Annotated in this window: 59 protein-coding genes, 3 tRNA genes, 2 pseudogenes and 1 riboswitch (2 of these 65 only partly in view); of the genes and pseudogenes, 28 read left to right on the top strand and 36 right to left on the bottom strand. The window is 66.2% G+C overall.

The genetic code is table 11. The annotated features are described in order from the left end of the window. From plsY to LXN00_RS01515, 10 genes are all read left to right on the top strand, one after another. Positions 1-424: the 3' portion of a glycerol-3-phosphate 1-O-acyltransferase PlsY gene (gene plsY / locus LXN00_RS01470; protein ID WP_234503682.1), read on the top strand. 179 nt of this gene lie to the left of the window's left edge; 424 of the gene's 603 nt are visible here — the last part of the coding sequence; its start codon lies beyond the left edge, outside the window; the stop codon is at positions 422-424. After that, positions 417-1,100: a bacillithiol biosynthesis deacetylase BshB1 gene (gene bshB1 / locus LXN00_RS01475; protein WP_234503684.1), complete on the top strand. Its 684-nt coding sequence runs from the start codon at positions 417-419 to the stop codon at positions 1,098-1,100. The genes plsY and bshB1 overlap by 8 nt, the downstream gene beginning before the upstream one ends. A gap of 43 nt (positions 1,101-1,143) precedes the next feature. Further along, positions 1,144-2,049, top strand: a complete 906-nt coding sequence (gene argF / locus LXN00_RS01480) for an ornithine carbamoyltransferase (RefSeq protein WP_234503687.1) — start codon at positions 1,144-1,146, stop codon at positions 2,047-2,049. A gap of 4 nt (positions 2,050-2,053) precedes the next feature. Beyond that, positions 2,054-2,572, top strand: coding sequence for a Uma2 family endonuclease (locus LXN00_RS01485; protein ID WP_234503689.1), 519 nt, complete (start codon positions 2,054-2,056; stop codon positions 2,570-2,572). Positions 2,573-2,574: 2 nt separating this feature from the next. Then, the gene (argC, locus tag LXN00_RS01490; RefSeq protein WP_234504134.1) at positions 2,575-3,612 is read left to right on the top strand and encodes an N-acetyl-gamma-glutamyl-phosphate reductase; all 1,038 of its coding nucleotides are present in this window, start codon (positions 2,575-2,577) and stop codon (positions 3,610-3,612) included. Continuing rightward, positions 3,603-4,748, top strand: coding sequence for a bifunctional glutamate N-acetyltransferase/amino-acid acetyltransferase ArgJ (gene argJ / locus LXN00_RS01495; RefSeq protein ID WP_234503691.1), 1,146 nt, complete (start codon positions 3,603-3,605; stop codon positions 4,746-4,748). Before argC ends, argJ begins: the two co-directional genes overlap by 10 nt. 64 nt (positions 4,749-4,812) lie before the next feature. Continuing rightward, on the top strand, positions 4,813-5,499 hold the full coding sequence (locus tag LXN00_RS01500; RefSeq protein WP_234503693.1) for an outer membrane beta-barrel protein: 687 nt from the start codon (positions 4,813-4,815) through the stop codon (positions 5,497-5,499). A gap of 22 nt (positions 5,500-5,521) precedes the next feature. Next, a complete protein-coding gene (locus LXN00_RS01505; RefSeq protein WP_234503694.1) occupies positions 5,522-6,094 on the top strand; it encodes a hypothetical protein in 573 nt (190 codons plus the stop codon). 30 nt (positions 6,095-6,124) lie between these two features. Next, complete coding sequence (locus LXN00_RS01510) at positions 6,125-6,397, top strand: hypothetical protein (protein ID WP_234503696.1); 273 nt, start codon at positions 6,125-6,127, stop codon at positions 6,395-6,397. Then, entirely contained in the window at positions 6,394-6,831 is a 438-nt protein-coding gene (locus tag LXN00_RS01515) for a DUF420 domain-containing protein (RefSeq protein ID WP_234503698.1), read from the top strand. The genes LXN00_RS01510 and LXN00_RS01515 overlap by 4 nt, the downstream gene beginning before the upstream one ends. Here the strand turns inward: LXN00_RS01515 and LXN00_RS01520 are convergent. The 7 genes from LXN00_RS01520 to deoC are packed head-to-tail and all read right to left on the bottom strand — an operon-like array spanning position 6,791 to position 12,649. Continuing rightward, complete coding sequence (locus LXN00_RS01520; protein ID WP_234503700.1) at positions 6,791-7,348, bottom strand: septum site-determining protein MinC; 558 nt, start codon at positions 7,346-7,348, stop codon at positions 6,791-6,793. The two genes, LXN00_RS01515 and LXN00_RS01520, sit on opposite strands and share 41 nt — an antisense overlap. Before the next feature lie 9 nt (positions 7,349-7,357). Beyond that, positions 7,358-9,100 (bottom strand): penicillin-binding transpeptidase domain-containing protein, encoded by a 1,743-nt coding sequence (locus tag LXN00_RS01525; RefSeq protein ID WP_234503702.1) that lies wholly within the window; start codon positions 9,098-9,100, stop codon positions 7,358-7,360. Continuing rightward, positions 9,097-9,555 (bottom strand): rod shape-determining protein MreD, encoded by a 459-nt coding sequence (locus LXN00_RS01530; protein WP_234503704.1) that lies wholly within the window; start codon positions 9,553-9,555, stop codon positions 9,097-9,099. The genes LXN00_RS01525 and LXN00_RS01530 overlap by 4 nt, the downstream gene beginning before the upstream one ends. Then, positions 9,552-10,340, bottom strand: a complete 789-nt coding sequence (gene mreC, locus LXN00_RS01535; RefSeq protein WP_234503706.1) for a rod shape-determining protein MreC — start codon at positions 10,338-10,340, stop codon at positions 9,552-9,554. The genes LXN00_RS01530 and mreC overlap by 4 nt, the downstream gene beginning before the upstream one ends. After that, entirely contained in the window at positions 10,337-10,900 is a 564-nt protein-coding gene (locus LXN00_RS01540) for a Maf family protein (RefSeq protein WP_234503709.1), read from the bottom strand. Before LXN00_RS01540 ends, mreC begins: the two co-directional genes overlap by 4 nt. Next, positions 10,876-12,000 (bottom strand): phospholipase D-like domain-containing protein, encoded by a 1,125-nt coding sequence (locus LXN00_RS01545; protein ID WP_234503711.1) that lies wholly within the window; start codon positions 11,998-12,000, stop codon positions 10,876-10,878. Before LXN00_RS01545 ends, LXN00_RS01540 begins: the two co-directional genes overlap by 25 nt. Further along, positions 11,990-12,649, bottom strand: coding sequence for a deoxyribose-phosphate aldolase (gene deoC / locus LXN00_RS01550; RefSeq protein WP_234503712.1), 660 nt, complete (start codon positions 12,647-12,649; stop codon positions 11,990-11,992). The genes LXN00_RS01545 and deoC overlap by 11 nt, the downstream gene beginning before the upstream one ends. Positions 12,650-12,722: 73 nt before the next feature. Between deoC and ychF the strand changes: the two genes are divergently transcribed. Further along, positions 12,723-13,829 (top strand): redox-regulated ATPase YchF, encoded by a 1,107-nt coding sequence (ychF, locus tag LXN00_RS01555; protein WP_234503714.1) that lies wholly within the window; start codon positions 12,723-12,725, stop codon positions 13,827-13,829. A 61-nt stretch (positions 13,830-13,890) separates the two neighbouring features. Continuing rightward, positions 13,891-13,967 (top strand) — tRNA-Met (locus LXN00_RS01560). A 73-nt stretch (positions 13,968-14,040) separates the two neighbouring features. On the opposite strand, the gene LXN00_RS01565 is transcribed toward LXN00_RS01560, so the two are convergent. The 8 genes from LXN00_RS01565 to LXN00_RS01600 form a co-directional block, all read right to left on the bottom strand. After that, positions 14,041-15,204, bottom strand: a complete 1,164-nt coding sequence (locus tag LXN00_RS01565) for a tyrosine-type recombinase/integrase (RefSeq protein ID WP_126187315.1) — start codon at positions 15,202-15,204, stop codon at positions 14,041-14,043. Between the two features lie 212 nt (positions 15,205-15,416). Then, on the bottom strand, positions 15,417-15,881 hold the full coding sequence (locus LXN00_RS01570; protein WP_234503717.1) for a hypothetical protein: 465 nt from the start codon (positions 15,879-15,881) through the stop codon (positions 15,417-15,419). A 141-nt stretch (positions 15,882-16,022) separates the two neighbouring features. Further along, positions 16,023-16,469 (bottom strand): hypothetical protein, encoded by a 447-nt coding sequence (locus tag LXN00_RS01575; RefSeq protein WP_234503734.1) that lies wholly within the window; start codon positions 16,467-16,469, stop codon positions 16,023-16,025. Positions 16,470-16,655: 186 nt separating this feature from the next. After that, positions 16,656-17,123: a hypothetical protein gene (locus tag LXN00_RS01580; RefSeq protein ID WP_234503747.1), complete on the bottom strand. Its 468-nt coding sequence runs from the start codon at positions 17,121-17,123 to the stop codon at positions 16,656-16,658. 328 nt (positions 17,124-17,451) lie between these two features. Beyond that, positions 17,452-18,534, bottom strand: coding sequence for an AAA family ATPase (locus LXN00_RS01585; protein WP_234503749.1), 1,083 nt, complete (start codon positions 18,532-18,534; stop codon positions 17,452-17,454). Next, positions 18,534-19,463, bottom strand: a complete 930-nt coding sequence (locus LXN00_RS01590) for a bifunctional DNA primase/polymerase (protein WP_234503752.1) — start codon at positions 19,461-19,463, stop codon at positions 18,534-18,536. Before LXN00_RS01590 ends, LXN00_RS01585 begins: the two co-directional genes overlap by 1 nt. 3 nt (positions 19,464-19,466) lie before the next feature. Then, positions 19,467-19,685 (bottom strand): helix-turn-helix domain-containing protein, encoded by a 219-nt coding sequence (locus tag LXN00_RS01595; protein WP_126187053.1) that lies wholly within the window; start codon positions 19,683-19,685, stop codon positions 19,467-19,469. A 91-nt stretch (positions 19,686-19,776) separates the two neighbouring features. Beyond that, complete coding sequence (locus tag LXN00_RS01600) at positions 19,777-20,127, bottom strand: hypothetical protein (RefSeq protein WP_234503755.1); 351 nt, start codon at positions 20,125-20,127, stop codon at positions 19,777-19,779. Positions 20,128-20,491: 364 nt separating this feature from the next. Here LXN00_RS01600 and LXN00_RS01605 point away from each other — a divergent pair. Then, positions 20,492-20,568, top strand: a tRNA-Met gene (locus LXN00_RS01605). A gap of 172 nt (positions 20,569-20,740) precedes the next feature. Further along, entirely contained in the window at positions 20,741-21,592 is an 852-nt protein-coding gene (locus LXN00_RS01610; RefSeq protein WP_326491119.1) for a tyrosine-type recombinase/integrase, read from the top strand. Here LXN00_RS01610 and LXN00_RS01615 read toward each other — a convergent pair. The 3 genes from LXN00_RS01615 to LXN00_RS01625 form a co-directional block, all read right to left on the bottom strand. Then, on the bottom strand, positions 21,560-22,075 hold the full coding sequence (locus LXN00_RS01615; protein WP_234503760.1) for a hypothetical protein: 516 nt from the start codon (positions 22,073-22,075) through the stop codon (positions 21,560-21,562). The two genes, LXN00_RS01610 and LXN00_RS01615, sit on opposite strands and share 33 nt — an antisense overlap. Continuing rightward, positions 22,072-22,719, bottom strand: coding sequence for a hypothetical protein (locus LXN00_RS01620; RefSeq protein WP_234503763.1), 648 nt, complete (start codon positions 22,717-22,719; stop codon positions 22,072-22,074). The genes LXN00_RS01615 and LXN00_RS01620 overlap by 4 nt, the downstream gene beginning before the upstream one ends. A gap of 298 nt (positions 22,720-23,017) precedes the next feature. Beyond that, the gene (locus tag LXN00_RS01625) at positions 23,018-23,851 is read right to left on the bottom strand and encodes an IS982 family transposase (protein ID WP_234503765.1); all 834 of its coding nucleotides are present in this window, start codon (positions 23,849-23,851) and stop codon (positions 23,018-23,020) included. 310 nt (positions 23,852-24,161) lie between these two features. On the opposite strand from LXN00_RS01625, the gene mads3 reads away from it, so the two are divergent. The 5 genes and pseudogenes from mads3 (at position 24,162) to mnmE (ending at position 29,674) form a co-directional block, all read left to right on the top strand. After that, a complete protein-coding gene (gene mads3, locus LXN00_RS01630; protein WP_234503768.1) occupies positions 24,162-25,403 on the top strand; it encodes a methylation-associated defense system AAA family ATPase MAD3 in 1,242 nt (413 codons plus the stop codon). Positions 25,404-25,411: 8 nt separating this feature from the next. Continuing rightward, the gene (mads4, locus tag LXN00_RS01635; RefSeq protein WP_234503771.1) at positions 25,412-26,014 is read left to right on the top strand and encodes a methylation-associated defense system protein MAD4; all 603 of its coding nucleotides are present in this window, start codon (positions 25,412-25,414) and stop codon (positions 26,012-26,014) included. A gap of 69 nt (positions 26,015-26,083) precedes the next feature. Continuing rightward, a pseudogene (locus LXN00_RS12775) lies at positions 26,084-26,904 on the top strand (transposase); the annotation flags it as partial. Between the two features lie 194 nt (positions 26,905-27,098). Next, a complete protein-coding gene (hemL, locus tag LXN00_RS01645) occupies positions 27,099-28,373 on the top strand; it encodes a glutamate-1-semialdehyde 2,1-aminomutase (RefSeq protein WP_234503775.1) in 1,275 nt (424 codons plus the stop codon). Further along, a complete protein-coding gene (mnmE, locus tag LXN00_RS01650) occupies positions 28,373-29,674 on the top strand; it encodes a tRNA uridine-5-carboxymethylaminomethyl(34) synthesis GTPase MnmE (RefSeq protein WP_234503776.1) in 1,302 nt (433 codons plus the stop codon). Before hemL ends, mnmE begins: the two co-directional genes overlap by 1 nt. Here the strand turns inward: mnmE and metX are convergent, their stop codons facing one another. Continuing rightward, the gene (gene metX / locus LXN00_RS01655) at positions 29,675-30,817 is read right to left on the bottom strand and encodes a homoserine O-acetyltransferase MetX (RefSeq protein WP_234503778.1); all 1,143 of its coding nucleotides are present in this window, start codon (positions 30,815-30,817) and stop codon (positions 29,675-29,677) included. It lies immediately after the preceding gene. Further along, the gene (locus LXN00_RS01660; RefSeq protein WP_234503781.1) at positions 30,814-32,079 is read right to left on the bottom strand and encodes an O-acetylhomoserine aminocarboxypropyltransferase/cysteine synthase family protein; all 1,266 of its coding nucleotides are present in this window, start codon (positions 32,077-32,079) and stop codon (positions 30,814-30,816) included. Before LXN00_RS01660 ends, metX begins: the two co-directional genes overlap by 4 nt. Before the next feature lie 116 nt (positions 32,080-32,195). Next, positions 32,196-32,332: riboswitch (SAM riboswitch) on the bottom strand. A gap of 115 nt (positions 32,333-32,447) precedes the next feature. On the opposite strand from LXN00_RS01660, the gene LXN00_RS01665 reads away from it, so the two are divergent. From LXN00_RS01665 to coaD, 4 genes are all read left to right on the top strand, one after another. Continuing rightward, positions 32,448-32,524, top strand: a tRNA-Pro gene (locus LXN00_RS01665). 42 nt (positions 32,525-32,566) lie between these two features. After that, positions 32,567-34,057 (top strand): PhoU domain-containing protein, encoded by a 1,491-nt coding sequence (locus tag LXN00_RS01670; RefSeq protein ID WP_234503785.1) that lies wholly within the window; start codon positions 32,567-32,569, stop codon positions 34,055-34,057. A 10-nt stretch (positions 34,058-34,067) separates the two neighbouring features. Then, a complete protein-coding gene (locus LXN00_RS01675) occupies positions 34,068-34,583 on the top strand; it encodes an RsmD family RNA methyltransferase (RefSeq protein ID WP_234503787.1) in 516 nt (171 codons plus the stop codon). After that, positions 34,584-35,063, top strand: coding sequence for a pantetheine-phosphate adenylyltransferase (gene coaD, locus LXN00_RS01680; RefSeq protein ID WP_234503788.1), 480 nt, complete (start codon positions 34,584-34,586; stop codon positions 35,061-35,063). Here the strand turns inward: coaD and LXN00_RS01685 are convergent. After that, positions 35,060-35,899, bottom strand: a complete 840-nt coding sequence (locus LXN00_RS01685) for a DMT family transporter (RefSeq protein WP_234503790.1) — start codon at positions 35,897-35,899, stop codon at positions 35,060-35,062. The two genes, coaD and LXN00_RS01685, sit on opposite strands and share 4 nt — an antisense overlap. A 37-nt stretch (positions 35,900-35,936) precedes the next feature. Between LXN00_RS01685 and LXN00_RS01690 the strand changes: the two genes are divergently transcribed. Further along, entirely contained in the window at positions 35,937-37,529 is a 1,593-nt protein-coding gene (locus tag LXN00_RS01690; RefSeq protein ID WP_234503792.1) for an aldehyde dehydrogenase family protein, read from the top strand. 1 nt (position 37,530) lies between these two features. On the opposite strand, the gene aroH is transcribed toward LXN00_RS01690, so the two are convergent. Next, entirely contained in the window at positions 37,531-37,899 is a 369-nt protein-coding gene (aroH, locus tag LXN00_RS01695; protein ID WP_234503795.1) for a chorismate mutase, read from the bottom strand. Positions 37,900-37,957: 58 nt separating this feature from the next. On the opposite strand from aroH, the gene LXN00_RS01700 reads away from it, so the two are divergent. After that, positions 37,958-38,620, top strand: a complete 663-nt coding sequence (locus LXN00_RS01700; RefSeq protein WP_234503796.1) for a PIG-L deacetylase family protein — start codon at positions 37,958-37,960, stop codon at positions 38,618-38,620. Here the strand turns inward: LXN00_RS01700 and LXN00_RS01705 are convergent. From LXN00_RS01705 to LXN00_RS01735, 7 genes are read right to left on the bottom strand one after another with little or no spacing between them, the layout of a single operon-like run. Continuing rightward, positions 38,508-39,884, bottom strand: a complete 1,377-nt coding sequence (locus tag LXN00_RS01705) for a chloride channel protein (protein WP_234503798.1) — start codon at positions 39,882-39,884, stop codon at positions 38,508-38,510. The genes LXN00_RS01700 and LXN00_RS01705 overlap by 113 nt on opposite strands. Next, complete coding sequence (locus LXN00_RS01710; RefSeq protein WP_234503800.1) at positions 39,884-40,993, bottom strand: amidohydrolase family protein; 1,110 nt, start codon at positions 40,991-40,993, stop codon at positions 39,884-39,886. The genes LXN00_RS01705 and LXN00_RS01710 overlap by 1 nt, the downstream gene beginning before the upstream one ends. Then, on the bottom strand, positions 40,959-41,756 hold the full coding sequence (locus LXN00_RS01715; RefSeq protein ID WP_234503813.1) for a GNAT family N-acetyltransferase: 798 nt from the start codon (positions 41,754-41,756) through the stop codon (positions 40,959-40,961). Before LXN00_RS01715 ends, LXN00_RS01710 begins: the two co-directional genes overlap by 35 nt. After that, positions 41,729-42,838, bottom strand: a complete 1,110-nt coding sequence (gene menC / locus LXN00_RS01720) for an o-succinylbenzoate synthase (RefSeq protein WP_234503815.1) — start codon at positions 42,836-42,838, stop codon at positions 41,729-41,731. Before menC ends, LXN00_RS01715 begins: the two co-directional genes overlap by 28 nt. Further along, the gene (gene serS / locus LXN00_RS01725; protein ID WP_234503816.1) at positions 42,829-44,097 is read right to left on the bottom strand and encodes a serine--tRNA ligase; all 1,269 of its coding nucleotides are present in this window, start codon (positions 44,095-44,097) and stop codon (positions 42,829-42,831) included. The genes menC and serS overlap by 10 nt, the downstream gene beginning before the upstream one ends. Positions 44,098-44,099: 2 nt before the next feature. Beyond that, positions 44,100-44,369: an Asp-tRNA(Asn)/Glu-tRNA(Gln) amidotransferase subunit GatC gene (gene gatC / locus LXN00_RS01730; RefSeq protein ID WP_234503818.1), complete on the bottom strand. Its 270-nt coding sequence runs from the start codon at positions 44,367-44,369 to the stop codon at positions 44,100-44,102. A 10-nt stretch (positions 44,370-44,379) separates the two neighbouring features. Then, on the bottom strand, positions 44,380-45,123 hold the full coding sequence (locus LXN00_RS01735) for a DUF554 domain-containing protein (RefSeq protein WP_234503820.1): 744 nt from the start codon (positions 45,121-45,123) through the stop codon (positions 44,380-44,382). Between the two features lie 18 nt (positions 45,124-45,141). On the opposite strand from LXN00_RS01735, the gene mnmD reads away from it, so the two are divergent. Further along, positions 45,142-45,795 (top strand): tRNA (5-methylaminomethyl-2-thiouridine)(34)-methyltransferase MnmD, encoded by a 654-nt coding sequence (gene mnmD, locus LXN00_RS01740; RefSeq protein ID WP_234503834.1) that lies wholly within the window; start codon positions 45,142-45,144, stop codon positions 45,793-45,795. On the opposite strand, the gene LXN00_RS01745 is transcribed toward mnmD, so the two are convergent. Together LXN00_RS01745 and LXN00_RS01750 are read right to left on the bottom strand one after the other, a co-directional pair. Next, positions 45,719-46,885, bottom strand: coding sequence for a polysaccharide deacetylase family protein (locus LXN00_RS01745; RefSeq protein ID WP_234503837.1), 1,167 nt, complete (start codon positions 46,883-46,885; stop codon positions 45,719-45,721). The genes mnmD and LXN00_RS01745 overlap by 77 nt on opposite strands. After that, the gene (locus tag LXN00_RS01750; protein WP_234503840.1) at positions 46,876-48,042 is read right to left on the bottom strand and encodes an MFS transporter; all 1,167 of its coding nucleotides are present in this window, start codon (positions 48,040-48,042) and stop codon (positions 46,876-46,878) included. The genes LXN00_RS01745 and LXN00_RS01750 overlap by 10 nt, the downstream gene beginning before the upstream one ends. 14 nt (positions 48,043-48,056) lie before the next feature. Between LXN00_RS01750 and LXN00_RS01755 the strand changes: the two genes are divergently transcribed. Further along, positions 48,057-48,740, top strand: a complete 684-nt coding sequence (locus tag LXN00_RS01755) for a glycosyltransferase family 2 protein (protein WP_234503843.1) — start codon at positions 48,057-48,059, stop codon at positions 48,738-48,740. On the opposite strand, the gene LXN00_RS01760 is transcribed toward LXN00_RS01755, so the two are convergent. From LXN00_RS01760 to LXN00_RS01780, 5 genes and pseudogenes are all read right to left on the bottom strand, one after another. Further along, positions 48,679-49,890, bottom strand: coding sequence for a glycosyltransferase family 4 protein (locus LXN00_RS01760; protein WP_234503846.1), 1,212 nt, complete (start codon positions 49,888-49,890; stop codon positions 48,679-48,681). The genes LXN00_RS01755 and LXN00_RS01760 overlap by 62 nt on opposite strands. Continuing rightward, complete coding sequence (locus LXN00_RS01765) at positions 49,890-50,963, bottom strand: glycosyltransferase family 4 protein (protein ID WP_234503849.1); 1,074 nt, start codon at positions 50,961-50,963, stop codon at positions 49,890-49,892. Before LXN00_RS01765 ends, LXN00_RS01760 begins: the two co-directional genes overlap by 1 nt. Continuing rightward, complete coding sequence (locus tag LXN00_RS12780; protein WP_234504137.1) at positions 50,956-51,438, bottom strand: glycosyltransferase family 4 protein; 483 nt, start codon at positions 51,436-51,438, stop codon at positions 50,956-50,958. The genes LXN00_RS01765 and LXN00_RS12780 overlap by 8 nt, the downstream gene beginning before the upstream one ends. A 144-nt stretch (positions 51,439-51,582) precedes the next feature. Further along, positions 51,583-51,945 (bottom strand): annotated as a pseudogene (locus LXN00_RS12785) (glycosyltransferase family 1 protein); the annotation flags it as partial. A 59-nt stretch (positions 51,946-52,004) separates the two neighbouring features. Beyond that, complete coding sequence (locus LXN00_RS01780) at positions 52,005-52,583, bottom strand: pyroglutamyl-peptidase I (RefSeq protein ID WP_234503851.1); 579 nt, start codon at positions 52,581-52,583, stop codon at positions 52,005-52,007. A 60-nt stretch (positions 52,584-52,643) separates the two neighbouring features. Between LXN00_RS01780 and LXN00_RS01785 the strand changes: the two genes are divergently transcribed. Next, on the top strand, positions 52,644-53,470 hold the 5' portion of the coding sequence (locus tag LXN00_RS01785; protein WP_234503853.1) for a DegV family protein. It continues 10 nt past the right edge of the window; 827 of the gene's 837 nt are visible here — the first part of the coding sequence; its start codon is at positions 52,644-52,646; the stop codon falls past the right edge of the window.

Genomic DNA, 53,470 nt, shown 5'->3' on the forward strand with positions numbered 1-53,470 from the left:
GTTCAAGGGGGGCATTGCCGTGCTCATCGCCCGGGCGGTGGGGATAGAGGGGCCCTTGCTTGGGGGGGTGGCCTTGGCGGCGGTCTTGGGGCACAACTACTCCGTGTTCTTGGGGTTTAAAGGGGGGAAGGGGGTGGCCACCAGCTTCGGCACCCTTCTCTTCCTGGACCCAGCCCTCGCCCTTTGGACCCTGCCCATTGGGCTATCCGTGATGCTCCTCACCCGCTACGTTTCGGCGGGGAGCATGACCGGGGGGGTGGCGGCCTTGGTGCTCGCCTTGGCCCTGGGGCGGCCCCTCTGGGAGGTGGGCACCGTGGCCCTCATGGCCTTCCTCATCTTCTTCACCCACCGGGAAAACCTAAAGCGCCTCCAGGCGGGCACGGAAAGGCGGCTTGGGGAGCGGGTGGAGGTGAGGGATGCTTGACCTTTTGGTCATCGCCCCCCACCCCGACGACGGGGAGCTCGGGTGTGGGGGGACCTTGGCCAGGGCCAAGGCGGAGGGGCTTTCCACGGGCATCTTGGACCTTACCCGGGGGGAGATGGGCACCAAGGGCACCCCGGAGGAGAGGGCCCGGGAGGTGGCGGAGGCGAGCCGCATCCTGGGCCTGGACTTCCGGGGAAATCTAGGGCTTCCCGACGGGGGGCTTGCCGACATCCCCGAGCAGCGCCTTAGGCTTGCGGAGGCCTTGCGGAGGCTTCGGCCCCGCATCCTCTTCGCTCCCCTCGAGGCCGACCGCCACCCCGACCACACGGCGGCAAGCCGCCTGGCGGTGGCTGCCCTCCACCTGGCGGGCCTGAAGAAGGCCCCCGTGGAGGGGGAGCCCCACCGGGTGGAAAGGCTTTTCTTCTACCCGGGCAACCACCCCTTCACCCCCAGCTTCCTGGTGAAGATCTCCGCCTTCATAGACCAGTGGGAGCAGGCGGTCCTGGCCTACAGGAGCCAGTTTTCCGGGGAGGCGGCGAGCGAGACCGTGGGGCCTAGAGGGGTGGAGGCCCGCAAGGCCATGCGCCGCTACTTTGGCAACTACCTGGGGGTGGACTACGCCGAGCCCTTTGTGAGCCCGCTTCCCGTGCTCTACGTCCCCTGGTCCCGGGCCTAGGGTCTTGCATAACTTTGCAAGGGCGGGGTATCCTAAGGGCCTCATGGGGGGAGACGCCCTGACCCTGCCCAAGGACCTTTTGGACTTTTCCGGCTACGGCCCCGAGGCGCTTAAAAGGCTCCTTTCCCTGGCGGAAAGGCTTAAGCGGGAGCGCTACCGCGGGGAGGACCTCAAGGGCCAAGTCCTCGCCCTCCTCTTTGAAAAGCCCTCCTTGCGCACCCGGACCACCCTCGAGGTGGCCATGCTCCACCTGGGAGGGAATGCGGTTTACCTGGACCAGAAACAGGTGGGCATCGGGGAGCGGGAGCCCGTGAGGGACATCGCCAAGAACCTGGAGCGCTTTGTGGAGGGGATCGCCGCCCGGGTCTACCGGCACGAGACCGTGGTGGCCCTGGCCCGCCACGCCCGCATCCCCGTCATCAACGCCCTCTCCGACTGGGCCCACCCCCTGCAGGCCCTGGCGGACCTCCTCACCCTGAAGGAGGCCTTCGGGGGGTGGGAGGGCCTCGAGGTGGCCTGGGTGGGGGACGGCAACAACGTCCTCAACTCCCTCCTAGAGGTGGCGCCCCTGGTGGGGCTAAGGGTGCGGGTGGCCACGCCCAGGGGCTACGAGCCCGACCGCACCCTCCTGGAGAGGGCCCGGGCCTACTTCACCCACGACCCCAAGGAGGCCGCCTTCGGCGCCCACGCCCTTTACACCGACGTCTGGACCAGCATGGGCCAGGAGGCGGAAAGGGAAAAACGGCTAAGGGACTTCCGGGGCTTCCAGGTGAACGGGGAACTCCTCTCCCTCCTCCACCCCGAAGGCATCTTTCTCCACTGCCTTCCCGCCCACTACGGAGAGGAAACCACGGAGGAGGTGGTGCACGGGGCCAGGAGCCGGGTCTTTGACCAGGCGGAAAACCGGCTCCACACCGCCAAGGCTGTCCTCCTTACCCTGCTAAGCTAGGGGTATGGTCCGCCCCTACCGCTTTAGCCTGGAAGAGTTCCTGAGGCTTCCCCTGCCCGAGCGGGGTGTGGAGCTTCTGGAGGGGGAGATTTACCAGATGGCACCCATTGGTCCCCGCCACGCCTATGTTCTGAACCGTTGGAACCGCCTTTTTGTGGAGCACTTTCCGGGGGTACTGGTGCAGGTCCAGGGTCCTTTGGCTTGGGTTCCTGATGTCTACCTGGAGCCGGACCTGGTCCTGTTGCGCCTGGGGGAATATCAAGACCGCTTCCCAGGGCCAGAGGATGTTCTTTTGGTGTTGGAGGTTGCCGACACATCCTTGGCGTATGACCTGGACAGAAAGGTGCCCCTTTACGCACGCATGGGTGTGCCCGAGGTTTGGGTCCAAGACCTCCAGGGTGGCCGGATCCTCGTCTTCCGCACCCCGGAGGAGGACCACTACCGGGAGCGGATTTGGCTTCGGCCCGGGGAGTGCCTGGCTCCCCTAGCCTTTCCGGAAGTGCTCCTGGAGGCACCGTGGTAAGGGTGGGCATCCTCGGGGCCTCGGGGTACGGGGGGGCAGAGCTCCTCCGCCTCCTCAAGGCCCATCCCGGGGTGGAACTGGTGGGCTTTTCCAGCCGTAAGCACGAGGGCAGACCCCTTTCCGCCGCCTGGCCCCAGCTTTGGGACGAAAGGCTTTTTGCCGCCCAGGAGGAGGTCCTGGAGGAGGCGGAGGTCCTCTTTTTAGCCCTCCCCAACGGCCTCGCCATGGGGATTGCCCCGGAGGCCCTGAAGGCGGGGAAGCGGGTCATTGACCTTTCGGGAGACTACAGGCTTCCCCCCGACGTGTACGAGGCCTGGTACGGCATCCTGCACCAAAGCCCCGGGCTCTACCGGCAGGCGGTCTACGGCCTGCCCGAACTCCACCGGGAGGAGCTTAGGGGGGCCCGCTTGGTGGCGAACCCCGGGTGCTACGTTACCGCCGCCACCTTGGCCCTGGCTCCTCTGGCGGCTATTGGGGCCCTGAAGGGGGCCATGGTGGTGGGCCTAAGCGGGGTTTCCGGGGCGGGGCGGGAGGGAGAGGGCACCTTCTTCGCCGAGGTGAACGAGAACCTAAAGCCCTACAAGGTGGGCGGCACCCACCGCCACATCCCGGAAATGGAGCGGAACTTGGGCCGCCTCCTGGCCCAGGGGAAGCGGGTGCGCACCCACGGGGAGGTGCGGGAGGTGCGGCTTTCCTTCACCCCCCACCTGGTGCCCATGACCCGGGGGATCCTGGTCACCGCCCAGGTAGAGGTGGCGGGGGACTGGAATGGGAAGGCCCTGGAGGAGCTCTACCAGGACTTTTACAGGGAAGAGCCCTTCGTGCGGGTCTTGGCGGGGCTTCCCGAGACCAAGGGCACCTACGCCTCCAACCGGGTGGACGTGAAGCCCCTTTACGAGGAGCGCACCGGGCGCATCCTGGTCTTCGCCGCCTTGGACAACCTGGTGAAGGGCATGGCGGGGCAGGCGGTGCAAAACTTCAACCTCATGATGGGCTTTCCCGAGGGAACAGCGCTTCCCAAGGAGGGGATATGGCCGTGAGGTTACCCAGGGGTTTCCGCGCGGGGGCCACGCGGGCGGGGATCAAGCCTTCGGGCAAGCCGGATCTGGCCCTTTTGGTTTCCGGGCTTCCCGCCCACTGGGCCTACGCCGCCACAAGGAACCGCGCCGCCGCCCCTTCCATCCACCGGGGCCGGGCGCTTTACGCTACTGGGGCTCCCTTGAGGGCGGTGGTGGTAAACGCCGGCAACGCCAACTGCGCCACCGGGGAGCAGGGCTTTCGGGACGACCTTCGGATGGCGGAGCTCGCTGCCCTTCGCCTGGGGCTTGCCCTTGAGGAGGTCCTCACCGCTTCCACTGGGGTCATCGGGGTTCCGTTGCCCGTGGAGCGGATTGCGGCGGGCCTTCCCCAGGTGGAGCTCACCCCCTACGCCGACGCCTTCGCCGAGGCCATCCTCACCACGGACCTGGTGCCCAAGGTGGCGGAGGCCGAGGTGGAGGGGGCGCGGGTGGTGGGCATCGCCAAGGGGAGCGGGATGATCCACCCCAACATGGCCACCATGCTGGCCTTCCTGGTCACGGACGCCCAGGTCCCCCAGGAGGCCCTGCGGGAGGCTTGGAAGGGCATTGTGGACCGCACCTTCAACCAGGTGACCGTGGACGGGGACACCTCCACCAACGACCTGGCCCTGGTCCTGGCCAACGGGGCCCATGGGGAGGTGCCGCTAGAAGCCCTCTTCCAGGCCTTGGAGGAGGTGGCCCGGGAGCTTGCCAAGAAGATTGCCCGGGACGGGGAAGGAGCCACGAAGCTCCTGGTGGTGCGGGTGGTGGGGGCGGCCACGGAGGAGGAGGCGAGGCGGGCGGCGAGGGCCGTGGCGGGAAGCCTCCTCTGGAAAAGCGCCCTCTACGGCAACGACCCCAACTGGGGCCGCATTCTGGCCGCCTTGGGCAACTCGGGGGCCCGGTTTGACCCCTTGCGGGTGCGCATCCTCCTCCAGGGCATCCCCCTCTACGCAGGGGGCGTCCTCCCCTTTGACCGGGAAAGGGCAAGCCAGGCCATGCGCCAGGAGGTGGTGGAGGTCCTGGCGGACCTGGGGGAGGGGGAAGGGGCGGCGGAGGCCTACGGGTGCGACCTGACGGAGGGGTATGTGCGGATTAATGCGCTCTACACTACTTGACGGGCTTTTGGGAAAGTGTTAGCATTCGGTTAGAGGGTGGAAGCCCTCTATGAGGAGGTAAAACATGAAAAGAGCCTTGGTTGTAGCTCTAGCGGGTCTTTTGACGGCGGCTATGGCGCAGAAGTTCTCCGTGGAAGCCGGTGCCGGGCTATATGGCAACCTGGGCGGGCAACTCGCCGTGGTGGCGGAGGACCTGGCGCCGGGGCTTCCTCTGGGCGTGCGCCTGGGTGTGGGGTTCGCCACGAGCGATGCGCTGGATGATGGGGTGGATTATCTTCCTGGACAAAAGTGGGGTGACTATAAGAAGAACAACGAGCTCACCGAGTGGGGCCAGAACATCACGCTTTCCCTGGACGTCCTCTACAAGGTGACGGGCCTTGGCCTGCCGGTGGAGGTGGCTCCTTACGCTGGCCTCCGCTACAACCTTTTCTCTGGGGGCTATACGGATCCTAAGGACAACATCTCTGGTCCCTTTGGGATCAACAGCTATACTGTGTCCTCTAACCAGCTCGGCTTCGGCGCTGGCGTCCGGGTAGCCTATCCCCTTATGCCCAACGTGAGCGTGGTGGGCGACCTGGGGGTGGACTACTACCTGAAGGCCTGCTTTAACAGAGTTGTTGAGGACGACAACGGGAACGTAAATCGCCTTAGCTTCTGCCCGGGGGATAGCGGCTATGATGATCTCGACAAGCTCGTCACCCAACCCGAGTGGGTCTTCAAGGCCCGGGTGGGTGTGGCCTACCGCTTCTAAGGCATAGGCTAGGATAGAGGGGATGCGTAGGCATCCCCTTTTACTTTTGCTCCTTCTTTCCGCCTGCGCCCGGCCGGATACCACCCCACCCGAGCTCGGCCTGGTGGAACCTTTAGGGGGAGCGGTGGCCCCGGGGAGGGCCTTGATGGTGGAGGGCTACGCCTTTGACCCTTCGGGGGTGGCGAGCGTCCAGGCCCAGGGGGCAGAGGTGCTGGCGGAGGGGGAGAAGGGGAAGCGGCTTGTCCGCTTCCGCTTCCGCCTCCAGGCCCCCACCTCGGGGGAGGTGACGCTTAGGCTGGAGGCGGTGGATGCCCAGGGCCACCGGGCGGAGCGGCGCATCCCCCTGGTGTTGGATGCTGCCCCGCCCCGCATCGTGGTGGAACGGGTGGAGCGGGAAGGGAACCTTTTCCGGGTTTACGGACGGGTGGAGGACAACGTGCGGGTGGACCGGGTAGTGGTGCAAGCGGGGGGGCGGTACACGCCCCTTTCCCTGCCCAAGGAGCCCAAGGTGTCCTTCCTGGCGGAGGTGCCCTCGGGGGCGGTGCTGGTGGCGGTGGATGCCGCCGGGAACCGTACTTCTCGGCGCATTCCCTAGGAAGAGCCTTGTGGTACACTTGGGGCCGGTATGCCGCTCGGGGAAGCCCTTCACGACCTGGCCCGGGCCCTGAGGGAGACTCCCCTCGAGGCCAAGGAGGCGGGGCGCTTCCGGGAAATCGCCAAGCTCCTCCACCGCCTGCCCCCGAGCCGGGAGCGGGACGGGCTCTTGGCGGTGGCCTACCTTCGGCTTTACCAGCTATTGGGCCAGGAGGAGGATTACCTCAAAGGGTATAGCTACGCCCGCACCGCCCGCCTCGAGGCGGTGCGCCTTCTGAGCGAACGTCTAGGAGAGGGCCGATGAAGGAGCTTTTGGGACTTCTCGCCGTGTGGAGCATCGTGCTTTCGGGGCTTGCCCTCCTGGTGGGGGTAGGGCTCATCCGCCGGGGCGAGCGCGTCTGGCACCACCGGGCCATGCTCGCGGCCACGGTGCTGGCCGCCTTGTTCCTGGTCTTTTACCTCACCAAGTGGGGCCTCTATGGCACCACCGCCTACGGGGGGCCGGAGGCCTGGCGGGGGGTCTACTACTTCATCCTCATCACCCACACCCTCCTGGCCGCCCTGAACGGGCCCTTGGCCCTTTACGTCATCTGGCGGGCCCTTAGGGGCGAGTTTGCCCTGCACAAGCGCTGGGCCAAGGTCTTGGTCCCCATCTGGCTCTACGTGGCCCTCACGGGTTGGGTCATCTACCTCGTGCTCAGGCGCTACGGGGTGGCGTCGGGGGGGATCGCCTTCTAGCCCAGGGCTCCACCACGATCCTTCCCTCCACCACCCGGGCGAGCTCCGGGCCTTCCGCCGTCTCCCCTTCGGGGGCCTGGGCCAGGTGGGGCCCGATGCGCAGTTGCTTGGCGGCGAGGCTCAGGGCGAAGATGAAGCGCTCCTCGTCCCCCCCCGCCCCGGCGTGGGCGAGGCCCCGGAGCTTCCCCACCACGATCACGTCGCCCCCCGCCACCACCTCGGCCCCCGGGTTCACGTCCCCTAGGACCACGATGGTGCCGGGGTGCTCCACCCGCTCCCCGGCCCTCAAGGTCTTGGCCACCACCAGGGTGCCGAGGCTTTTTTGGCTTCGGGCGGGCACCAAGGTAAGAGGGCGGCCCAGGGCGAGGAGGGCTTCCAAGACCGCTTGGGACACGGGGCCCGCCACCTCCACCTCCAGGGGAAGCCCCTCGGGGAGGGCGAGCTTGGCGATGTCTTCGGCGCTTTCCCCGCCGTCTAGGCGCAGGGCCAGGGCCTTGGGTGTGGCGCGGAGGCGCATGGGGCTATTCTACGGGGACCTGGCTTCCTCGGGCACCTTCCAGTAGGCCGCCATCACCTTGCGCACGGCGGGGAGGGCCACCCGGCTACCCTCCCCGCCGTTTTCAAAGAAGGCCACCACCACCAAGGGGGGGTAGGGGCTTTGGGGGTCCGTGGGGCCATAGCCCATGTACCAGGCATGCTCGAGGCCCCGCCTTTTCCCCGGGGTTTCCGCCGTGCCCGTCTTCCCCCCGGTGGGCACGGGGAAGTTGCCGAGCACGTGCCGCGCCGTGCCCTCGGTCACGGTCTTGCGCAGGCCCTCCTGGAGCACGGCGAAGAAGCGCCCCGGTACCGGCTCCAAGGCGGGCCTCACCTCCTCTTCCCCGATCCGCCTTACCAGGTGGAGCCGGGGCTTCCTGCCCCCGTTGGCCAGGGTGGCCAGCATGCGGGCGATCTGGGCCGGGGTGGCGAGGACCGGGCCCTGGCCGATGGCCACGGAAAGGGTTTCCCCGGGGTACCAGGGCTCCCCCAAGGCCTCCCGCTTCCAGGCCCGGGTGGGGAGGAGGCCCGTCTTCTCCGCCACCTCTACCCCCGTGGGCTCCCCAAGGCCCAGGAGCCGGGCGCGGGCCGCCAGGCGGTCTGGGAAGCCCAAGGGGTCTTGCGCCACCGCCTGGTAGTACCAGGTGTTGCAGCTAAAGGCGATGGCCTCCCGCACCGTCATGGTACCCAGGTCCCGGGTGGCCCAGTTGCGGCGCACCTGGCCCCCGTAGACGATGTAGGGGCTACAGCGGTAGGTGGTGCTTGGGCCCACGTAGCCCTCCTCCAGGAGGGCGTAGCTCGTGGCCAGCTTGAAGGTGGAGCCCGGGGTGTAGGGTTGGAGGGCGCGGTTGAGGAGGGGGAGGTCGGGGTCCTTTAGGAGGTCCTGGACCTCCTTGGGCACGGGGCGCCTGGCGAAGAGGTTCGGGTCAAAGGAGGGGGCGCTCGCCATGGCCAGGATCTCCCCGGTCCTCGGGTCCAGGGCCACGATGGCCCCCTTGACCCGGGTGGCGGGGGGGAGGCCATGGAGCCTGCGGCCGGTATTGATGTCCGCTAGGGCTTCCTCTAGCGCCCTTTCCGCCGCCCGTTGCAGGTCCAGGTCCAGGGAGAGGACCACGTCCTTCCCCGGGGTGGGCTCCTCCAAGATGGTCTCCCGCAGGCGCTCCCCCCGGACGTTCACCTCCACCGCCCTGACCCCTCGCTTGCCCCGAAGGTAGGGCTCGAGGGCGGCCTCGAGGCCCGCCTGCCCCACCTGCTCCTCGGGGCTATAGCCCTGTTTGACCTGTTCAGCGTTGGCCTGGAGCACGTAGCCCAAAACGGGCCCCGAGATGGGGTTGGGGTAGTAGCGCTCAATGCGCTCCACCAGCTTCAGGTTCCCCTGCCCGGCGGTGAGCTCCGCCAGGGTGGGGAGGAGGTGCTCCGGCACCCCAGCCTTGAGCACCCCCGGCTCCTTGGGGAGCTCCTTCATGCCCAAAAGCGGGAGAAGCCTTTCCTTAAAGGCCACCTCCCCTCCCTCGTAGACCAGGTCCACCACCAGCCGGTCTTGGGCGATCACCCGGCCCTTGCGGTCCAGGATCCGCCCCCGGGGGGCAGGGATGCCCTCGGTCTTCAGGTAGTTCCCCTGGCTCTTCAGGGCATACTTCTCGTGCTCCAGGACCTGGAGTTGCCAGGCCCTCAGGCCAAGGAGGCCAAAGGCCAGGAGGAAGAAGAGCATGAGGGCGTAAAGGCGTGCGGTCATGTTCCCTTGCCAACCCGTAGGCGCAGGCTAAGGAGGAAGAGGGGCAGGGTGAAAACCCCTTCCAGGAGGAGGTCCAGGAGAGAGAGGGGCGGCAACTCCAGGCGGAGCCAGTAGGCCACCAGGAAGTAGCCGAACCACTTGGCGAGGAAAGCCCAGAGGAAGGCGAAGATGGTTCCCAGGCCTTCCCCGGCCACCAGGCGGCGGCTTGCGGCGTAGAAGGCGTAAGAGGCGAAGAGGAGGCCCGTGGCGTGGAGGCCCAGGAGGCCATACCCCAAAAGGTCCTGGAGGAGGCCGAAGAGGAAAGCCATGGGAAGCCCCAGGTAGTAGGGCCTTCCCCCGGCGTACCAAAGGGCGAGGAGGAGGAAGAGGTCCGGGGCCATAAGCCCTTGGGGCCAAAGGGCGGAAAGGAGCCCGGCCAGGAAAAGGGTGAGAAGAAGGGCTACAAGCGCCGTCATAAGGGCCTCAGGACGATGACCTCTTCCAAGAGGGAAAGCTCCACCAAGGGCTTAGCCCAGGCCCTTAGTTTGAGCCCGCCCTGTACCCGCTCCACCCGCTCCACCAGGCCCACGGGGATGCCCGCCGGGAAAAGGCCTAAGGGCGCCCCCGTGAGGAGGAGGTCTCCCGGGGCCACCTTGACCGTGGGGGGAAACTCGGCGAGGAGGCGGTCCGGCGGGGCGCCGCGGGCGATGCCCCGCCCCGGGGCCTTCTCGGGCCGCACCCCCACCTGGCTTTCCGGGTCTAGGAGGGTGCGCACCAGGGCCCGGTTGGCCTCCACCTCCACCACCAGGCCCACAAGCCCCTCGGGGGCGGTGACGGGCATGCCCACCCGGATCCCGTCCCGCTCGCCCAGGCCAATCACCAAGCGGCGGTAAAGCCCCGAAAGGTCTTCTCCCACCACGGGGGCCACCGCCACCACCCCCGGGGCCTGCTCCTCCTGGACCTTCAGGGCCCGGGAAAGGCGCTCCACCTCCAGGCGGAGCCTGCGGTTTTCCGCCTCTAAGGCCGCTACCCGGTCTTTGAGGAGGCGGTTTTCCCGGTAGAGGTCTTGGCGGTTTAGGAGGGCGGAAACCCCCGCGTGGAGGTTTTCCCCAAACCGGTGCCCCAAGGCGGGCAAGGGAGCGGTGAGGGGGGAGAGGCGGAGGGAAAGCGAGGGGGCGAGGGGCCGGGTGAGGGCGGCCAGGGTGAGCCCTAGGGCGAGGAGGGCGAGGAGGAAGAGGCGGCGCCAGGCGGTTTCGCTCACGGCCTAAACCCCCTTTCCCAAAGCAGGGCGAAGACCCGGGAGACGGGGAGGCCCACCACGGTGTAGAAGTCGCCCTCCACCCCTTCCAAAAGGGCCATGCCGAGCCCCTGGGCCCCGTAGCCCCCTGCCTTGTCCAGGCCTTCCCCGCTTGCCACGTACCAGGCGATTTCCTCTTCGGAAAGGGAACGGAAGCGCACCTTTGCCGTGTGCACCTCCAGGACCAGGTCCTTGGGGGTGCGCAGGTAGATGGCGGTGTGGACGAGGTGCGCTTTCCCGGAAAGGAGCCTGAGGAAAAGGCGGTTCTCCTCCGGGTCCTTGGGCTTACCGAGGGCCTTGCCCATGAGGTCCACCACGGTGTCCGCCGCCAGGACCCATTCCCCTTCCACGCTTTCCCCCTTGCGCCGGGCGAGGGCCTGGGCGAGCTCGGCCGGGGGGAGGTCCAGGCCCTCTTCCTTGACCCCCGGGACCACCACCTTGAGGGGGTAGCCCAGGGCCTCGAGGAGGGCCCTGCGCCTGGGGCTACCGGAGGCCAGGACTAAAGGGGTTCGCCCGCCTCCCAAAGCCTTAACACCTCCTTTCGGTAGGCCTCCGCCAGGGTGGGGCTCCTTAGGACCAGGAGGTTTTCGTTGTTCACCTCCCGGGCGCGGAAGGAGAAGTTGTAGCTTCCCGTGATCACGTGGCTTCCGTCCAGGACCATGACCTTGTGGTGCAGGGTGTAGGGGTTGGCGTCCTTGCGCACGGGGATACCCTCCTCGCGGAGCCTTTCGTCTTGGCTATCCCCCAGGTTGCGGGCCTCGAGGACCACCCGCACGTCCACACCCCGCTTCTTGGCCTCCAAGAGGGCCCCCACGATTTCCCGGTCCGTGAGGACGAAGGCGGCCACCAGGATTTCCCTCTGCGCCGCCCGGATCTGGCGAAGGATTGCCTCTTGGGCGAGCTTGCCCCCTTGGGGGCTGAAGTAGGCGGTACCCTCTACCCCCTCCAGGGCGAAGTCCACGGGGCGGCCCAGGCCCTCCTTGGCGCCCCCATAAAGGGCCTGGAACTCCCGGGCGTAGCCTTCCGCCAAGGTGGGGGAGGGGAGGAGGAGGGCGTTTTCGTTGTTGCGGGCGAAGGCGTTCCAGGTCATGTTCACGCTTCCCGTCCACACCGCCTTTTGGTCCGCCACCAGAAACTTGTGGTGCATGAAGCCTTCCTGCTCGTCGTAGCAGACGGGGATGCCGGCGATTTCCTCGCAGTCTAGGGAAAGGGGCTTGACCCTTTCCCTTAGGAGGGCGCGGGGTACCCTTGGAGGTTCTTCCCCTTGCCCTAGGGAGGCCGCCACCAGGTAGCGGCGGAAGTCTTCCCGGTAGTCGCTTTCCCCGTAAAGCCGGACCCTTACCCCCCGCTTGTGGGCGGCGAGGAGGCCTTGGGCGATCTTGAGGTCGCGGAACTCGTAGAAGGCCCCCTCTAGCGCTTCCTGGGCCGAGGCCATGAGGGCGAGGAGGCGGGCCTTGGCCCGTTCCCCATCCTGGGGCATGAAGTAGACCTCCGTTTTCCCCGCCTCCACCGGGGGCGGGGCGGGCCTCCGGAGTTCTTGGTAGGCCCAAAGGAGGAGAAGGACGAGGAGGAGCAGGTAGCCGGGAAGCCCCCCTAGGGTCTTTGGCTTCCGCCTAGTACCCACCGGCCTCCTCCCCCCGCACCAGGGCCACGCCGCTGGAGGTGCCGAGCCGGCTCGCCCCCGCCGCCAGGAGCTTCAAGGCGGTTTCCCGGTCCCGGATGCCCCCCGCCGCCTTCACCTGGGCCCGGCCCCTCGCCACCCGCACCAGGAGCTCCACGTCGGGCAGGCTCGCCCCCCGGGGGCCAAAGCCCGTGGAGGTCTTGAGGAAGTCCGCCCCGCCTTGGATGGCGGCCTCGGCCAGGGCCTCCAGGGCTTCGGGGGGGAAGTGGCCCGTTTCCAGGATCACCTTGAGCACCGCCCGGGGCACCGCCCGGCGCACGGCGCGCACCTCCTCCTCCACGTAGGCCAAGTCCCCGGATAGGGCCCGGCCCAGGTGGAGGACCATGTCAATCTCGTCCGCCCCTCGGGCGTAGGCCAGGCTAGCCTCGAGGGCCTTCACCTCCTTTTCCTGGTACCCCAGGGGAAAGCCCACCACGGTCACCAGGCGGAAGGGGGCATGGGGGTAGCGCTCCCGCACGAAGCCCACGTAGGAGGGGGGAATGCAAAGGCCATAAAAGCCGTACTCCAGCGCCTCTTCCGCCACCTTTTGGATTTCCTCCGGGGTGGCCGTGGGTTTCAGGAGGGTGTGGTCAATGTGGGCGGCCAGGTCCATACCCCGCCATCATACGCAAAGGGCGTGATAGGATGGAAAGAGGCCCCCAAGCGGGGCTTTTTTTGAGGTAAGCATGCTTGCAGTCGGCATCGTAGGTCTACCCAACGTGGGCAAGTCCACCCTCTTTAACGCCCTGACCCGAGCCGGGGCGCTCGCCGCCAACTACCCCTTCGCCACCATTGACAAGAACGTGGGGGTGGTGCCCCTAGAGGACGAAAGGCTTTACGCCCTGCAGAAGGTTTTCGCCAAAGGGGAAAGGGTACCCCCCGTGGTCCCCACCCACGTGGAGTTCGTGGACATCGCCGGCCTCGTGAAGGGGGCCCATAAGGGGGAGGGGCTCGGGAACCAGTTTTTGGCCCATATCCGCGAGGTGGCGGCCATCGCCCACGTCCTCCGGTGCTTTCCCGACCCCGGGGTGGTGCACGTCATGGGCCGGGTGGACCCCTTGGAGGACGCCGAGGTGGTGGAGACCGAGCTCCTCCTCGCCGACCTCGCCACCTTGGAGCGCCGGCTTGAACGCCTGCGCAAGGAGGCCCGCGCTGACCGGGAGAAGCTTCCCCTTTTGGAGGCGGCGGAAGGCCTCTACGCCCACCTCCAGGCGGGAAAGCCCGCCCGCACCTTTCCCCCTTCCGAGGAACTAGGCCGTTTCCTCAAGGAAACCCCCCTCCTCACCGCCAAGCCGGTGATCTACGTGGCCAACGTGGCGGAGGAGGACCTACCCCAGGGGGCGGGGAACCCTCACGTCCAGGCGGTGCGGGAGAAGGCGGAGGCGGAAGGGGCGGAGGTGGTGGTGGTGTCCGCCAAGCTGGAGGCGGAACTGGCCGAGCTCTCGCAAGAGGAGGCTAAGGAGCTCCTCGCCGCCTACGGCCTTAAGGAAAGCGGCCTGCAGCGTTTGGCCCAGGCGGGGTACCGGGCCTTGGGCCTCCTCACCTTCTTCACCGCTGGGGAGAAGGAGGTGCGGGCTTGGACGGTGCGCCGAGGCGCCAAGGCCCCGGAGGCAGCGGGGGAGATCCACTCGGACATGGAAAGGGGCTTCATCCGGGCCGAGGTCATCCCCTGGGACCGGCTGGTGGAGGCGGGGGGGTGGGCCAAGGCCAAGGAGCGGGGCTGGGTGCGCTTGGAGGGCAAGGAGTACGAGGTGCAGGACGGAGATGTCCTTTTCGTGCTCTTCAACGCGTGATGCCCTTGCTGCTTGACCGAACCCGAAGCCTCCCCTAAGATGGGGGTTGCCTGGCGCCCTTGGCGGCGTAGCTCAGGTGGTTAGAGCACACGACTCATAATCGTGGTGTCGTGGGTTCGAGTCCCACCGCCGCCACCAGTCCAGGACACAAAGCTTCACCCCCCGGTAGTTAGCCGGGGGGCCTTTTTTACGGCCGAGTTACGGCCCAAAACTAGGCTTTTGGGCGGTTTGCAAGAAGCTCCTCCGGGTCCACCACAAAGCCCCTCCTCTCCTCCTCCAGAAGGTGGCGGTACACCCCTAGGGTGATGTTGGGGTTGGCGTGGCCCATTCTCTCCGCCACCAGCTCCACCGGAGCCCCGGCGGCGAGGAGGAGGGAGCCGTAGGTGTGCCGGAGGTCGTGGACCCTCACCGGGGGAAGGCCCAGGCGTTGGCAAATCCGGCGAAGGGCCCAGTTGGGAGCGTGCGGGTTCAGGGGGCGGGAGGGATCTTCACCGGGAAAGGCCCAGGCCTCGGCCTTCGCCTCGCCGTAGACCCCTTCCCACCAGGTCTTATAGACCTTCAGGCGCTCTAAGGTCTGGTGGGGAATGGGGACGACCCGCCTCGAAGAAGCCGTCTTGGGCTCCGTCACCAGGGCTTTCCCTTCACTCTCCGTCCAAACCCTCCTCACGGTGAGGAGGCCAGCTTCCAGGTCTATATCCCCCCATTGGAGACCGAGGGCTTCCCCCCTCCGAAGGCCCAGGTTCAGCATGAGGCGAAGGGCCATGGCGGTGCGGGGATCGGGGTGGGCCTCCAGGGCCTTGAGGAGGGCGGCTACCTCGGCAGGTTCGAGGGCCCGGCCCGCCTTCTCCCTCCCTCTGGGGGCCTTGACCTTCACCGGGGCCACAGGGTTTCGGGGGATCATCTCCAGGTTCAGGGCCTCCTCAAAAACGGCGTGAAGCCTCTGGCGCACCATCCGGAGGGTACGGACGGAAAGCCCCCGTTCGGCCAGGGAGTCCAGCACGGCCCGGATGTGGGCGGGCTGGACGGCCTGGAGGCGCATCCTCCCCAGGGGGTCAGGGGCCTGGGGGTTCTTGAGAGAGGGGAGGGCGTAGGCCAGTTCGTCCCGGTACATGGCGGCCGTCCGGGGCCGGACCTCCTTACGCTTCCTCTCCCACCAGGACTGGGCCCACTCCGCCAAGGTGACGGCCTCCGGCCTGGGAAGGGTTCCCTTCAGGTATCGGGCCACCAGTTCGGCCAGAAGGGCCTCGGCCTCCTCCCGGCTGTCCGCATAACGCACCACCCTCTCCCGCTTCCCCCCAGCGCTCATGAGGGTCAGGGAGGCGCACCAACGGCCGGAGGGGGCATGGAAGTAGACGCTTCCTTTTCTCCTCCCCATGACCGGACCTTACCCCCCTGGGGCCCGTCAGTTCAACCTATCTGCGCGAAAGAAAAGTTTCGCGAAGTTACTCCCCAAGGGTGTGTAACCCGGTCCCTGACCCCTTCAAGACCGCAAAAGCCTTCTGAGGCCCTGTAAGCCCTTTTAAGCCGGGGGGGAAGGAGGTCAAGGAGGAAGTACCCCCCTTCTCTCCCGACCCCTTAACGGCCGTTTTAGGGCCGGAGTGCCCCGTAGGCCTCCCTGAGACGGTCCAGGGGTCTCCACCCCTCCACATCCCGGAGGTCCGCCACCAGGGAGGCCACCTTCTCCAGGGACCGGAGGCTCCACTTGGTCGGGGGGCTGTAGCGCCCAGGGGGGATCAGAAAAACCCTCTCACTCGTCAGGAGTAGGACGCTCACCCCGTTGCGAAGCTTCACGACAAGTTCGGAGGTGGTGGGAGGGGCGAGGGTGCCGTAGTTCTCCGCCTCCCAAGCGACCTTGAGGTCCACTAGAGCCTCCTTGTCGGGGGCCGTGACCCGGTAGTCCCACTCCACGACCTCGTCCGAGGGGGAGAGAGTGACGTTGATCCGGTCAATGGGCATAGACCAGACGGCCGAGAAGACCCGGTAGACCACAGGGAGAAGGTCCAGTTCAACCTGGAAGAACCCGATACTTGTCTTCGTGATAGTATCTTCCATAGAGCCTCCTCCTATGGCCCCCACCGAGTCCTCCCCCGGTGGGGCTACTTTATTTTGCACCCTTTACAGGAGGAGGGATTTCTCCAAAAAGGAACCCCCTCCTTCCGGAGGGGGGAGAACGGGAAGCCTATGGAGCTTTCCCTATCCTAGCCGCTTACCGTAGATACCGGAGATAGACCGCCTCTCCTTGGGCCACTCGGCCGAGAAGTAGACCCTGAGGGGACGGGGGGCCGTCCTCTTGATCTCCTCCCACGTCTTTGAGGTCCACTCCCGGAGGTCAAAGCCCTCCTCCTCCCAGGGGATGGGGAAGGTCACCTTCCACAGGTCAACAAGGACTCCCAGGACGGGGGGACGAAGCTCCTTCAGCTTCTCCACCAGGCGCTCCACCCGCATGCGGTCCCAGAGGGGGGCCCGGAGGCGGGCGTAAGCCTCCTCTAGGGTGACCTCCTCACCCTCTTCCAGGGCGGCCTGGAGCATAGGGAGAAGCCCCAGAAGCTCGTAGTATTCGTTCTCCGTCAGCTCAGGGTTGAAGACCAGGACTCCCCCCGTTAACCGAACCGTCCGATTGCGTTCCCCGATCGCTTTCATGTCTTCCTCCTCCTTTGGACCCCTCCACCCCGGAGGGGGCTTCCCCCACTTTGTATCACATACGGAATACTGTCTCCTTCGTTATCAAAAAACGTCCTCAAAGATTCTCAAAAGATTCTCCAAGGGTGGGGAAAACCTCCACCAGGAGGGGAGGTACTTCCCCTTCAAGGATTCTCAAAAACGTTCTCAAAACATTCTCAAAACATTGAACAACCCCCGGATCACACCGGGGGTCTCTCGGCCAGGAGCCTGCGGGGGGTAGGAGACGCTTCTTTCCATCAGGGGTTCCCTCCTCGGAGGATTTCCGGCCCAGACCCCGAAGACCTCCAGGGAGGGGAACCTCTCCCGTAGCCTTCCTAGGAGTTCACCCGCCCACTCGTAGGGGTCAAAGCCCTCAGACCAGGGCACCACCAGGGCGTTGTAGACCAGGGTCTTGTCCGGGCCCCAGACCTGGACCTTCGGGGGACGGACCCTCTCCAGGGCCTCCCCTAGGGCCACCCTCTCCAGGGCCTCCGGGAGGGGGGCGACCTCCCCCTCCTGGAGGACGCGCTTCAGGTGTTCAACCTTGGGCCTCAGCTGGTCCACGACCTCCGGGTCCGAGGGCTTAAGAAGGAGCCTTCCCTCGGACCGCTTCACCAAGTAGAGTTCTCCCACGACCAGACCTCCCTTCTTTTTCCCCGGCCGCCCCCCCTTTTCCTCCACCTTTGCCCGTTCAGGGTGGGGGGGGCTATATATGCAGGTTTTTGACGTAAAAAAATCCTTCCCCCCCGTCCTGAACGGCAAAAGATTTAACGACAAGGGGGTGTCGTCAAATCGTAGGTCTGTCGTCAAATCGGGGGAGGGGGGAGGGGGAGGATTTGACGACACCAGGACCATTTGACGACAGGGGGGTGTCGTCAAATCTTTTGCCGTAACGAAGGGCCAAAGCGATTTTTTCACGACAACCGACATATATACGCCCCTCCCCTCTCTCTCACCGTTCTCACCCCAGGACGTACCACCCCTCTTCAGGGGAAGCCGAGGTAGAGTCTTGATCCTCCTCAGTTGGGGAGGCCTCCTCAGGTGGAGAAGCTTCGGCCCAGCGGTACCCGATCGGTGCTCCCCTACCGGGCATGTAGACCTTGGACAGGTTCATTTCTTCCACGATCTTGTCTAGGTACCGCTCGGCGGTCCTCCTCGTCACGTTCGCTTCCTGGGCGATCTTCTCCAGGAGGGCTTTTCTCGTCACTACCTCCCCGGTGGAGAGCGCGTTGACCACCACCGCCTTGGCCTTGTCCTTTTGGGGGTTCCCCACCCCCTCCGGGAGGGGTGTCTCCACCACGTACACCTTCTCCGGTTCAAAGATCACCTCTACTCCGAAGGGGTCGGGGATTCGGGCGAAGGTGTTTTTCTGCACCTCCCACTTCAGGACGTGCCGCCCTCCGACATCCCTAGGTGGAACTCTGACCAGGACGTGGACTGCCCTGGCCGCCGCCGTCTTGGCGATGGACCCCAGGACTCCCCTGACCCCGGCCTGTTCACCGTTTATGGGCTTCGGAAGATGGTCAACGACCACCACGGCGGCCCCGGTTCTTGCGGCCAGGTCGGCGAGGGCCCGGAGGGGGGCGTATACCTGCTCGGCCCGCCTGGGGTCCACCGGAAAGGCGGCCAAAAAGGAGTCCACGATGACCAGCCCCACCCCGGTCTGTTTCACCACCTCTTCCAGTTGGGCCAGCTCCTCCTCTCCTAGGCCGTAGGTGTTCTTGTCCGGTTCGTAGATCATCAACCGGTCTATGTCCCCATCCGGGTAAGCGGCCTTGTGCCGTTCAATCCACCATCTGATCCCCCTACCGTCCCCAGAGGCCGCGTCAAAGTCCACGTAGACGACCGGGGTGCTCTCCACCTTCCGGCCCAAAAGCTCCCCCTGGGGCCGGGTGGCCTGCCACGCCAGGCCGGTGAGGATGGCGGTCTTCCCCACCCCCGGAAGGGCGGCCACCACGCTCACAAACCCCCTTGGGGCAAGGTCCTCCCACACCCAAGTGATCTTCGGGAGGGGGGTATGGAGGTCAATCTTTTTGAGGCCCATTACTTCCACCTCCCGAAGTTGAGCCGGGGCTTGTAGCAAAGCCGGGGCTTGGCAAACCGAAGCTTAGGGGAAGGCTGGGGAGGTAGGGGCCTCTCCTCCAGGGGGAGGGGACGTTTCTCCCCCTTCTCCAGTCCCCACCTCGCCGCATCCCTCGCCTCCCTCTCCGGGAGTCCGGACCTCATGGCGGCGGCCACCAGGACTTCTTCCGCCTCCCTGGGGTCTAGGCCGTGGGGGATGAGCCCCCCGGCGGCAACGGCGTAGCGGATGAGGGTGTTGTGACGTGCCCCCACCGGGGCCCCCTCTACCTGCCTGGCGTAGGCCTCCAGGTAGGCCCTTAGTCGCCTGGGGCTCACCCCTTCCGCCGGGGTCCAGTCCCTGGGCGGTGGCGGGGGAGGGAGGAGCTTCAGAAGGAGTTCGTCCGGCACCAGGGGAAGCTCCTCCGGCCTCACCAGGGGCACCTCCCACTCGTACCCCCTCCCGTCCTTGAGCCGGGTAGGCGCGGCCACCACGTAGGCCCGCCCCATGCCCCGGAGGTCCACCCCCTTCAAAACCCGCACGCTGGCGGAAAGCCTCACCCCATCAGGGAGCCGGAGGAAAAGGTGTACCCCGCCCTTGGGAGTCCTCTGCCGTGGGGCGGCCTCAAGCTCCGGGAAGTCCCGGCGTAGCTCCTCCCAGACCTCCTCCGCGTCCACGTCAAGGACCAGGACGGGCTCAGGGGCCAGGAGGCCCACCCCGGCCTCCGGGCAAGCCTCCCACCAAGAGGCGATCACCCCAGGGTCGGGGGAGGCGTTCCTGAAGCCGTTGGGGACCAGCCCCCCATGGGGGGCCTTCTCTCCGGGACGGAGGGGGAGGACGGGGTAGCCCAGCTCGGCGTAGTAAAGGGCCCAGTCGGTTGTAGAATGGGAGTGATCCTTTTGCAGGGCCACCATGGGCTACCTCCCCTCTACGGGGAGGGTCTTCTCCTTGAGGAAGGCCTCGAAGGACTCCCGGTCCACCAGCACCCTCCCCGTCCTCCTTTCACCCGAAAGGACGAAGGCCTTCAGCTCCCCCCGGCGGACGAGTCGGTAGATGGTCTCGCCGGAGACTCCAAGGAACTCCGCAATCTCTTTGACCGTCAGGAAGTTCTTCCGCTTCAGCTCTTCAGGAAGCATTTTGTATTTCCCCCCAGACCTTTTCCCAAACGGTGGGGGAACCGCTTGGGGACGGAAACCTTTTGCCGAAAACCGTCCTCCCGGTCTAGGTCTAGGGTCCGGCTGTCGGGGTAATGGCGCTCTTGATCAGGAGTAGGGGAAGGGGCGGAGCCCTCTCTTCGGCCTCCAGGGGCTCATGTAAGCCCTCATGGGGCTCAGGTTCAGGGGGAAGGCCTACCAGGGCGAGGAGAAGCCCCAGGAGGGTCTTTAAGACCTTCAGGAGGGTGGCGGCCAGGGAACGCCGGAAGGCCTGAAGGTACCCCTCCCCAAGCCTCTCCCCCACCTTGAGGGCTAGGGCTTCCTGGCCCCTCCTCCAGGCCTCAAGGGGGGCCCGGTAGAAGGCGGGAAGGGGGAGGGTCCGGGGGGGGAGAGGAGACCTCCCGGCCCTCCTGGTGCGTCTCACCTGGAGGCGAAAGGCCCTGCGCAACCTCCAAGGTGGTCCCTGGTACCTCTCTACCCTCACGCCTCAATGTTATCACACCCGACATAGCAGGAAAAGCGTCCAGGACGAAACAAGTTAGCTCACCTGTGCCATCTTGTCAAAAGTAGTTCTGCGAAACGAGGGGCACCGGGGAGGGGATTCCCCCGTTTTTGTTAGATCAAAATGATACTTCTTGCCCTCCTCTACCCGGAGAAAGTCCAAAGACTTTACGGCCGAGTTACGGCCCAAGTTGGGCCGTAAAGGGCGTTATCTGAAAACTGTCCAAGTCCACTTGGAAAAACTCTAAGCGAGATTTTCCCGTTTTGATGGGGGGTGCCTGGCGCCTGGCGGCGTAGCTCAGGCGGTCAGAGCACACGACTCATAATCGTGGTGTCGTGGGTTCGAGTCCCACCGCCGCCACCAGCGCCCCCGGGAAGGGACTTCCCGGGGCTTTCTTATCGCAAAATCCTCGCTTCCCCAGAAACAGGCGAACACCCCCTTGTCCCGCGTCATCCGAACACAATCATGTGGTCGTACCCGGTACAAAACCGAACACGGGAGGGGTTGTGTGGAAAGGCTATCGGAATGGTTTGGGGTGTTCTTGCAGGACGGGAAGGCTAGAGGGTTGTCGCCCAGGACCTTGGCCTTTTATGGGGAAGGGGTTAGGAGCATGCTTAGGATTGTGGGGGACAAGCGGGTGCAGGATTTAACGACGCAGGACCTTAGGGTCTTCCTCGCGCGGTCCCACGAGGAAGGGCTTAGCCCCGGTGGGGTTGTGGCGCGCTACCGGGCCGTGCGGCCCTTCCTCCGGTGGCTTGTGCGGGAGGGCGTCTTGGAACATGACCCCACGGCCAGGATGAAGCCGCCCAAGGCGCCACCCCCCGACCTTGCGGTGGTGAGGCCCGGGGAGGTACGCAAGATGCTCCTAGCGGCGGATGGTGGGAAGCACCCCTTCCGGGACAAGGCGATACTGCTTCTGCTTTGGGATACGGCGGCCCGGATAGGGGAGATTGTTGGCCTTAGGCTCGAGGATGTTCGCCCTGAAGGGATAAGGGTAAAGCGCAAGGGTGGGGCATACCAGGTGCTTCCCATTTCGGCGCCCACGCGGAGGGCGGTTTGGGCCTATCTTAGGAACGAAAGGCCAGAAAGCACAAGCGATGCCCTATTCCTTAGCGGTACGGGGAGGCCGATAACGGCTGATGCGGTCCGGCAAATGCTACGGCGGCTTGCTAGGGCGGCGGGCGTCCCCTACAAGTCCCCCCACGCCTTTCGTAGGGGCGCGGCGGTGGTCATGGTCAAGAACGGGATGAACCCCTATGCCCTGCAAATGCTTATGGGGCACCAGTCCCCAGCCATGACCGCCCACTATGTGCGGCTTGCGGAAAAGGACCTGAGGGAAATCCATGGCAAGGTATCACCTACCCTGGGCCTCCTTCGGGATGGTTAGCACGGCGCCTTCTACTTCCCGCAAAGGGACGCGCCAAACCACGCTATACCAAATGCGTCCGCCGCGGCCTTCGGTTTTCGTTATGTCCAAGTAGGGGCCCCATTTCTCCCCCCTTTCGGCGGCGATGGCGCGCAGGGTGGGAAGGTGGAGGGCAAGGGGCTCGTCGGCGTAGGCGATGACCAGGAGGTCGGCGGGGCTTGTCCACAGCCACCCCGGGGTGCCCCTGTCCAGGTCCGCGATGTCCTCTAGGAAGACCAGGGCGGTGCGAAGGGGGTGCAGGGTTCCCCGGTAGCGCTTGACCTGGACAGGGACGGGGAAGCCGGGGCGGTCAATGACAAGGTCAACGCCCTCGAGGTCCAGGCCGGGGGGCGCAGGGGTGATGGGGTAGCCCGGGTAAAGTTGGCCTAATAAGGCCCGGACTTTGGGGTCCGCTTCCGCCGCGCGGCCGTAGGCCAAGTCGGCGAAGAAGGAACGCGGGGTCATGGGCCACCCCCTTCCGCAAAGGCCGCAAGCGTTTGGGGGTCAGGAGGAAGCCCCGTGGCCTGGCAGAAGGCGCGAAGGGCCGTGGCCGAGGCTTTGCGGACGACGGGGGAAGGGCTTCGCAGGCCTGCCAGGTTAGCCCGCAAGAAGCGGGGGATGTCCACTACCACCACGCCAGGGGCTAGCCGCACAGGTTCAGCGGGGAGGGAGCGCGCCTTTTGTGTACCCGGGTACACAACCCTCCCCGTGGAGGCCCAAAAGCCCCGCGCGCCTTGAATGGCGTCGTAATGCCGACGTTGGGCGGCCTTCGCGAGGTACCGCGCCGCGGCCCGGGGGTCGCGCAAGGCTTCCGCGTGGAGCGTCAGCCCCGAACGCGCCGCCAGGACCTTTAGGCGGGCCAGAGGCACCCCGGCTACGATGCCGTGGGCATGGGGGAAAAAGGCGCCAGCGTCCGACCGCGTTTCTACCACGACGGCGAAAAGGGCCCCTTCCCGGCGAAGGCGAGCCGCGAACGCGGAAAAGCATTTGGCGATGGATGGGTGGACGGCGGCCAGGCGGCGGGCCTCATCCGGGGTGGGGGTGGTGGGGGTTAGGGTGAGGAAAAGGGCGGCAGGGCGCCCCGCCAGAGCCTCGGCGATGGCGTCCAAAATCGCGCGGCGCTTTTTATGCGTTCTATGTGAAGGGAAGGCCCGGAAGCGGCGGGTCTTTCCCGGACGGCCCCGGCGCTTGGGGGCGGCCCTTAGCGGCGGCGGTGGGTCGTCCTCCTGGTCCCCGCCTTCCCCGCCGTCTTCGCCACCCCCGCCCTCAGGTGGCCCGTTGGCGGCGGCGTCCGAGGTTCGGGTACCGGAAGCCTTGGAAGGGTGCGGCTTGGAGCGAGCGACGTTGGGACGGCGGGCGAGGAGGGTTTGCCGCCATATCAACCCGGGCATTACGTAACCCAAGTTGCTACCCAAGCATTCTCTGCACCATGAGCCCAAGGTTCTGGGCCAGGACGAAGGAGCGCACCTCCATGACGAAGCCCTCCTGGGTCACGGCGCGAACCCGCCTGGGAAAGGAGGCGTGGAGGGTGCTCCCCACCGTCTCCACCACCCGCCGCCCCACCACGGCCAGGTACTGGGGCCAAGGCACATAGCGCCGACCCTTCCCCCTTCGGATCCCCATGGGAACAAGCCCCTGCGCCTCCTTGAGCAGGTCCTCATGGAGATGGCGCTCGTACCCCCGGTCCAGGTAGCGCTCCGCCCCCTCGGGTAGCTCCAGGGGGAGGAGAAGGAAAGGGGTCAAACCATGCGGGCTTCCCGGGGTCAGGTTCACCTCGTGGAGGGACTTCCCATCGTCCACCCGGAGGTGGTGCTTCAGGCCGTGGAAGGGGACCCGCTCCCTGGGGATGAAGCCCCGGTAGACCCCATCCGGGAAGGGCCTGGCGCGAGGGGCACGAATGTTCTCACAGACCGGGAGGGGGAAGGTGTCCAGGGCACAGGCCTGGGCCTGGTGGAGGTTCTTCCAAACCTGGGCCAGGAGGTAGTGGAGGGGCAGGAGGAGGGGGGAGAGGGCGTGGAGCCTGCGGTGGAAGCGGCTTGGGGAGGGGATGTGGGTGAAGCGTTTCAGGTCTTGGGCGAGGGCCAGGGCTTTGTTGTGCTTGCCTCCCCGTTCCATGGCGGCCAAGATGGCCAGGGTGAGGATGGCGGATGCGGGGGTCTTGGCTTGGGGGTCATCCCGGTGGCCCAGGGCTTGGAGGGCATCGTCTAGGGTGCAGAGGGCCGGTAGGATGCGCGAAGGCATACCGGCCGCTATGGTTTCAAAGCCGGGGACAGGTGGCAACTTGGGTTAAAATAAAAGTGGGCTGTCCCAGGTGATGCGCTCCCAGGTAGTAAGCAAAGAATGGGTACTGACTGACGAGGACGGGACGGTGTAAAGGGTTTTGAACGATGTGACAGTTCGCTTCGGGTTGGTGATCGTTCTGAAGGGGTACCTATGGTAAATCTAAGGGTGGAAGAAGTCAGGGAAATCCTCCCTTTGTAACCTGAAGAGGTCGATCGCCACCGAGCAATGGGTCCTCGTTTGTTTGATTGGATGACTGGAGGGTAATACCATGATTTCCCGTATCGAAGCGCTCAATTACAAGTGCTTGCATTACATCAGCCAAGATCTTCGTCCATTCCAAATCTTGGTCGGACCGAACGCTAGCGGCAAGAGCACATTTTTGGATGTGCTAGTCTTTTTGCAGGATTTGTTGGAAGAAGGAGTTGAAGCGGCCGTTTTGGCGCGAGCGAATACCCTTCAGGAAATGACATGGAAGCGGCAATCGCAGACCTTCGAGTTGGCGATAGAAATGGAGGTTCCTCTGCCATTGTCGTCTAGTGGCTATCGCTCTTGTCGCTACGAAATTCGGGTCGGAGTTGGTACCGAGGGCGGCATTGTGCTTGAAAGGGAGACCTTTTGGTTGAAGCGTTCAAGTGATGAGGAGGAGAAGGGTCAAAGATTGCTTTTCCCTAGCGAACCGAGCCCGCCGGAAAGGATTGTTGCTGAGCCGGGGCAACACGCACCTGCTGGATGGCGGAAAGTCATTGGTCGCATAGCCGATGGCAGAGTCTATTTTCGTTCTGAGACCAGCGGCTGGAACTCGCCTTTCCGAATTGACCCCCGCAAAGCCGCCCTTGCCAATTTACCCGAGGACGAGGAGAGATTTCCGGTATCGCTATGGGCAAGGCGGATCATCCTTTCTGGGCTCCATCGCTTGATGCTAAACAGCCAACGAATGCGCGAACCCTGTCGTCCTGATGCGCCCAGGGCATTCCAGCCTGATGGTAGCAATTTGCCGCTCGTGGTGCGTCAACTGAGGGAAGGCTCACCTGAACGCTTTCACCGGTGGCTTGCCCACGTGAAGCAGGCGTTGCCCAACATCGAAGACATCGCTGTTCGGGAACGGGAAGTTGACCGCTTCCTCTTTTTGGACGTTCACTTTCCCCAAGACCTGAGATTGCCGAGTTGGATGCTGTCAGACGGGACTTTGCGTTTTTTGGCGCTTTCTCTACTAGCTTACCTTCCTGAAGCCGGAAAGATTTACCTGATTGAGGAGCCAGAGAACGGGATTCATCCGAAGGCTTTGGAGTTGGTTTTCCAGTCCATTTCGTCGGTATACGATGGTCAAGTGTTTGTCGCGACGCACTCGCCCTTGCTCTTGCAGTTGGCGAAGCCTGATGATTTGCTGTGTTTTGCCCTCACCCCTAACGGAGCGACAGACATTGTTCGTGGCGACATGCATCCCAAACTCCAAAAGTGGCGCGAAGAAGCGACTTTGGGCGACTTGCTGGCAGCGGGGGTGCTGGGGTGAAGGATATAGTGGTCCTCGTTGCGGACAAAAACATGGAAGCAGTCGTGCGAACCCTGTTGGAAAAGCGTTATCCTGCTTTGCAAATTTGTCCAGTGCAGGTTGATATATTTGTGCATCCAAGGCGTGACCCTGGGGTTTTGCGCGAGGCGGAAAAATTCTTAAGTCCTTTTTCCGAAGAATACCGTTACGCCTTAGTTATATTTGACTACGAGGGTTGCGGTCAGGAACAAGATCCGCCTGAAAAACTTGAAACTGACCTCAAGAGCCGTTTAGAGCAATCGGGTTGGCAGGAGCGGTGTGAAGTGATAATTTTGGTGCCCGAGTTGGAGGTTTGGGTTTGGTCCAATTCGCCCCATGTACCTCAGGTTCTGGGTCTAACTCAGCAGCAGGTGAACCAGGTGTTGATAGGCTTTCCGAGGAACAAATTGGGTAAACCAGAGCGACCCAAGGAGGCAATGGAGAAATGCTTGCATTTGTCCAAGTTGCCGCGCTCGTCCAGCATATACGCTGAATTGGCGGGAAGTGTAAGCTTTCAACATTGTGCTGACCCAAGTTTTAACAAGCTGCGCGTCGCTTTACGGAAGTGGTTCCCTCCTTCGCGTTCTACTTGATCTCCAAGGTTAAATGCCTTGGTGTGCTACTTGATTTCCAGGCTCAGATGTGTAAGGAGAGGGGGTGCTATAAAACTTAACGAACCTTTACCTTCTCCACACAAAACCTTTTTGGTATCCATCCACATTTGGGCGAACGACACCCTCAAAGCCCTCCAAGCCCAAGGCCGCAAACTCCCAAAACCCCAAAAGCGCCAAAAAGCTACCCTCGCTGAACTCCTATCCCTCGCCCTCTTCTTCCTCGTTAGGAGGTCCAGACCTCGCCAAAGGCTACCCGGCTAGCAAAACCCTCCTCAAACCCTTCTTCCCCCTCCCTACCCTACCCCTCCCGCTTCTACCGCGTCCTCCAAGAAGCCGCCGACCTCCCCGCCCTCCTGGCCCAACGCCTGGCAGGCGGACCCGGCCTCCTCCAAGGGGTGGACCGCAAACCCCTACCCCTAGCCCACGGCCACCGCATCCACACCCTCTTCTTCCCCCATGCTGCTATAGAGGTGGGACCTTTGGGAGCGTTGGCTGGGCTTGTCCTGGGGGCGGTGATGAACGAGCGGGGACGCTTCTTTCGCTTTGCCCTTTTGACCGGGAACGCTCGGGAGAAGTGAAGCGAGGGGCTATCCGCTGTGCTGGGGGATCGGGGATTTCGGTGGGTAGCGGGGGTTAAGACACTTCCCTGCCGGTTGCGTGGAGGGAAGCGGGTGGAAACGGGAGGGGAGGGATGGATGGGGCGGGTGAGGAACTGGATGGAGACGCGGTTGAGCGTGTTGGTGCGTTCGCTTGGGTTTCACCGGATGGAGGCGAGGTCGTGGTTGGGGTTGGTGGCGCGGGTGGGTCCCCTTCGCTTGGCCCACAACCTCATCCGGAGCCGGGTGTTGTTGAAGATGGCGGGAGATGAGGATTTCAAAAGCTTCGGCCAAGGACAACTTGAAAACCTTGTCCAGCACCCGGTTCCAAAGGGGAAGGGTAGCAGCCACTTAGCCCCGTAAGGGGATTGATACGGTCTTGCCCGTCAAGCCACCCGGGCTGGCTTGTCGCCGTGGAGTCGTCATGGGCTACCCTTTTCGCCTTTTAAGCCGCTAGAGTGGGAGGCATGGAACGGCCTACCTCTGCCCGGCTTTTCGCCGAGGCGAACGAGCACATTCCAGGCGGCGTTTCTAGCCCTGTGCGGGCCTTTAGGGCCGTGGGGGGAACCCCCGTCTTCCTCGTGCGAGGGGAAGGGGCCTACGCCTTTGACGCCGACGGCAACCGCTACCTGGACTACGTGATGAGCTGGGGTCCCCTCATCCTGGGCCACGCCCACCCGGAGGTGGTGGCCCGGGTGAAGGAGGTGGCGGAAAAGGGGCTCACCTTTGGGGCGCCGCACCCCTTGGAGGTGGCCCTGGCCCAGGCGGTGAAGCGGGCCTATCCGGGGGTGGACCTGGTGCGTTTCGTGAGCACAGGGACCGAGGCCACCATGTCCGCCATCCGTCTCGCCCGGGGGTACACGGGCAGGAAGTACGTGGTGAAGTTCCGGGGCAACTACCACGGCCACGCGGACGGCCTCCTGGTGGAGGCGGGCTCGGGGGCCCTCACCTTCGGCGTGCCCTCCAGCGCCGGCGTGCCCGAGGAGTACGCCCGGCTCACCCTGGTCCTGGAGTACAACGACCCTGAGGGGCTAAGGGCGCTTTTGCGCACGCGGGGCGAGGAGGTCGCCGCCATCATCTTTGAGCCCGTGGTGGGGAACGCTGGGGTACTCATCCCCACGGAGGAGTTTCTCAAGGCCCTCCTCGAGGCCCAAAACTACGGCGTCCTCCTTATCGCCGACGAGGTGATGACGGGCTTCCGCCTGGCCTTCGGCGGGGCCACGGAGCGGCTTGGCCTAAAGCCCGACCTCATCACCCTGGGGAAGATCCTGGGCGGAGGGCTTCCCGCCGCCGCCTACGCCGGGAGGCGGGAGATTATGGAGAAGGTGGCCCCCTTGGGGCCCGTCTACCAGGCGGGGACGCTTTCCGGAAACCCCTTGGCCATGGCGGCGGGCCTGGCCACCCTGGAGATTTTGGAGAAAAACCCCGGCCACTACGCCCACTTGGAGGCCCTGGGGGCCAAGCTGGAGGCAGGCCTAAAGGAGGTCCTCTCCGCCAAGGGCATCCCCCACGCCGTGAACCGCATGGGCTCCATGCTCACCGTGTTCTTCACGGAAGGCCCTGTGGTCACCTTCCAGGACGCCAAGCGCACGGACACCGAGCTCTTCAAGCGCTTCTTCCACGGCCTCCTGGACCGGGGGGTGTACTGGCCGCCCTCCAACTTTGAGGCGGCCTTCCTCTCCGTGGCCCACACGGAGGAGGACGTGGAGAAGACCCTGGAGGCGCTGCAAAAGGCCCTGTGATGCGGCTTAAGGACCCCATCTGCGCCATCGCCACCCCGCCCGGGAAGGGGGCCATCGGGGTGGTGCGCCTCTCCGGGGAAGGGGCATTGGAGGTGGCGGCGAGGGTGTGGCGGGGGAAGGACCCAAGGGGGCTAAAGGGGGGGCGCTTCACCCTGGGGGAGGTGGTGGACCCCGAAACGGGGGAGGTGCTGGACCAGGCCCTCCTCCTCGTCTTCCGGGCCCCCCGGTCCTACACGGGGGAGGACGCCTGCGAGTTCCACACCCACGGCTCCCCGGCGGTGCTCCGGCGGGTCCTCGAGGCCCTCTACCGGGCGGGGGCGAGGCCCGCTGGGCCTGGGGAGTTCACCCTGCGCGCCTACCTCAACGGCAAGCTGGACCTGGCCCAGGCGGAAGCGGTCTTGGCCCTGGTGGAGGCGGAAGGGGACCTGGCCCGCAGGCAGGCCCTAAGGGCCCTGGAGGGGGCCTTTTCCCGCCGGATAGAAGCCTTGGAAAACCGGCTTCTGGACCTCTTCGCCCACATCCAGGCCCTTTTGGACTACCCCGAAGAGGGGGTGGAGCCTGTGGAGGCGGAACGCACCATCCGGGAGGTCCTGGGGGAGGTGGAGGGCCTCCTCGCCCAAGCCCGGGCCTCCCGGCTTGCGCAGAAGGGGGCCCGCCTCGCCCTCATCGGGGCCCCCAACGCCGGGAAAAGTAGCCTCCTGAACGCCCTTTTGGGCTACGAGCGGGCCCTCGTTTCCCCCATCCCCGGCACCACCCGGGACTACCTCGAGGCCCCCCTGGAGCTTTCCGGCATCCCCCTAGTGGCGGTGGACACCGCCGGGGTGCGGGACACGGAGGACCCCTTGGAGCGGGCCGGTGTGGAAAGGGCCCTGAGGATCGCCGAGGAGGCGGACCTCATCCTCTACGTGGCCGACCGCTCCGCCCCCAGGCCCGCCCCGCCCCCCTTGCCCTGGGAGCGCACCCTGAAGGTGGCCACCAAGGCGGACCTGCCCCCCGCCTGGGAAGACCCCGCCTTCCTCCCCGTTTCCAGCCGCACGGGAGAGGGGATGGACCGGCTCAAGGAGGCCATCCACCGGGCCCTCCTCGGGGAGGGGGCTGGGGAGTTCCTCCTCACGGAAAGGCAGGTGGAGGCCCTCCACCGCATCCGGGAGAGGCTCCTTGAGGCCCTCTCCTTGCCCCAGGACCTCATGGGCCTGGCCCTGCAGGAGGCCCTGGAGGCCCTAAGCGCCCTCCGCGGCCGGGGAGAGGTGGCGGAGGCGGTGGTGGCCCGGGTCTTCCAGAACTTCTGCGTGGGCAAGTAGCTAGGGCAGGAAGCCCTCCAAAATCTCCTCCACCTGGTCCGTTTCAATGAGGAAGGCGTCGTGCCCGTGGGGGCTTTTGATCTCCCGGTAGCGCCCCCCGCTCAGGCGGGCGAGGTGCCGCACCTCCCAGGCGGGGTAGAGGAGGTCCGTGTCAATCCCCACGAAGAGGGAGGGGATGGACCGGAGGCGCTTCAGGGCCTCCTCCACCCCCTCCCGGCCCCGGCCCACATCGTGGGTGTCCATGGCCCGGGAGAGGACCAGGTAGCTTTCGGCGTGGAAGCGCTTTAAGAACTTCTCCCCCTGGTGGTCCAGGTAGGTTTCCCCAAGCTCCGGCTCCCCGCCCCAGCGGGCCTCAAACCCCTCGGGGGCCCGGTAGCTCATCATGGCGATGCCCCGGGCGAGGGCCATGCCCTTGGGGGCGGGATGGCCCTTCTGGTACTCGGGGTCTTGCAGGATGGCCTGGCGGGCGAGGTGGTTGAAGGCCCGGGCCCAGGGCCCATGCCGGGCGGGGGCCGCCAGGACCACCAGCTTTTTCACCCGCTCGGGGTACATGAGGGCGAACTCCAAGGCCACCATCCCCCCGAGGCTTCCCCCGATCACCGTGGCCCTTTCTACCCCCAGGTGGTCCAAAAGCCTCGCCTGGACCCGGGCCAGGTCGCGGATGGTGAGGGGGGGGAAGTCCTTGCCGTAGGGCCTCCCTGTGCGGGGGTCCAGGGAGAGGGGGCCGGTGGAGCCGTAGCAGCTTCCCAGGTGGTTGGCGGAGACCACGTAGTAGAGGGCGGGGTCCAGGATGCGGCCTGGGCCCACCAGGCTATCCCACCAGCCCTCCCGGCCGAAGGCCTGCTCCAGGGGGGAGAGGCTTTGGAAGGTGGCCTCATCGTAGGTTCCCGCCAGGTGGGCGCTGCCCGTGAGGGCGTGGAAGACGAGGACGGCGTTGTCCCGCTTGCGGGAAAGCCTCCCGTAGGTTTCAAAGCGGAGGCGCACCTCGGGCAGGAAGCCCCCAAGCTCCGTGTAAAACCCTTCCCGCCTGGGGAAGAGGACGGCGGTGCGGGGTTTGGGCGGGGGGATGGAGAGGGGGGAGCGGGGCGGCTTGAGGAGGAGGGCCTCGTGGTCCCCCCAGGCCTCGAGGGTGATCTCGCTCATGCTAGGGCCTCCTCTAGCTCCGCCTTTAGGTCCTCCACGTGCTCCAGGCCCACGCTAAGCCGCACCATCTCCGGGGAAACCCCCGCCAAGGCCTGCTCCTCGGGGGAGAGCTGGGAGTGGGTGGTGGAGGCGGGGTGGATGGCCAGGGTGCGGGTGTCCCCCACGTTGGCCAGGTGGGAGATGAGCTTAAGCCGGGAGATGAAGCGCTTCGCCCCCTCGTACCCCTCCTTCAGGCCAAAGGTGAGGACCGCCCCGGGCTTGCCCCGGAAGTACTTCTGGGCCCTGGGGTAGTGGGGGTGGTCCTCGAGGCCCGGGTAGTTCACCCAGGCCACCTTGGGGTGCTCCTTGAGCCAGTGGGCCAGGTGCAAGGTGTTCTCCACGTGGCGCTCGGCCCTCAGGGAGAGGGTTTCCATCCCCAAAAGGACCACCCAGGCCTCAAAGGGGCCCAGGGCCTGCCCCTGGTCCCGGAGGCCGTCCACCCGGGCCTTGACGATGAAGGCGAGCTCGCCGAAGGCCTCCGTGAGCCTCAGGCCGTGGTAGCCCGGCTGGGGTTCGGTGAGGAGGGGGTAGCGGCCGTTGTCCCAGGGGAAGCTCCCCCCGTCCACAAGGCCTCCGGCGATCACCGCCCCGTGCCCCCCCACCCACTTGGTGAGGGAGTGGGTGACCAGGGCGGCCCCCCATTCCAGGGGCCTCAGGAGGTAGCCCCCCATGCCGAAGGTGTTGTCCACGATGAGGGCCACCCCGGCTTCCCGGGCCGCTTGGGCCAGGGCCTCGAGGTCGGGGATGTTCAGGGCGGGGTTGCCCACGGACTCCACCCACCAGGCCCGCGTCCTTTCGTCGGTGAGGGCCAAGAACTCTTCCGGCCGCTCCTCGCGGGAGGTGAAGCGCACCTCAATCCCAAGGCGCTTCAGGGTCACCTTGAACTGGTTGAAGGTGCCGCCGTAGAGGTTCGGGGTGGAAACGATGTTGTCCCCCGCCTGGGCCAGGGTGGTGAGGGTGAGGAACTGGGCGGCGTGGCCGCTGCTCGTGGCCAGCGCCGCCTTTCCCCCTTCTAGGGCGGCGAGGCGCTTTTCCAGCACGTCCACCGTGGGGTTCATGATGCGGGAGTAGATGTTGCCAAAGGCCCGCAAGGCGAAGAGGTCGGCGGCGTGCTCGGGGCTTTGGAAGACGTAGCTCGTGGTGGGGTAGATGGGAACCTGGCGGCTTAACGTGGTGGGTTCCGGCTCGTAACCGGCGTGGAGCTGCAGGGTCTCAAAGCGCATCCTTGGCCTCCTTTCCAACACCCGGCCTGGGGCGCTTGGAAGGGGCCAGAAAAAGCCCCTTCCCGGCAAGACCGTTCTCTCGCCAAGAAGGGGTTGGGCGTGGCGCTTACCCCCCTCTCTTATCGTCCCCGGGCGTTTCCCCCGCCCGGGCCGGCGTTGGCACCAGCCCCGCCCGCTTCCGGCCATGGAACGGAAGGGACGGGAGGTTGCCGCGGTTTCACTGGGCCGTACCCTCCACCGCTCTGGATAAGAGAACGGGCTGGTTTTCGCCGCGCCCCGGCGCGGTTAGGAGCTAGTGTAGGAAAACCCGCCTCCCCCGTCAACCCCTTTGACCTTTTCCCCTCCATGGCCTATACTGGCTTCCGCTACGGGGAGTAGCGCAGCCCGGTAGCGCACCTCGTTCGGGACGAGGGGGTCGCTGGTTCAAATCCAGTCTCCCCGACCAGGGAAGCCGGCCTAAGGGCCGGCTTTTCCGTATACTCCGGGCGTGGGCTTCTGGGCGGGGCTTGCCCTACTCTTGCTTGGGCTCCACCTGGTGGGGGAGGGGCTTTCCGCCCTCAAGGCCAGGCGGCACCTCCTGGCCCGGGCCCTCGGCCATCCCTTGGGCGTTTTGGGGGCAGGGTTTTTCTTGGGGCTCCTTTCGGGGAGCGGCACGGGGTTCTCCCTCCTGGCCCTGGGCCTTCTGGAAAGCGGGGTGCTCGGCCTTGGGCGGGCCGCCCTCCTCTCCTTGGCCGCCACGGCGGGGGCGGCCTTCTGGGTGGGGGTGGTTTCCCTGGCGCAGCGGGGGTTGGCGGAGGCCCTCCTGGCCCTTGGGCTTCCCTTCCTCCTATGGCCGAGCCTCCGCCGGGTGGCCTTCTTTTTCCTCGGGCTTGGGCTCCTTTTCCTGGGCTTTTTGCGCATGGGGGAGGGGGTGGAAAGCCTAAGGCCCCTTTTGGCCCTCTTGGACCCAGGCCCCTTGGGCCTTTACCTTTTGGGCTTTTTCCTGGCCTTCCTGCTCGCCACCGCCAACGGGGTGGCGGCCCTGGCCTTGGCCCTTTCCCCGGCCTTGGGCCAGGCAGGGGCCATGGCCTTGGTCCTGGGGGCGGGGGTGGGGGTTTCCGGGGCCCTCTTTTGGGCCTATGTGGCGGGCAGGCGGGAGGCCTTGCCCCTGGGGGCGGTGCTCCTCGCCCACCGCTTTCTCCTTTCCTTGCCCCTTCTGGGGCTCTTGCCCTGGTTTGGCCCCTTGGGGGTGGTGGGGTTTCACGCCCTGGCGCACCTCGCCTTCGCCTTGGGGTTCTTGCCCTTGGGGGAGCGGTATGCCGCCTTGGCGGGCAGGCTTTTTCCCAAGCGGGGCGTGGCCCCCAAGTACCTCTCCCAGGAGGCCCTGGAAACGCCGGGCCTTGCCTTTGCCTTGGTGCAACGGGAGCTTGCCCGGGTGGCGGATGCGGTGCGGGGGATGTTAGCCCAGGCGGTGAGGGTCCTGGCCCAGGAAGAGGGGGGCGAGGCGGAGCTTGTCCCCTTGGAGGAGAAGGTGGACCGCCTCACCCGGGAGGTGGTCCTCTACACGGCGGAGCTCTCCACCCGCACCAAGGACGAGCGGGCGGTGCGCTTTTTCGTCATGGCCTCGGAGCTGGAGCACCTGGGGGATTTGGTGCGGCGGATTGTGCGCCAGGCGGAGAGGCTTTGGGCGCAGGGGCTCACCTTTAGCCCGGAGGGGCGGGAGGACCTTTTGGAGGCCATGCGGGAGGTCCTAAAGCGGCTTGAGCTTCTGGCGGCCGCCTTGGGTACCGGGGACAAGGCTTTGGCGGAGGAGGTCCTGCGGCAGGCTCCCGCCCTGGAAGCGTTTCTGGACCGCTTGCGCCGGGCCCACCTGGCCCGCCTCGAGGGGGGAAGGGCGGAGAGCCGGGCCACCACCTTGGCCCACCTGGACCTCCTCATCACCCTGGAGGAGCTCGGGGGCGGGGTGGAGAGGCTTTGCCGCCTGGTCCTGGAGCTTTAAGCTAAGGGGCGTGGTGAGGATTCTGGGCGGCAAGGCCAAGGGGGTGCCCCTCAAGGTGCCCGCCTCGGCGAGGCCCTCCCCGGTGCGGCTCAGGAAGGCCCTTTTTGACTACCTGCGCCTTCGCTACCCGGCCAAGGGACGCTTTTTGGACCTCTATGCGGGGAGCGGGGCGGTGGGCCTCGAGGCCGCCAGCGAGGGCTGGCAGGCCACCTTGGTGGAAAAGGACCCCGAGGCCGTCCGCCTCCTTCAGGAAAACGCCCGGCGCACGGGGCTTCCCGTGCGCATCGTGCCCCTGCCCGTGGAGGTCTTCCTGCCCGAGGCGAAGGCCAAAGGGGAGCGCTACACCGTGGCCTTCATGGCCCCGCCGTACCTCCTGGACCTGGTGGCGGCCTTCCAGGCCCTTTTGGAAAGCGGTCTGGTGGAGGAAGGCGGGCTTTACATCCTGCAGCACCCCAAGGACCTCCTATTTCCCCTAGGGGAGCGGCGGGTTTACGGGGAAAACGCCCTCACCTTCGTGGAGGTATGAATGCACGTGGTCTATCCCGGAAGCTTTGATCCCCTCACCAACGGCCACCTGGACGTGATCCAGCGGGCGAGCCGCCTCTTTGACAAGGTGACCGTGGCCGTCTTGGAAAACCCCAACAAGCGGGGCCAGTACCTCTTCACCGCCGAGGAGCGCTTAAGCATCATCCGGGAGGCCACGGCCCACCTGCAAAACGTGGAGGCCCACACCTTCTCCGGCCTCCTGGTGGACTTCGTGAGGCGGGTGGGGGCCCAGGCCATCGTGAAGGGCCTCCGGGCGGTTTCCGACTACGAGTACGAGCTCCAGATGGCCCACCTCAACCGCCAGCTCCTGCCGGGGTTGGAAACCCTTTTTATCCTGGCGGCCACCCGCTACTCCTTCGTGTCCAGCACCATGGTGAAGGAGATCGCCCGCTACGGGGGGGATGTCTCCAAGCTGGTCCCCCCCGCCACCCTCCGGGCCCTCAAGGCCAAGTTCGGCTAACGCCGCTGGGTGACGTAGACCCCGAGGGCGATGAGGAGGAGCCCCGGGAGGTCCATTCCCTTGGGGGCTTCCCCCAGGAGGAGGATGCTCAGGAGGAGGGCGAGGGCGGGGGTCAGGTTCATGAAGGGGGCCACCAGGCTTGCGGGGTGGCGCTTGAGCACTTCCCCCCAGAGGGTGAAGGCGAGGAAAGCGCCCCCCAAGGCGGTGTAGAGGAGGGCGGCCCATCCCTTGGGGCTCGCCTCTGGGAAGGGCCAGGCGAGGGCTAGGGGAAGGAGAAGGAGGCTTCCTAAGAGCATGCTGGCCGCCGTGACCTCCAGGGGCTCGCGCCTTTGCACCGCCAGGGTGACCCCCACGCTATAGCCCCCCCACAGGAGGGCGGCCAGGACCAGGAGGAGGTCCCCAAGAAGCCGGTTTCCACCCCCGCCTGCGGCGTGGCTTAGGGCCAAAAGGACCACCCCGCTCCCCGAAAGGAGAAGCCCGAGAAGGAGCTTGGGGGCAAAAGGTTTGCGGAAGTAAAGGCTGTAGGCGAAGGCGGTGGAGAGGGGGTAAAGGGCGGCCACCGCCGCCGCGTCCGAGGCCGGGGCGAGCCGCACCCCGGAGAAAAAGACCAGGTTGAACACCGCTACCCCGCTTAGGGCGAGGAAAAGGGTCTGGCCCAAGGGCCTTAGGCGGGGGAGGCGGCGGAGGACGAGGAGGAAGAAGGGGAGGGCGAGGGCGAAGCGCAAAAAGGAGCCCCACGCCGGGCCCACCTCGCCCATGGCTATGCGGGAGGCCACCACGTTGAGCGCCCAGAGGAAGGGGGGCAGGTAGACCAAGGGGTCGCGGTGGGGCGGCATAGGCCCAGTATCCGCTAAAATCCCCTTGGAGGTCAGCATGAAGGCGTTTTCCGCCAAGTACGGGAACACCCTGGAGTTCGGCCACCTCATCGGGGGTGAGGAGGTATGGGAAGGGGAGGCCTTGGAGCGCCATAACCCCTCGGACCGGGAAGACCTGGTGGCCCGCTTTCCTGAGGGCACCAAGGACACCCTGCGCAAGGCGGCCCTCAAGGCCCGGGAGGCCTTTGAGGTCTGGAGCCGCACCCCGGCCCCGGTGCGGGGGCAGGTGCTCTTCAACCTGGCGAAGATCCTGGAGCGGGAAAAGCCCACCCTGACCCGCCTCATGGTGCGGGAGGTGGGGAAGACCTTCAAGGAGGCGGGCGGGGACGTGCAGGAGGCCATAGACACCGCCCTCTTCTTCGCCTCCGAGGGGCGGAGGCTCTATGGGCAGACCGTGCCCAGCGAGATGCGGGACAAGGAGCTCTTCACCTTCCGCAGACCCCTAGGGGTGGTGGGCATGATCACCGCCGGCAACTTCCCCATCGCCGTGCCCAGCTGGAAGCTCATCCCGGCGGTCCTCACGGGAAACACCGTGGTCTGGAAGCCCTCGGACGACTCCCCCACCCTCTCCTACGTCTTCGTCAAGCTCTTTGAGGAGGCGGGCCTGCCCCCTGGGGTCATCAACGTGGTCTTCGGCGGGGGTAAGGGCTCCACCGGCCAGTGGCTGGTGGAGCTCATGGACGAGGGGCTTCTCAACAAGTTCGCCTTCACGGGGAGCACCCAGGTGGGGCGCTGGATCGGGGAGGTGGCGGGGCGGAACCTCATCCGGCCCACCCTGGAGCTGGGGGGCAAGAACCCCCTGGTGGTCATGCGGGACGCCGATCTGGACCTGGCGGTGGAGGGGGCCTGGTGGAGCGCCTTCGCCACGGGAGGGCAACGGTGCACCAGCGCCGGGAACATCCTGGTGGACGCCCCTATTTATGAAGAGTTCAAAAAGCGCTTCCTGGAGCGCACCGAGGCCACGGTGGTGGGCAACCCCCTCCTCCACCCCGAGGTCACCTACGGCCCCTTCCTCAACGAAAGGCTTTTCCGCCGCTGGGAGGAGCACTACGCCTGGGGCAAGGAGGACGGGGCCACCCTCCTTTTCGGCAAGGGGCGGATTACCCGGGACAACCCCTACCCCCGCTTCCTGGGGGACCCTGAGGCGGGGCTTTACGGCTGGCCCACGGTGTGGGAGGCGGCCCCCGGCATGCGCCAGTTCCAGGAGGAGATCTTCGGGCCCACCATCAACCTGGTGAAGGTGGACGGGATTGAGGAGGCCATCCGGGTGGCCAACGCCACGCCCTACGGCCTTTCCAGCGCCATCTACACCAACCACCGACACTGGGCCTACCTCTTCAAGGTGGGCATCCGGGCGGGCATGACCAGCATCAACAACGCCACCGTGGGGGCCGAGGCCCACCTGCCCTTCGGCGGCGTGAAGGCGAGCGGCAACGGGGCCCGGGAGTCGGGCATCTGGGTGATTGAGGAGTACACTTACTGGCATGCGGTGAACGAGGAGTATTCGGGGCGGCTCCAACTCGCCCAGATGGACACCGGCTACGTGAGCCCCAAGGAGCCCACCCCTTGGGCGGAGGTGTTGGGCTTTTAGGCTACTGGGCGCTTTCCAGGTCGGGGCGGAGCTTTACCGCCTCCCGTAGGTAGACGTGGCGTACCCGGTCCTGGGGGGTGTCGGTGTTCCACAGGGCCAGGACCCGGATAACCCGGGGGAGGCTTCCCGGCACCGGTACCTCCCGGGCGGAGAGGAGGGGCACCCGGTGCATGCCGATCTGCCGGGCGGCCTCCGCCGGAAAGGCGGAGGTGAGGTCCTCCGTCACGGTGAAGATGATGGCGGCAAGCTCCTCGTGGCTTTGGATGCCGTTGGCCTCCAGCATCTTCAGGAGAAGTTCCCGCGTGGCCTGGTGGATGGCCTCTGGCGTGTCCTCCTCCACGGTGATGGCGCCCCGTATGCCCCGTACCATATTAGGCCCCATGCTAAGGGGTTTCCCCTCCTGGGGCAAGGCGGGTAGACTCTAGCCCATGAACCTTCTCGCCGTGTTTGCCCACCCCGATGACGAGATTGGAGCGGCGGGGACCCTGGCCCTGCACGCTAGGAGGGGCGACCGGGTGATGCTCGTCTGGATGACCAAGGGGGAGCTGGCGAGCCAGTTCGGCGAGGCTCCTCCTGAAGAGGTGGCGCGGGTGCGGGAGGGGCACGGGGCCCATGTGGCGGGGCTTATCGGCGCCGAGCACCGCTTTTTGCCCTTCGGCGACACCCTCCTCACCGGGGGAAGGGAGGAGGCCTTGGCCCTGGCCCGGATCATGGCGGAGTTCCGCCCCGACGCCGTCCTCACCTGGGACCCCCTGGATGTCCACCCCGACCACCGGGCCACCCACCAGGCGGTGCTTTCCGCCTTGAAGCTTTGCCGCATCCCCAAGCTGGTGGGGGAGGCCCACCGGAAGCCCGTAAGGCTCTACCATTACCCCCGGAAGGAGCTTGCCCGCCCCTGGGTGTACGTGGACACCACCTCCACCCAGGAGGTGGCGGAGGCGGTCTTTCAGTTTTACCGGGAGTTTTACCGCTGGCCCTTTAGCCTGGAGGAGTTTCGGGCCCGGCGGCGGCTTCTGGGCCTCGAGGCGGGGGTTCGCTTTGCGGAGGCGTTTCAGACGGATGCCCCTCCGGCGTGGCCGGCGCTTCCTTAAGGCCCTCCTCCGGGTCGTGGGCGGGGGTCAGGGCGTAGGCCAGGAAGACGGCGGGCAGGGCTAAGGGGAGGCTTGCGTACCCGCCCCACTCCGCCGCCAGGGCCAGGCCGGCGAAGGGGGCCCGGGCCACCCCGGCCAGGACCGCCACCCCGCCCGCCAGGGCCAAGGCCTCGGCCGGAAGGTTGAAGGGCCCGGCCAGGTGGGCGAGGAAGGCGCCCAAAAGCCCCCCTAGGACCAGGGCCGGGGTGAAGGGCCCCCCGTACGCCCTTACCCCCAGGGCCAGGATGAGGAGGAGGAGCTTGGCGAGGAGGAGGTAGAAAAGCGCCCAAGGGGCGAGGAGGGGCGTGGTGGCCACCGCCACCCAGCCGAGGCCGTTTCCCAAGGCCTCGGGGAGGAAGAGGAGGGCGAGGGCGAGGGCAAGGCCCAGGAGGGCGTGGCGGAGGGGGAAAGGGAGGGGCTTAAGCCAGGCGGCAAGGGCCCTTCCCCCCTCGGTCCACAGGGTGGCCAAGGCGGCGGCCAAAACCCCCAGGAGGAGGCCTGCGGGGAGGCTTGCCAGGTCCAGGCGCACGGGAAAGGGAAGGAGGGGCTCATAGCCGAAAAAGGCTCCGTAGACGGCGAAGCCCGAAAGGGCCCCGATGAGGGCGGGGGTGAGGGCCCGGGCCTCGAGGAGGAGGGAGCGGTAGAGGATCTCCGTGGCGAGGAGGGCCCCCGCCACCGGGGCGTGGAGGGCGGCCCCGAGCCCGGCGGCAAGCCCGGCAAAGGCTAACCCTCCGCCCAAGCGGGGAAAGCGGCGGTCCAAAAGGAGCCCCAGCCAAAGCCCCAAAACCCCGAAAGGCCCCTCCCGGCCCATGGGGGAGTAGAGGGCGATCTGCAACGCCCCGCCCAGGACCGCCCGGGGGTGGGCGAGCCGGGGGGCCGGGGTCCCTTCCCGCGCCTGGCGCAGAAGGGCGGCGAGCCCCTGCCCGGTGCCCAGGTAGCTCGTGAGGGCGTAAAGGGGCGGGAGGAGGAAGGCGAGGGGCCAGAGAGCTGGCCCCGTGAAGGCCTGGAGGAGCCCCCCTTCCCCCGGGGGCTCGGGGGCCAGGTAGCCGAAAAGGTTGCCTACCCCTTCGGCCAGGGGCCGCAGGGCAAGGTTCAGCAGGGCCACCAGAAGCCCCGCCAAGGCCCCGGTGAAGGCGCTATAGAGGATGAGGGGCCCGGTGTGGCGCACCTCCTCGTCCCAGAAGGAAGGCAGGGAAAGGTGGGGGCCGCGGCCCAAGGGGCGCATCAGAGGGAGTGTACCAGAGAAACGGGCGTTCCCCGGGTAATCCGGGGCGTGGGGAGGCCCAAGGCCCTATACCCCCCTCGGGTTAGGGCCCGGACCAGGAGGCGGGGGTCCGCCTTGCCCCAGAGGAAAAGGGCCTCCTGGCGCACGTCCAGGTCGGGGCTGCTCGCCCGGGAGTCCGTGCCCAGGGCGAGCTCCACCCCGTACCGGGCGTAGAGGGGGATGGGCGCCTCGCCCACCGCCAGGTTCTGGTTGGAGCGGGGGCAGAGCACCACCTTGGTCCCGGTTTCGGCGAGGAGGGCCACCTCCTCCTCGTCCACCTGGACCCCGTGCACGAGAAGGGTGGTGGGGCCGAGGACCCCCAGTGCGTGGAGGAGCCGCACCGGGGTGAGGCCTGGGGGCGTGAAGGGGGCTTGGCTAAAGCGGCGGTGCACCTCGGCCAAGGGGCCCGTTCCCTCCCGGAGGAAGGCCACCTCCTCCGGGCTTTCCGCCGCATGGACCATGAGGGGGATGCCCTCGGCCTGGGCGTACTGGGCGAGCCGCTTGAGGAGGGGCAGGCTCACGGAGTAGGGGGCGTGGGGGGAAAGCCCCACCTTCACCCTCCCCTCCCGCTTCCGCCACGCCGCCACCTTGGCCTTCACCCGGGCGAAGACCTCCTCCGCCTCCAGGGGGTCCGGGGCGAAGACCTCGTAGAAGGCCACGCCGGGAAGCGGGCTTTCCAGGAGGAGGAAGTCCATCACCTCGTCCTTGAAGACGATGTCGGCGAAGGCGCCCACCCCGGTGGCCAGAAGCTCCTCTAGCCCCCACCTCGCCCCCAAAAGCCCCCGGCTTTCCCGGTGGGCCACCACGTGGGAGAGAAAGCCGGCAAAAGGCCCTCGGTAAAGGGGCAGGAGGCTTAGGTCCAGGTGGGTGTGGGCGTTCACGGGCGGGGGGAGGAGGGCCTTGCCTTTGGCCACCACGGGTGCCTCGGGAAAGCGGGCCTTAAGCTCCGCCAGGCTTCCCACCCCCACCACGTGCCCTCCCTGCACCGCCAAGGCCCCCCGGAGCATGGGGGTGCCGAAGCCGGCGTAGACCACCTCAGCGGTCCAAAGCTCCGTCTTTAGCCAGGACATAGCGGTTCGGGTGGCGCAGGAAGTCCACCGCCACAAAGCCTCGGGCGAAGTAGTGGCCGAGGACCAGGCGGCTATGCTCCCGCCACGTTAGGGCCAAGGCGGGGTCCTCCCGCAGGATCCGCCCCCAGTCCTCGGGGATCTGGAAGAGAAGCCTTGGGGCCTCGAGGTCCAGGCGGGCTTCCACGGGCACGTCCCCTTCCACCCGGTTCGCCTGGGGAAGGCCTTCCCCCGTTGGCGTGGGGGGCGGGGCGTAGATCCTTTGGTAGACCCTCGGGGCGAGGAGGTCCCACTCGGCGAGAAGCCGGTCCGAAGGGGCCCCGGCGTTGATGCCGGTCATGGGGCCGTAGTGGTCCGGGAGGTAGGTCCTGGCGGTGGCCCCGAGCTTCCGCAGGTTGAAGTTGGCGTTCACCCCCCTCAAGGGGTCAAAGGTCCAGACCACCTGCCGCACGCCCCGGACCAGGCACCAGTCCCGTTGGAAGCGTTTTAGGAGAAGGGCCGCCCCCGTGCCCCGGTGGGCCTCCAGGACTCCCAGCATGTGGGAGTGGTGCCGGGTTGGGTCCGCCGTGGGGAAGCCGAAGACGAAGCCCACCATCCTTCCCCCGAGGAAAGCCCCCGCCACCAGACCCCCCTCGTCCTGGGCGGCGATGAGGAGGCCCCGGGGGACCAGGTCCCGGGCGTCCCGCCCCCAGATGGCCTCCTGGAGGGCCACCACCTCCTCCATCTCCTCCCAGCCCTTTAGCTCGCGGACAAGTACCGCTTCCATAGGGTGATCCGCTCCACGAAGGGGAGCTTCAGGTGCACCCCAATCCCCGGCCCCTGGGGCACGGGCATGAGGCCTTCTTGGGCCTCGAGGGCTTCCTCCACGATGTCCTCCTCCCAGTAGCGGCTCGCCGAGCTCACGTCCCCCGGTTTGGTGAAGCCGGGGAGGCTCGCCAGGTGCAGGTTGTGGGCCCGCCCCACCCCCGCCTCCAGCATCCCCCCCATCCACAAGGGGATGCCGGCGGCCTCGGCCAGGGCGTGGACCTTGAGGCTTTCCGTGTGCCCGCCGAGCCGGGCGGGCTTGATGTTGAAGACCCGCCCCGCCCCAAGCTCAATGGCCTTCCTCGCCTTCTCCTTGGAGGTGAGGCTCTCGTCCAGGCAGATGGGGGTGGCGAGCTCCCGTTGCAGCTTGGCGTGGTCCAGGAGGTCGTCGTAGCCCAGGGGTTGCTCAATGTAGTCCAGCCCAAGCTCGTCCAGCCGCTTCAGGCGGGCGAAGTCAGCGAGGCGGTAGGCGGAGTTGGCGTCGGCGGTGAGGGTGGCCTCGGGGAAGGCCTGGCGCACCGCCTTTAGGACCTCGTAGTCCCAGCCCGGCTTGATCTTGAGCTTGATGCGGCGGTAGCCCTGGGCCAGGTGCCGTTCCACCGCCTTCAGCGTGTCCGCCACCGTGGGCTGGATGCCCAAGGAAACCCCCACCTCCACCTCCCGCCGCACCCCGCCCAGGACCTGGTAAAGGGGCTTAGCGAGGCCCTTGGCGTAGAGGTCGTAAAAGGCCATCTCCAGGACCGCCTTGGCCATGGGGTTTCCGCGGAAAGGGGAAAGCGCCTGTCCAAGGGCCTCGGGGTTTGGGAAGTCCCGGCCCAGGACCTGGGGCAGGAAGACCTCCTCCAGGAGGTACCGGGCGCCTTCCACCGTTTCCTCCCGGTAAAGGGGAAGCCTTTCCATCACCCCTTCCCCAAGGCCCTCGAGGCCCTCGCCAAAGAGCCTGAGGAGGAGGATGGTGCGCTTTGTCTGCACCCCGAAGCTCGTTTCAAAGCGGAACTTCAGGGGAAGCTCTAGGATCCGGAGCTCCGCCCCCTCTAGCCGCATGGCTCCAACACCTCCTTCCCCATGTAGGGGACCAGGGCCTCGGGCACCCGCACCCTTCCGTCTTCCAACTGGTGGTTTTCCAGGAGCATGGCCAGGATGCGGGGGGTGGCCAGGGCGGTGTTGTTGAGGGTGTAGGCGTACCGGACCCGGCCCTCGGGGTCGCGGTAGCGTAGCCCCGCCCGCCGCGCCTGCCAGTCCAGGAGGGCGGAGCAGGAGTGGGTTTCCCGGTAGCGCCCCTCCGAGGGGAGCCAGACCTCCAGGTCCACCTGCCGCCACTTCCCCGGGCCCATGTCCCCGGTGGAGACCTCGAGGAGCCGGTAAGGGAGCTCCAAGAGCGTCAGGATCTCCTCGGCGTTTTGCAAAAGCTCCTGGAAGGCCCGGTCCGAGGCCTCGAGGCTCGCCTCGGTGAGGACGTACTGCTCCACCTTGTGGAACTGGTGGACCCTAAGAAGCCCCCGCACGTCCTTGCCGAAGCTTCCCGCCTCCGAGCGGAAGGCGGGGGCGTAGCCGGCGTAGCGCTTGGGCAGCTCCTCGTAGGCCAGGATCTCCCCGCTATGGAGGGCGTTTAGGACCACCTCCGCCGTGCCCGTGAGGTAGAGGTCGGTGCCGGCGATGGCCCAGACCTGGTCCCTGGCGGCGGGGAAGTGGCCCGTGCCCACGAAGGCCATCTCCCGGGCGTAGGAGGGAAGGGTCATGGGCAGGAAGCCCCGCTTGGCCATGAAGTCCATGGCGAAGCGGAGGAGGGCCATCTCGTAGAGGGCGAGGTCGCCCCTTAGGGCGTAGGAGCGGCTTCCCGAAACCTTGCTAATCCTAGGCTCCCACCAGCCATTCCGCTCCATGAGGGCCACGTGGTCCAGGGGCGGGAAGGAAAACGTTCTCGGGCTTCCCACCCGCTTGATCTCCACGTTGGCGCTGTCGTCCTCCCCTATGGGGGCCCCGGGCCAAGGGGGAAGGGGCACCTGGAGGAGGAGCTCGGTGAGGCGCGCTTCCTTTTCCCTTAAGGCCTCCTCCAGCCCCTTCACCTCCTCCCCCAGGGCCTTCCCCCGGGCGATGAGGGCCTCCTTGGCCTCCGGGGGCGCCTTGGGTACCTCCTTGGCGATGCGGTTCCGCTCCGTCTGCAGGTCCTGTAGGCGTTGCTTCAGGCCCTGCACCTCCTGGTCCAGGGCCAGGAGGGCGTCCAGGTCCAAGGCGATGCCCTTTTCCCGGATGGCCTTGCGGAAGACCTCCGGCTCCTTACGCAGGCGCTTTAGGTCCACCATGGCTACTCCAAGACGGGGGGCACGCGGAAGAACCCCTCCTCCCGTTCGGGGGCGAGCGCCAGGGCCTCCGCCTGGGGGAGGGAAGGGGCGGGTTCGTCCTCCCGCAGGCGGCCCGTGGGGGCCTCCTCCTCTATCCCTTCCACCTGGGGGAGGGCGTCCACGAAGTCCAGGATGCGCTTCAGGTCTTGGAGGAGGAGGGCCTCCTCCTCTGGGGAAAGCCGGATTTTGGCGAGCCCCTCCAGCTTGCGCAGGAGGTCAAGGGATAGCTCCATGGTGGGCATTCTACGTCAGGAGGTCGGCGAGCCACCACACGAGGGGGGCAAGGAGGAGGGCGGGGAGGAAGGAGCCCACCCGCACCTTGGTGAGCCCAAGAAGGTTAACGCCTACCCCGAGGACCATGAGCCCCCCCACCCCCGTGGTGAGGAGGACCCGGGGGTCCTGGGCGGGGTCGGGGAGGGCCTGGCTTAGGGTCCCCGCCAGGAGGGCCACCCCTCCCTGGTAGAGGAGGATAACCAGGGTGCTAAACCCCACCCCAATCCCGAAGGAGCTCGTCAGGGCGATGGCGCTCATGCCGTCCAGGGTGGCCTTGAGGAGGAGGAGGCTCGCATCCCCGGTGAGGCCGTTTTGGATGGAGCCGAGGAGGGTCATGGGCCCCACGCAGAAGAGGAGGCTCGCCGCCACGAAGCCCTCGGTGAAGCTTCCGCCCCCCCGCACCGCCTGTTTGATCTTTTCCCCTACGTTCTCCAGCCCGTCCTCCAGCCGGGCCCACTCCCCCAAAAGCCCCCCCGCCACCAGGGCGAGGAGCCCCAGGACCACCCCGTCTATATTCCCCCCCTTGGCCCGGCCCAGGGCCTGGGCCATGGAGAGCCCGATGAAGAGGGTGGTGAGCCCCACCCCCTGGACCATGATGCGGGCCATGCGCTCGGGAAGCCGGCCGCGGAGGAGGAGCCCAAGCCCCGTGCCCAGGACCACGGTGAGGGCGTTCACCAGGGTTCCGGAAAGCTTCTGCCAAAGGCTAAGCTCCATGGGGGTATTCTATCCAGGATGGAGCGCTTCCTCACGGCGGACGGGACCCCTACCCTGTACCACCCCCGCTACCGGGAGGCCTACCACCCTCGGCAGGGGGCCCTCCTGCAGGCCCGCAGGCTCTACGTGGAGAAGACCCTGACCCACCTCCACCCCGCCCCTAGGGTCCTCGAGGTGGGCTTCGGCCTCGGGGTGAACTTCCGGGCGGCCCTGGAAAGCGCCCTGGAGCGGGGGGTGCGGCTTCGCTACCTGGCGGTGGAGAAGGAGCCTTTGCCGAAGGAGGTGCTTGCGGGGCTCGCCCTTCCCCTCTCCCGGGCGGAAAGGGTGTTTAGGGAGATCCTCGAGGCCTGGCCCGCCGAGCGCTTCGTGGGGCCTTGGGGGGAGCTACGCCTGCTTTTTGGGGACATACGGGAGGTGCGCCTCCCCCGGGCCTGGGCCACGGCGGTGTTTCTGGACCCCTTTAGCCCCAAGGCCAACCCCGAGGCCTGGGAGCTCCCCGTGCTCCTTGGGCTTCGGCAGGCCCTCAGGCCCAGGGGGCGGCTTGCCACCTACTCAGCGCAAGGGGCCTTCCGCCGGGCCCTGAAGCGGGCGGGGTTTAGGGTTCACCGCCTTCCGGGCCTGGGGAAGCGGGAGTGGACGGTGGGTATCGCCGTAAAAGCTCCTCCCGGGTGAGGTAGGCGAGGCTTGCGCAAAGGTTCTCCCGCTTGGGGAGTTCCCCCCGGTAAAGCCAGTAGAACCAGGCGCTGGCCAGGCTCGCCACCAGGCGGGGGAGGGGGGGGAGGGGGGCGGTGGCAAAACCGAAGAGCCTGCTGCCGGGGGCTAAGGAGGTGTAGCCGTACACGAGCCGCACCTCGGGGTCCTGGGCCACGCGCAGGGCCACCTTCTTAAGGCTTTCCCGGGTGTAGCGGATGGCCTCCAAAGGGGATAGCTCCATGGCCCTCTGGCTTTCCAGGTGGAGCTCCAGGGCGGGGGTCCCTTGGGGCAGGCCCGGGAGGCTCGGCCCGGGGAAAGGCTTTTTCTCCACCCGGAAGAGGTCAAAGGGGCCAAGCCCCGCCCGTTCCACCCGGTGGCGGAGGTTGTAGCGCTCCTCAAACCCCTGGAGGCCCCGGATGAGGGCGAGCCTGGGGGTGAGGGGAAGGGGGTTTAGCTCGTCCAGGGTTACAGGCCGGTAACCCAGGGCGAGCATCTTGGGCAAGGCGGTTTCCAAAAGCCTTAGGGTGCGCTCGGGGCCATCGTGGAGGAGGACCACCGAGCCTGGACGCAGGTAGTAAAGGAGCCTTTCCGCCAGGGCCTCGGGGGGGAGGGGAAGCCAGTCCTTGCCTTCCAGGTCCCAAAGGGCGATGCGCTTGCCCAGGGCCCTGGCGAAGAGCCGGGTGAAGGGGGTATGGAGGCCGTGGGGCGGGCGGTAGTACCGGGCGGGGGTTTGCGCCATGTGCCGCCACTCCACCCATGGGATGAGGAGCGCCCAGGCCCGGTGGTACGCCCCGTGGTCCTCCACCTGGTGCCCATCCTTCCGGATGGCCTCCACCAGGTGGGGAAAAGCCCTCGCCCTTTCCCCCGTGAGGAAGAAGGTGGCCTTTACCCCGTGGCGGCGGAGGAGGGCGAGAAGGGCCTCGGTCCTTTCCGAGGGGCCATCGTCAAAGGTCAGGGCCACCTTGGGCTCGCGCCGGCTTCCGTGGGCGTAGGCCCCAAGGCCCAGGAAGCGGAAGAGGAGGTCGGAAAGCCCGTAAAGGAGGAGGACGAGGCCAAGGGCTAGGTCCATCGTTCCCTCCTTAGAACGAGAGCGTAAAAGACCCCCAAGGCGAGGAAGGTGGCGCCGCCCGCAAGGAAAGGCGCTTGCGGGCCAAAGGCTTCCCAAAGGAGGCCTCCCACCGCCGGCCCCAAGGCCACCCCAAGCCCCTCCACGGTCATGAGCCCGCCCCAGACGGCGGCCCGGTTCTCCTCGGGGAGGTTTTTGGCCAAGAAGCCGTTCCAACCGGGCAGGAAGAGGCTATAGCCCATGCCCCCTAGGACGGCGAGGAGGGCCACCTCGGGCAAGCTTTTGGCGCTGGAGAGGCGCAACATGACCAGGGCGAGGAGGAAAAGCCCTCCCAAAAGGGCCAAACGGTAGCCCCGGCGGTCCACCAACCGGCCGGTGAAGGGAAGGAGGCCAAAGGCGAGCCCCCCTCCCAGGAGGAGAAACCCCCCCAGGGCCAGGGGCTCGAGGCCAAGCCGCTCCTTGGCGTACCGGAGGAGGAAGAGGGAGACCAAAGCGGGGGCGAAGGTCTGGCCGAAGGCGGCGGGAAGGAAAAGGAGAAGGCGGCCCCAAGGGTACGCCTCCCGCTTAGGAGGGGGCAGGGGGATGCGGAAGCCAAGGAGGCTTAGGGTGAGGAGGAAGGCCGCTCCCTGGGCCAGGAGGAGGAGGGTGAGGGCCGCCTCGGCGTGACGTTGGGCCACCTGCCCCACCCCCACGAGGCCGATGCCCGCCCAGGGCAGGACCAGGGTGAGGGTGAAGGAAAGCGCCCGGGCCTCCCGCCCAGGCACGGCGATGCGGCTCGCCAGGGTCATGAGCCCCGGGTAAAGGGTGGAGAGGGAAAGGCCCCAGAGGATGGCAAGGGCCCAGAGGATCCAGGCGGCTTCCGCTTGCGGCGTGAGGAGGAGGACCAAAAGCCCCACCCCTCCCGCCAGGGTGGCGCTCTTGCCGAAGCCCACCCGCTCCGCCAGGAGGCCCCCGAAGCTTTTGGAGAGGTTTTCCGCCAGTTGGTGGAGGGTGTAGGCCAGGGTGAAGACCCCGGGGCCCAGGTGGAGGCGGTCGGGGGCGTAGAAGGGCAAAAGCCCGGCGAAAAACCCGCTCCTTACCCCCTCCATGAGGCCCACGGCCAAGACGAGGCGAAGGAAGACGAACAGGCCTTCCCTGGCCCACGGCAAGAGGCGAAACACGCTAGAGTATACCCGTGCGCATCAGCGTGGTGATCCCCGCCCACAACGAGGAGGCCTACCTGGCCGGGGCCCTCGAGGCCGTCTTGGGGCAAGCCCTTCCCCCTTTTGAGGTCATCGTGGTGGACAACGCCTCCACCGACCGCACCCGGGAGGTGGCGGAGGGTTTTGGGGTGCGGGTGGTCCACTGCGCCCGCAAAGGGGTGGCCTATGCCCGCCAGGCGGGGCTTCTCGCCGCCCGGGGGGAGTGGGTGGCCATGACGGATGCGGACTCCAGGCCCTTACCCCACTGGCTCGCCGCCCTTTCGCGCCGGGCGGAGGGCGCTTTGGCCCTCTACGGGCCTTTGCGCTTCTACGGCGTTTCCCCTTGGGAGGCCGCTTTTTCCGAGTGGGGGTACCGGGCCTTTCTGCGCCTCATGGCCCTCTTGGGAAGGCCCAACCTGGCGGGGGCCAACATGATGGTTCTCAAGGAGGCCGCCCTTCGGGTGGGCGGCTTTCCCGAGGTGGAGGCCCGGGAGGACGTGCTTTTGGGTTACCAACTCGCCCGGCTTGGCTCCGTGCGCTACGTGCCCGAGGCCTTGGTCCTCACCTCGGCCCGGAGGCTAAAGGGAGGGTGGGGGAGGTTTCTCCTGAGGCAAGCTAGAAACCTCCTGGGCGATCCTCGAGGCTACTTCGGGGAAGGCGGGGAAAGGGAAAGATGAGCCGCCTGGGCTCGGCCCGCAGGATCTCGCTCGCCTCGTCGTAGACCGCCACAATCCTTTCGGCAATGCGCTCCGCCGAGCGCTCCATGGCCCAGGCACGGGCCTGGAGGGCCATGGCCTGCCGTTTGGCCTCGTCCCTTAGGAGCGCTAGGGCCTTCTCCGCCAGGGCCCGGTAATCCCCGGGGGGAACCAGGTAGCCCGTCCTGCCGTCCTCCACCCCCTCCAACACCCCTTCCGCCCCCACCGCCACCACCGGGACCCCCATGGCCTGGGCCTCCCAGATGACGAGGCCCTGGGTTTCGGTCTCGCTGGCGAAAAGGAAGAGCTCCGCCAGGCGGTAGTAGCCCCCGATGCGGTGGTAGGGCACAGGGCCCAGGAAGCGCACCCGCTCGGCGATGCCCAGCCCGTGGGCCAAGGCCTCGAGGGCAGGCAACTCGGGCCCTTCGCCGATATGGACCAGGTAGACGTCCGCCTCCCGGCTCAGCTCCGCCACGGCCTTCAGCACCACGTCAAAGGACTTCTCCTTGCCCAGGCGTCCCACGGTGATGAGGCGGCGCTTGCCCTCGGGCCAGGAGGAGGGGGAGGGGAGGGGGGCTTCCTCCAAAAGCCGCGTGTCAATCCCCGTGGGGATGACCCGGATGGGCCTTTCTATGCCGTAGCTTTCCGCCAGGCGTTTCACCGGCTCCGTGGGGGCGATCACCACCTCCACCCGGTTGTAAAAGGCCTTGGCCAGGCGGGGGACGATCCCCGTGTACTTGTCCAGGATGGCCAGGCCCGGCACGTAGTGGGCGTACTTCTCGTAGTGGGTGTGGAAGGTGGACACGTGGGGTAGGCCCTTGTTGCGGGCGATGCGAAGCCCCCAGACCCCTAGGGTTAGGGGGGTGTGGGTGTGGATGAGCTCAAACTCCGTGGGCAGGTACTTGGCGGAAGGCAGGGCGATCTGCTGGCCCTCGTAAAAGGGGTAGGCCACCGAGGGCACCCGCACCACCCCTTCCTCCTGAGCCGGGGCCTCGGGGTGCCTGGGGGCGATGACCCAAGCCTCGTGCCCCATGCGGCGAAGTTCCCGCAGGAGGAGGTAGACGCTCGTGGTAACCCCATTGGGGTTGGGGAAGTAGACGTCGGTGAAGAGGCCCACGCGGTAAAGGCGCATTAGCTAGATTGTAATGCCAGGCGCTCTAGTTCCTGGGCCAGGACCTTAGCGCTTAGGGCGCTCGTCCTTTCCTTTAAAATGCGCGCTCTTCCGTTTTTGCCCATGCGCTTAGCCTCCAGGGGATTGTCCATGAGCCAGCGTACTGCCTCAGCGATAGCCCGTGGGGAAGGTTCAATGAGTATGCCTTCGCTAGGTGAAAGAACCTCCTTTTGTGGGGGATGGGCGCTGGCGATGACAGGAAGGCCCGAGGCCATGCCTTCCAGGATGACGAGGCCTGGATTGTCTGCGAGGGTGGGGAAGAGGACGGCATCCACGGCTCGGTAGAGTTCTGGGATATCGTTTCGGTTTCCCAAAAAGCGCACGTTGGATGCCCTCAGGGCTTGGGCAAGCCAGCGGAGGGGATATGCCCAAGTGCCTTCACCCGCCAGGAGAAAGTCGGCTTCCACGTGAAGGGCTGCGAGCACGATGGCGAGTTGGTTTTTCTCAGGCGTGAAGCGCGCCGGCGTGAGGAGCGTGAAGCGCGTGAGTCCAAGTTTCCTCCGTAAGGAGGCACGTTCTTCTGGACTGGGAGGATGAAAGCGGTTGGGATCAACGCCTACGGGAATCACGTGAGCCTCTAGGCCAAAATGACGGCGTACATAGTCGGCTGCCCAATGCGTGCCCACAAAGATGCGGTCCGCTAAGGCCACCTTGCGTGCTTTGGTCATTCGGTACACAAAGCGATATAACCCCTTCAGGCCCAAGGGATAGTGGTACTCCAATTGATCGTGGAGAAACACGCTCCTCGGGCGGGATATGTGGGCCAGAAGTCCATAGGTGGAGGGGAACCAGGCCTGGATTACTCGTACATGGGCTTCCTGGGTAGAGGAAACGAGTTCTTTCAGGCGGGTGTACGTGGTGGTGGGTATGCCCTTTTCGTTTAGCGCCTGGACCAAAAACCGAAGCTTCGGGTTATGGGGTAGGTAAAGGATGGGCCGGATCCCGTAAGCGGTTAAGTGGGGAAGGGTTTCAAGCAACCATATTTCGCTCCCCGCAACCCGAGGAGCATCCGTTAAAAACGCGACCCTAAGCATGGGCTATCTCCGAAAGAACGTTCTTTAGACGCGCTGCGGCCTCAGGGAGAGTATGCTCCCTTAGGACCCGCTTGCGTCCGTTCACTCCAAGTTCTGGGCTTGCCAGGGCTTGGGTCAGGGCGCGGGCAAGGTGGCAAGGGGAGGTGGGGACGGTGAACCCCTCTACCCCATTTTTAAGGAGTTCCTTTTGGGCAGGAATAGGGCTGGTGACCACGGGAAGCCCCGAGGCCATGGCCTCGAGGGTAGCCAGGGATTGGTTTTCCCCCAGGGTGGGGAGAAGCATGGCGTCGGCAACCCGATAAAGCTCGGGCATATCCTCTCTCCGCCCGAGAAAAAACACGTTTTGGAGGTTGAGGGCCCGGGCAAAGCTTCGCCATACCGTAAGGAGCTCCCCGGTACCCACCAGGAGAAAGGTGACCTGGGGAAGCAGCCGAGCGGTCAGGAGCACAGCGAGGTGGTTCTTTTCCGGGCTCATTCGTGCGGGGACCAAAACCACCGGGCCTTGAAGGTTGTAACGTGTTCGTAGATATTCCTTTTCCCCCGGAAGGGGCGGTCGGAAACGGTGCGTGTCCACCCCGTTGGGCACAGGGTAAACTCGCTTCACGCTGTGGACATCTCTTAACCAACGCGCAGCCCAGTTGGAAACGGTGATGACCGCACGTGCCCGCCGAAGGTTAGGGGCTTGAAGTAGGCGGTACCCGAGCCTGTAGAGGTAGCGGCCTCCCAACGGGTAAAAGATTTCTATTTGGTCGTGCACCAGAGGGACGAAATCCGGGAAGCGTGCATGAAAAGCGCGGTAACTATGGGGGTACCAGGCTGAAGCCACCACCAGGTCAAAGGTTCGGGGCAGTTCGTTGAGGCGGGTATAGGCATAAATGGGAATGCCTGCTTGCGCTAAGGACTGACGGATGGGCAGGTTGCCTGGCGCAGAGGGTAGGGCGGCCTCGGGGCGAAGGCCCAGGTCTCTAAGCCGGGGCAACATTTCCCGCAGATAAACCTCACTTCCGCCGATCGTTAGAGCATCGGTAAGGAAGAGCACCCTCACAGCATCTCCAAAAGAAGATGTACGGCTCGGGCCTGCTCCCGTAGGGGTACGTAGGGTCCTCCCCGTTTCAAGGCCAGCGCCTCATCGGGAGGCAGGTGGACGAAGGCCACGGGGACGCTTGGCGGCAGGTGGTAAAGGGAGAGGTAAAAGGCCTGGTTGCACAGGTAGCTTCCTGCGGAGAGGCTTATCCGGGCGGGGATGCCCGCTTCGCGAAGCCGCCGCACGCCCTCCTTGACGGGAAAGCGGGCGGGGAGGGCCAGAGGTCCCCCTGGCACCACCGCTTCGTCCTCCTTGAGGACGCCCCTGTTGTCCGGCCGCTCAAAGTCCAGGAGGTTGACCGCCAAGCGTTCTAAGGTGAGGAGGGGGCGGTTTTCCGCTAGGCCAAGGTGCAGGACGGCTTGGGGGTTTCGGGCGTGAAGGGCCCGCAAGGCTTCCGGGAGCGCTTCGGTGTCCACAGGGAGAAGGGCCGTCTGGATGGGCCTACCCCCTACGCCTTCTGGAAGGAGGGCGAGGAGGGCGGCGGAGGGGTTGTGGTCTAGGCCGCCGAAGGGTTCAAAACCGGTCACGAGAAGCATGGAACAACCCGAGGCGCCATTATAGCCCATAACCTTTTGACCCAGTATAAGATAGGGGGCGTGGAACTGGGCCTCGTGACCGACACGGCGGCGGACCTATCGCCCAAGGTCCTCCAGGAAGAAGCGGTGGGCCTTGTGCCCATTTACGTCCACCTGGCCGGGCGCAGGTACAAGGACTGGCAAGAGCTCACCCCGGATGCCCTTTACCAGGCCATGCGGGCGGGGGCTGAGCCCGTCACCGAGCCCCCCAGTGTGGAGGATTTCGCTGAGGTGTATGAGCGGCACCTTCAGGTATATGATCGCCTCCTTTCCATCCACGTGTCCGGGGAGCTTTCCAAGACCGTGGAACGGGCCCGGGAGGCGGCCTTGAAGGTGGCTCCTACCCGGATCCGGGTGGTGGACTCGGGCATGGTGTCCGCCGGGCTTGGGGCCATGGTGCTCCGGGCGGTGGAGATGCTGAAAGGCGGGGCAGAGGAAGAGGAGGTGGTGCGGGAGCTAGAGAGGCTTAAGCGTTCCAGCCTCTACTTCAGCGTGGCGGACCTCTCCCACCTGGCCCGCAACGGCCGCTTGCCCCGCTTCGGCGAGGTGGTGGGGAACCTTTTGGGCCTTCGGCCCATCCTGCGCATTGAGAAGGGGCATATCCGCTTCCTGAGGGTAGCGCGGGAAAACGCCGTGCCCGAGGTGTTAGCCCGGTTGGTCCTGGACGAGTTTAGGGGGCGTGCGGCCCGCATCACCATCGCCCACACCGATGCCAAGAGCGAATGGATTGAGGGGCTAAAGAAAGCCTTGGAAAGCGCTTTGCGGCTGGAACGGGGCCGCATTACCCGTTCGGGGGCCACCATCGCCGCTAACGTGGGGCTTGGCGCTTTGGCCGTGCACGCCTATTC

The organism is Thermus brockianus (assembly GCF_021462505.1).
GTDB classification, from domain to species: domain Bacteria; phylum Deinococcota; class Deinococci; order Deinococcales; family Thermaceae; genus Thermus; species Thermus hydrothermalis.

Bases quoted from the DNA above. Each gene is read 5' to 3' on its own strand.
- bshB1 (WP_234503684.1), top strand. From the start codon at position 417: ATGCTTGACCTTTTGGTCATCGCCCCCCACCCCGACGACGGGGAGCTC.
- argF (WP_234503687.1), top strand. From the start codon at position 1,144: ATGGGGGGAGACGCCCTGACCCTGCCCAAGGACCTTTTGGACTTTTCC.
- LXN00_RS01485 (WP_234503689.1), top strand. From the start codon at position 2,054: ATGGTCCGCCCCTACCGCTTTAGCCTGGAAGAGTTCCTGAGGCTTCCC.
- argJ (WP_234503691.1), top strand. From the start codon at position 3,603: ATGGCCGTGAGGTTACCCAGGGGTTTCCGCGCGGGGGCCACGCGGGCG.
- LXN00_RS01500 (WP_234503693.1), top strand. From the start codon at position 4,813: ATGAAAAGAGCCTTGGTTGTAGCTCTAGCGGGTCTTTTGACGGCGGCT.
- LXN00_RS01505 (WP_234503694.1), top strand. From the start codon at position 5,522: ATGCGTAGGCATCCCCTTTTACTTTTGCTCCTTCTTTCCGCCTGCGCC.
- LXN00_RS01510 (WP_234503696.1), top strand. From the start codon at position 6,125: ATGCCGCTCGGGGAAGCCCTTCACGACCTGGCCCGGGCCCTGAGGGAG.
- LXN00_RS01515 (WP_234503698.1), top strand. From the start codon at position 6,394: ATGAAGGAGCTTTTGGGACTTCTCGCCGTGTGGAGCATCGTGCTTTCG.
- LXN00_RS01520 (WP_234503700.1), bottom strand. From the start codon at position 7,348: ATGCGCCTCCGCGCCACACCCAAGGCCCTGGCCCTGCGCCTAGACGGC.
- LXN00_RS01525 (WP_234503702.1), bottom strand. From the start codon at position 9,100: ATGACCGCACGCCTTTACGCCCTCATGCTCTTCTTCCTCCTGGCCTTT.
- LXN00_RS01530 (WP_234503704.1), bottom strand. From the start codon at position 9,555: ATGACGGCGCTTGTAGCCCTTCTTCTCACCCTTTTCCTGGCCGGGCTC.
- deoC (WP_234503712.1), bottom strand. From the start codon at position 12,649: ATGGACCTGGCCGCCCACATTGACCACACCCTCCTGAAACCCACGGCC.
- ychF (WP_234503714.1), top strand. From the start codon at position 12,723: ATGCTTGCAGTCGGCATCGTAGGTCTACCCAACGTGGGCAAGTCCACC.
- LXN00_RS01565 (WP_126187315.1), bottom strand. From the start codon at position 15,204: ATGGGGAGGAGAAAAGGAAGCGTCTACTTCCATGCCCCCTCCGGCCGT.
- LXN00_RS01570 (WP_234503717.1), bottom strand. From the start codon at position 15,881: ATGGAAGATACTATCACGAAGACAAGTATCGGGTTCTTCCAGGTTGAA.
- LXN00_RS01575 (WP_234503734.1), bottom strand. From the start codon at position 16,469: ATGAAAGCGATCGGGGAACGCAATCGGACGGTTCGGTTAACGGGGGGA.
- LXN00_RS01585 (WP_234503749.1), bottom strand. From the start codon at position 18,534: ATGGGCCTCAAAAAGATTGACCTCCATACCCCCCTCCCGAAGATCACT.
- LXN00_RS01590 (WP_234503752.1), bottom strand. From the start codon at position 19,463: ATGGTGGCCCTGCAAAAGGATCACTCCCATTCTACAACCGACTGGGCC.
- LXN00_RS01595 (WP_126187053.1), bottom strand. From the start codon at position 19,685: ATGCTTCCTGAAGAGCTGAAGCGGAAGAACTTCCTGACGGTCAAAGAG.
- LXN00_RS01615 (WP_234503760.1), bottom strand. From the start codon at position 22,075: ATGACCCCGCGTTCCTTCTTCGCCGACTTGGCCTACGGCCGCGCGGCG.
- LXN00_RS01625 (WP_234503765.1), bottom strand. From the start codon at position 23,851: ATGCCTTCGCGCATCCTACCGGCCCTCTGCACCCTAGACGATGCCCTC.
- mads3 (WP_234503768.1), top strand. From the start codon at position 24,162: ATGATTTCCCGTATCGAAGCGCTCAATTACAAGTGCTTGCATTACATC.
- hemL (WP_234503775.1), top strand. From the start codon at position 27,099: ATGGAACGGCCTACCTCTGCCCGGCTTTTCGCCGAGGCGAACGAGCAC.
- mnmE (WP_234503776.1), top strand. From the start codon at position 28,373: ATGCGGCTTAAGGACCCCATCTGCGCCATCGCCACCCCGCCCGGGAAG.
- metX (WP_234503778.1), bottom strand. From the start codon at position 30,817: ATGAGCGAGATCACCCTCGAGGCCTGGGGGGACCACGAGGCCCTCCTC.
- LXN00_RS01660 (WP_234503781.1), bottom strand. From the start codon at position 32,079: ATGCGCTTTGAGACCCTGCAGCTCCACGCCGGTTACGAGCCGGAACCC.
- coaD (WP_234503788.1), top strand. From the start codon at position 34,584: ATGCACGTGGTCTATCCCGGAAGCTTTGATCCCCTCACCAACGGCCAC.
- LXN00_RS01685 (WP_234503790.1), bottom strand. From the start codon at position 35,899: ATGCCGCCCCACCGCGACCCCTTGGTCTACCTGCCCCCCTTCCTCTGG.
- LXN00_RS01690 (WP_234503792.1), top strand. From the start codon at position 35,937: ATGAAGGCGTTTTCCGCCAAGTACGGGAACACCCTGGAGTTCGGCCAC.
- aroH (WP_234503795.1), bottom strand. From the start codon at position 37,899: ATGGTACGGGGCATACGGGGCGCCATCACCGTGGAGGAGGACACGCCA.
- LXN00_RS01700 (WP_234503796.1), top strand. From the start codon at position 37,958: ATGAACCTTCTCGCCGTGTTTGCCCACCCCGATGACGAGATTGGAGCG.
- LXN00_RS01705 (WP_234503798.1), bottom strand. From the start codon at position 39,884: ATGCGCCCCTTGGGCCGCGGCCCCCACCTTTCCCTGCCTTCCTTCTGG.
- LXN00_RS01710 (WP_234503800.1), bottom strand. From the start codon at position 40,993: ATGTCCTGGCTAAAGACGGAGCTTTGGACCGCTGAGGTGGTCTACGCC.
- LXN00_RS01715 (WP_234503813.1), bottom strand. From the start codon at position 41,756: ATGGAAGCGGTACTTGTCCGCGAGCTAAAGGGCTGGGAGGAGATGGAG.
- menC (WP_234503815.1), bottom strand. From the start codon at position 42,838: ATGCGGCTAGAGGGGGCGGAGCTCCGGATCCTAGAGCTTCCCCTGAAG.
- serS (WP_234503816.1), bottom strand. From the start codon at position 44,097: ATGGTGGACCTAAAGCGCCTGCGTAAGGAGCCGGAGGTCTTCCGCAAG.
- gatC (WP_234503818.1), bottom strand. From the start codon at position 44,369: ATGGAGCTATCCCTTGACCTCCTGCGCAAGCTGGAGGGGCTCGCCAAA.
- LXN00_RS01735 (WP_234503820.1), bottom strand. From the start codon at position 45,123: ATGGAGCTTAGCCTTTGGCAGAAGCTTTCCGGAACCCTGGTGAACGCC.
- mnmD (WP_234503834.1), top strand. From the start codon at position 45,142: ATGGAGCGCTTCCTCACGGCGGACGGGACCCCTACCCTGTACCACCCC.
- LXN00_RS01745 (WP_234503837.1), bottom strand. From the start codon at position 46,885: ATGGACCTAGCCCTTGGCCTCGTCCTCCTCCTTTACGGGCTTTCCGAC.
- LXN00_RS01760 (WP_234503846.1), bottom strand. From the start codon at position 49,890: ATGCGCCTTTACCGCGTGGGCCTCTTCACCGACGTCTACTTCCCCAAC.
- LXN00_RS01765 (WP_234503849.1), bottom strand. From the start codon at position 50,963: ATGCTTAGGGTCGCGTTTTTAACGGATGCTCCTCGGGTTGCGGGGAGC.
- LXN00_RS12780 (WP_234504137.1), bottom strand. From the start codon at position 51,438: ATGAGCCCGGAAAAGAACCACCTCGCTGTGCTCCTGACCGCTCGGCTG.
- LXN00_RS01780 (WP_234503851.1), bottom strand. From the start codon at position 52,583: ATGCTTCTCGTGACCGGTTTTGAACCCTTCGGCGGCCTAGACCACAAC.